Origin of the sequence: Motilibacter deserti (assembly GCF_011250635.1) — a bacterium.
Taxonomy (GTDB): Bacteria; Actinomycetota; Actinomycetes; order Motilibacterales; family Motilibacteraceae; genus Motilibacter_A; species Motilibacter_A deserti.
Genome location: NZ_JAANNP010000001.1, coordinates 271,480 through 328,573 on the forward strand (window position 1 = coordinate 271,480; position 57,094 = coordinate 328,573).

Annotated in this window: 52 protein-coding genes (1 of these 52 cut by a window edge); 26 read left to right on the top strand and 26 right to left on the bottom strand. The window is 73.5% G+C overall.

The window, feature by feature from the left end; genetic code table 11:
• Positions 1–155: 155 nt before the first annotated feature.
• On the top strand, positions 156–1,550 hold the full coding sequence (gene dacB / locus G9H71_RS01230) for a D-alanyl-D-alanine carboxypeptidase/D-alanyl-D-alanine endopeptidase (protein ID WP_166276636.1): 1,395 nt from the start codon (positions 156–158) through the stop codon (positions 1,548–1,550).
• 2 nt (positions 1,551–1,552) lie between these two features.
• Here the strand turns inward: dacB and trpD are convergent, their stop codons facing one another.
• The 3 genes from trpD to G9H71_RS24880 form a co-directional block, all read right to left on the bottom strand.
• Entirely contained in the window at positions 1,553–2,623 is a 1,071-nt protein-coding gene (trpD, locus tag G9H71_RS01235) for an anthranilate phosphoribosyltransferase (protein ID WP_166276639.1), read from the bottom strand.
• A complete protein-coding gene (locus G9H71_RS01240; protein WP_166278849.1) occupies positions 2,620–3,030 on the bottom strand; it encodes a response regulator transcription factor in 411 nt (136 codons plus the stop codon). The genes trpD and G9H71_RS01240 overlap by 4 nt, the downstream gene beginning before the upstream one ends.
• Positions 3,031–3,210: 180 nt before the next feature.
• Complete coding sequence (locus G9H71_RS24880) at positions 3,211–3,693, bottom strand: GyrI-like domain-containing protein (protein ID WP_166276642.1); 483 nt, start codon at positions 3,691–3,693, stop codon at positions 3,211–3,213.
• Positions 3,694–3,811: 118 nt separating this feature from the next.
• On the opposite strand from G9H71_RS24880, the gene G9H71_RS01250 reads away from it, so the two are divergent.
• From G9H71_RS01250 to G9H71_RS01260, 3 genes are all read left to right on the top strand, one after another.
• Positions 3,812–4,489 (top strand): winged helix-turn-helix transcriptional regulator, encoded by a 678-nt coding sequence (locus G9H71_RS01250; RefSeq protein ID WP_166276644.1) that lies wholly within the window; start codon positions 3,812–3,814, stop codon positions 4,487–4,489.
• Between the two features lie 145 nt (positions 4,490–4,634).
• Positions 4,635–5,063, top strand: coding sequence for a YciI family protein (locus tag G9H71_RS01255; protein WP_166278852.1), 429 nt, complete (start codon positions 4,635–4,637; stop codon positions 5,061–5,063).
• Between the two features lie 12 nt (positions 5,064–5,075).
• Positions 5,076–6,350, top strand: a complete 1,275-nt coding sequence (locus tag G9H71_RS01260) for an RNA polymerase sigma factor (protein WP_166276647.1) — start codon at positions 5,076–5,078, stop codon at positions 6,348–6,350.
• Positions 6,351–6,368: 18 nt separating this feature from the next.
• On the opposite strand, the gene G9H71_RS01265 is transcribed toward G9H71_RS01260, so the two are convergent.
• Complete coding sequence (locus G9H71_RS01265; protein WP_331272663.1) at positions 6,369–7,316, bottom strand: EamA family transporter; 948 nt, start codon at positions 7,314–7,316, stop codon at positions 6,369–6,371.
• 86 nt (positions 7,317–7,402) lie between these two features.
• On the opposite strand from G9H71_RS01265, the gene G9H71_RS01270 reads away from it, so the two are divergent.
• Positions 7,403–8,344, top strand: coding sequence for a LysR family transcriptional regulator (locus tag G9H71_RS01270; RefSeq protein ID WP_166276650.1), 942 nt, complete (start codon positions 7,403–7,405; stop codon positions 8,342–8,344).
• Between the two features lie 45 nt (positions 8,345–8,389).
• On the opposite strand, the gene G9H71_RS23280 is transcribed toward G9H71_RS01270, so the two are convergent.
• Both G9H71_RS23280 and G9H71_RS01280 read right to left on the bottom strand, forming a co-directional pair.
• The gene (locus G9H71_RS23280; protein WP_166276653.1) at positions 8,390–8,806 is read right to left on the bottom strand and encodes a ribonuclease E inhibitor RraB; all 417 of its coding nucleotides are present in this window, start codon (positions 8,804–8,806) and stop codon (positions 8,390–8,392) included.
• A complete protein-coding gene (locus G9H71_RS01280) occupies positions 8,803–11,844 on the bottom strand; it encodes an FAD-binding and (Fe-S)-binding domain-containing protein (RefSeq protein ID WP_166278858.1) in 3,042 nt (1,013 codons plus the stop codon). The genes G9H71_RS23280 and G9H71_RS01280 overlap by 4 nt, the downstream gene beginning before the upstream one ends.
• Positions 11,845–11,959: 115 nt before the next feature.
• Between G9H71_RS01280 and ctaE the strand changes: the two genes are divergently transcribed.
• From ctaE to qcrB, 4 genes are all read left to right on the top strand, one after another.
• On the top strand, positions 11,960–12,568 hold the full coding sequence (gene ctaE, locus G9H71_RS01285) for an aa3-type cytochrome oxidase subunit III (RefSeq protein WP_331272665.1): 609 nt from the start codon (positions 11,960–11,962) through the stop codon (positions 12,566–12,568).
• An 8-nt stretch (positions 12,569–12,576) separates the two neighbouring features.
• A complete protein-coding gene (gene qcrC, locus G9H71_RS01290; protein ID WP_331272666.1) occupies positions 12,577–13,467 on the top strand; it encodes a cytochrome bc1 complex diheme cytochrome c subunit in 891 nt (296 codons plus the stop codon).
• Positions 13,468–13,542: 75 nt separating this feature from the next.
• Positions 13,543–14,730, top strand: a complete 1,188-nt coding sequence (gene qcrA / locus G9H71_RS01295; protein ID WP_231133973.1) for a cytochrome bc1 complex Rieske iron-sulfur subunit — start codon at positions 13,543–13,545, stop codon at positions 14,728–14,730.
• Positions 14,731–14,733: 3 nt separating this feature from the next.
• Positions 14,734–16,338: a cytochrome bc1 complex cytochrome b subunit gene (gene qcrB / locus G9H71_RS01300; protein ID WP_166276656.1), complete on the top strand. Its 1,605-nt coding sequence runs from the start codon at positions 14,734–14,736 to the stop codon at positions 16,336–16,338.
• 1,009 nt (positions 16,339–17,347) lie between these two features.
• Here the strand turns inward: qcrB and G9H71_RS01305 are convergent.
• The 4 genes from G9H71_RS01305 to ctaC all read right to left on the bottom strand — a co-directional run bounded on the left by G9H71_RS01305 (position 17,348) and on the right by ctaC (position 21,657).
• On the bottom strand, positions 17,348–18,577 hold the full coding sequence (locus G9H71_RS01305) for a L,D-transpeptidase (protein WP_166276659.1): 1,230 nt from the start codon (positions 18,575–18,577) through the stop codon (positions 17,348–17,350).
• A gap of 163 nt (positions 18,578–18,740) precedes the next feature.
• Complete coding sequence (locus G9H71_RS01310; RefSeq protein ID WP_166276662.1) at positions 18,741–19,136, bottom strand: cytochrome c oxidase subunit 4; 396 nt, start codon at positions 19,134–19,136, stop codon at positions 18,741–18,743.
• On the bottom strand, positions 19,133–20,851 hold the full coding sequence (gene ctaD / locus G9H71_RS01315) for an aa3-type cytochrome oxidase subunit I (protein ID WP_166276665.1): 1,719 nt from the start codon (positions 20,849–20,851) through the stop codon (positions 19,133–19,135). The genes G9H71_RS01310 and ctaD overlap by 4 nt, the downstream gene beginning before the upstream one ends.
• A complete protein-coding gene (gene ctaC, locus G9H71_RS01320; protein WP_331272667.1) occupies positions 20,848–21,657 on the bottom strand; it encodes an aa3-type cytochrome oxidase subunit II in 810 nt (269 codons plus the stop codon). Before ctaC ends, ctaD begins: the two co-directional genes overlap by 4 nt.
• A 339-nt stretch (positions 21,658–21,996) precedes the next feature.
• On the opposite strand from ctaC, the gene G9H71_RS01325 reads away from it, so the two are divergent.
• A complete protein-coding gene (locus G9H71_RS01325; RefSeq protein ID WP_166276667.1) occupies positions 21,997–23,157 on the top strand; it encodes a cysteine desulfurase family protein in 1,161 nt (386 codons plus the stop codon).
• Positions 23,154–23,396, top strand: a complete 243-nt coding sequence (locus G9H71_RS23285) for a sulfurtransferase TusA family protein (protein WP_166276670.1) — start codon at positions 23,154–23,156, stop codon at positions 23,394–23,396. The genes G9H71_RS01325 and G9H71_RS23285 overlap by 4 nt, the downstream gene beginning before the upstream one ends.
• 95 nt (positions 23,397–23,491) lie before the next feature.
• On the opposite strand, the gene aat is transcribed toward G9H71_RS23285, so the two are convergent.
• The 4 genes from aat to erpA all read right to left on the bottom strand — a co-directional run bounded on the left by aat (position 23,492) and on the right by erpA (position 26,507).
• Complete coding sequence (aat, locus tag G9H71_RS01335; RefSeq protein WP_166276673.1) at positions 23,492–24,172, bottom strand: leucyl/phenylalanyl-tRNA--protein transferase; 681 nt, start codon at positions 24,170–24,172, stop codon at positions 23,492–23,494.
• Between the two features lie 39 nt (positions 24,173–24,211).
• Complete coding sequence (locus G9H71_RS01340; protein WP_166276676.1) at positions 24,212–25,198, bottom strand: carbohydrate kinase family protein; 987 nt, start codon at positions 25,196–25,198, stop codon at positions 24,212–24,214.
• Between the two features lie 188 nt (positions 25,199–25,386).
• Entirely contained in the window at positions 25,387–26,013 is a 627-nt protein-coding gene (locus tag G9H71_RS01345) for a DUF4115 domain-containing protein (protein ID WP_166276679.1), read from the bottom strand.
• Between the two features lie 122 nt (positions 26,014–26,135).
• Positions 26,136–26,507 carry an iron-sulfur cluster insertion protein ErpA gene (erpA, locus tag G9H71_RS01350; RefSeq protein ID WP_166276682.1) on the bottom strand — a complete coding sequence of 124 codons (372 nt, stop codon included), beginning with the start codon at positions 26,505–26,507 and terminating at the stop codon, positions 26,136–26,138.
• 410 nt (positions 26,508–26,917) lie between these two features.
• On the opposite strand from erpA, the gene nadA reads away from it, so the two are divergent.
• The 4 genes from nadA (at position 26,918) to G9H71_RS01370 (ending at position 31,799) form a co-directional block, all read left to right on the top strand.
• The gene (nadA, locus tag G9H71_RS01355) at positions 26,918–28,156 is read left to right on the top strand and encodes a quinolinate synthase NadA (protein ID WP_166278873.1); all 1,239 of its coding nucleotides are present in this window, start codon (positions 26,918–26,920) and stop codon (positions 28,154–28,156) included.
• Between the two features lie 46 nt (positions 28,157–28,202).
• Positions 28,203–29,591 carry an FAD-binding oxidoreductase gene (locus G9H71_RS01360; RefSeq protein ID WP_331272669.1) on the top strand — a complete coding sequence of 463 codons (1,389 nt, stop codon included), beginning with the start codon at positions 28,203–28,205 and terminating at the stop codon, positions 29,589–29,591.
• A 22-nt stretch (positions 29,592–29,613) separates the two neighbouring features.
• The gene (locus tag G9H71_RS01365) at positions 29,614–30,852 is read left to right on the top strand and encodes a class I SAM-dependent methyltransferase (protein WP_166276685.1); all 1,239 of its coding nucleotides are present in this window, start codon (positions 29,614–29,616) and stop codon (positions 30,850–30,852) included.
• A 92-nt stretch (positions 30,853–30,944) separates the two neighbouring features.
• Positions 30,945–31,799, top strand: a complete 855-nt coding sequence (locus G9H71_RS01370; RefSeq protein WP_166276688.1) for a sensor domain-containing diguanylate cyclase — start codon at positions 30,945–30,947, stop codon at positions 31,797–31,799.
• A 3-nt stretch (positions 31,800–31,802) separates the two neighbouring features.
• On the opposite strand, the gene pspAB is transcribed toward G9H71_RS01370, so the two are convergent.
• From pspAB to G9H71_RS01390, 4 genes are read right to left on the bottom strand one after another with little or no spacing between them, the layout of a single operon-like run.
• Positions 31,803–32,369: a PspA-associated protein PspAB gene (gene pspAB / locus G9H71_RS01375; protein WP_166276692.1), complete on the bottom strand. Its 567-nt coding sequence runs from the start codon at positions 32,367–32,369 to the stop codon at positions 31,803–31,805.
• A complete protein-coding gene (htpX, locus tag G9H71_RS01380) occupies positions 32,369–33,271 on the bottom strand; it encodes a zinc metalloprotease HtpX (RefSeq protein WP_166276695.1) in 903 nt (300 codons plus the stop codon). Before htpX ends, pspAB begins: the two co-directional genes overlap by 1 nt.
• A 28-nt stretch (positions 33,272–33,299) precedes the next feature.
• Positions 33,300–33,578, bottom strand: a complete 279-nt coding sequence (gene pspAA / locus G9H71_RS01385; RefSeq protein WP_166276698.1) for a PspA-associated protein PspAA — start codon at positions 33,576–33,578, stop codon at positions 33,300–33,302.
• On the bottom strand, positions 33,575–34,354 hold the full coding sequence (locus G9H71_RS01390) for a PspA/IM30 family protein (protein ID WP_166278879.1): 780 nt from the start codon (positions 34,352–34,354) through the stop codon (positions 33,575–33,577). The genes pspAA and G9H71_RS01390 overlap by 4 nt, the downstream gene beginning before the upstream one ends.
• A gap of 130 nt (positions 34,355–34,484) precedes the next feature.
• On the opposite strand from G9H71_RS01390, the gene G9H71_RS01395 reads away from it, so the two are divergent.
• Together G9H71_RS01395 and G9H71_RS01400 are read left to right on the top strand one after the other, a co-directional pair.
• On the top strand, positions 34,485–35,099 hold the full coding sequence (locus tag G9H71_RS01395) for a DUF3043 domain-containing protein (RefSeq protein WP_331272670.1): 615 nt from the start codon (positions 34,485–34,487) through the stop codon (positions 35,097–35,099).
• Positions 35,100–35,145: 46 nt separating this feature from the next.
• The gene (locus G9H71_RS01400; RefSeq protein WP_166276704.1) at positions 35,146–36,147 is read left to right on the top strand and encodes an aldo/keto reductase family protein; all 1,002 of its coding nucleotides are present in this window, start codon (positions 35,146–35,148) and stop codon (positions 36,145–36,147) included.
• Positions 36,148–36,168: 21 nt separating this feature from the next.
• Here the strand turns inward: G9H71_RS01400 and G9H71_RS01405 are convergent, their stop codons facing one another.
• Entirely contained in the window at positions 36,169–36,384 is a 216-nt protein-coding gene (locus G9H71_RS01405; protein ID WP_166276707.1) for a hypothetical protein, read from the bottom strand.
• A 50-nt stretch (positions 36,385–36,434) separates the two neighbouring features.
• Here G9H71_RS01405 and G9H71_RS01410 point away from each other — a divergent pair, with 50 nt between their 5' ends.
• Positions 36,435–36,944, top strand: a complete 510-nt coding sequence (locus tag G9H71_RS01410; protein WP_166276710.1) for a DUF3291 domain-containing protein — start codon at positions 36,435–36,437, stop codon at positions 36,942–36,944.
• On the opposite strand, the gene G9H71_RS01415 is transcribed toward G9H71_RS01410, so the two are convergent.
• On the bottom strand, positions 36,925–38,010 hold the full coding sequence (locus G9H71_RS01415; RefSeq protein ID WP_166276713.1) for a hypothetical protein: 1,086 nt from the start codon (positions 38,008–38,010) through the stop codon (positions 36,925–36,927). The genes G9H71_RS01410 and G9H71_RS01415 overlap by 20 nt on opposite strands.
• Before the next feature lie 74 nt (positions 38,011–38,084).
• Positions 38,085–42,968 (bottom strand): family 43 glycosylhydrolase, encoded by a 4,884-nt coding sequence (locus G9H71_RS01420; RefSeq protein WP_166276716.1) that lies wholly within the window; start codon positions 42,966–42,968, stop codon positions 38,085–38,087.
• A 151-nt stretch (positions 42,969–43,119) separates the two neighbouring features.
• On the opposite strand from G9H71_RS01420, the gene G9H71_RS01425 reads away from it, so the two are divergent.
• The 5 genes from G9H71_RS01425 (at position 43,120) to G9H71_RS01445 (ending at position 49,153) form a co-directional block, all read left to right on the top strand.
• On the top strand, positions 43,120–44,163 hold the full coding sequence (locus G9H71_RS01425; RefSeq protein WP_166276719.1) for a bifunctional adenosylcobinamide kinase/adenosylcobinamide-phosphate guanylyltransferase: 1,044 nt from the start codon (positions 43,120–43,122) through the stop codon (positions 44,161–44,163).
• Positions 44,164–44,186: 23 nt separating this feature from the next.
• Complete coding sequence (gene cobT / locus G9H71_RS01430; RefSeq protein WP_166276722.1) at positions 44,187–45,374, top strand: nicotinate-nucleotide--dimethylbenzimidazole phosphoribosyltransferase; 1,188 nt, start codon at positions 44,187–44,189, stop codon at positions 45,372–45,374.
• Between the two features lie 49 nt (positions 45,375–45,423).
• Positions 45,424–46,170, top strand: coding sequence for an adenosylcobinamide-GDP ribazoletransferase (locus G9H71_RS01435; RefSeq protein ID WP_166276725.1), 747 nt, complete (start codon positions 45,424–45,426; stop codon positions 46,168–46,170).
• Positions 46,171–46,272: 102 nt separating this feature from the next.
• Positions 46,273–47,217 carry an ATP-binding protein gene (locus tag G9H71_RS01440; protein ID WP_166276728.1) on the top strand — a complete coding sequence of 315 codons (945 nt, stop codon included), beginning with the start codon at positions 46,273–46,275 and terminating at the stop codon, positions 47,215–47,217.
• 331 nt (positions 47,218–47,548) lie between these two features.
• Positions 47,549–49,153, top strand: coding sequence for a GGDEF domain-containing protein (locus G9H71_RS01445; protein ID WP_166276731.1), 1,605 nt, complete (start codon positions 47,549–47,551; stop codon positions 49,151–49,153).
• On the opposite strand, the gene G9H71_RS01450 is transcribed toward G9H71_RS01445, so the two are convergent.
• The 3 genes from G9H71_RS01450 to G9H71_RS01460 all read right to left on the bottom strand — a co-directional run bounded on the left by G9H71_RS01450 (position 49,137) and on the right by G9H71_RS01460 (position 52,081).
• Positions 49,137–49,814, bottom strand: coding sequence for a DUF305 domain-containing protein (locus G9H71_RS01450; protein ID WP_166276734.1), 678 nt, complete (start codon positions 49,812–49,814; stop codon positions 49,137–49,139). The genes G9H71_RS01445 and G9H71_RS01450 overlap by 17 nt on opposite strands.
• Positions 49,815–49,913: 99 nt before the next feature.
• Complete coding sequence (locus G9H71_RS01455) at positions 49,914–51,155, bottom strand: copper amine oxidase (protein WP_331272671.1); 1,242 nt, start codon at positions 51,153–51,155, stop codon at positions 49,914–49,916.
• Between the two features lie 59 nt (positions 51,156–51,214).
• A complete protein-coding gene (locus G9H71_RS01460; protein ID WP_166276740.1) occupies positions 51,215–52,081 on the bottom strand; it encodes a Tat pathway signal sequence domain protein in 867 nt (288 codons plus the stop codon).
• 362 nt (positions 52,082–52,443) lie between these two features.
• On the opposite strand from G9H71_RS01460, the gene G9H71_RS01465 reads away from it, so the two are divergent.
• The gene (locus G9H71_RS01465; protein ID WP_166276743.1) at positions 52,444–53,238 is read left to right on the top strand and encodes an IclR family transcriptional regulator; all 795 of its coding nucleotides are present in this window, start codon (positions 52,444–52,446) and stop codon (positions 53,236–53,238) included.
• An 18-nt stretch (positions 53,239–53,256) separates the two neighbouring features.
• Here G9H71_RS01465 and gcvT read toward each other — a convergent pair whose 3' ends face one another.
• Positions 53,257–54,348: a glycine cleavage system aminomethyltransferase GcvT gene (gcvT, locus tag G9H71_RS01470; protein WP_166276746.1), complete on the bottom strand. Its 1,092-nt coding sequence runs from the start codon at positions 54,346–54,348 to the stop codon at positions 53,257–53,259.
• A 134-nt stretch (positions 54,349–54,482) separates the two neighbouring features.
• Between gcvT and G9H71_RS01475 the strand changes: the two genes are divergently transcribed.
• Positions 54,483–56,015 (top strand): leucyl aminopeptidase, encoded by a 1,533-nt coding sequence (locus G9H71_RS01475; protein WP_166276750.1) that lies wholly within the window; start codon positions 54,483–54,485, stop codon positions 56,013–56,015.
• A 105-nt stretch (positions 56,016–56,120) separates the two neighbouring features.
• Here the strand turns inward: G9H71_RS01475 and G9H71_RS01480 are convergent, their stop codons facing one another.
• Positions 56,121–56,489, bottom strand: coding sequence for a hypothetical protein (locus G9H71_RS01480; protein WP_166276753.1), 369 nt, complete (start codon positions 56,487–56,489; stop codon positions 56,121–56,123).
• 217 nt (positions 56,490–56,706) lie between these two features.
• Between G9H71_RS01480 and lpdA the strand changes: the two genes are divergently transcribed.
• A protein-coding gene (gene lpdA, locus G9H71_RS01485) for a dihydrolipoyl dehydrogenase (protein ID WP_166276756.1) crosses the window boundary here: on the top strand, positions 56,707–57,094 show its 5' end (the start). It continues 986 nt past the right edge of the window; the window shows 388 of its 1,374 coding nt (coding positions 1–388); its start codon is at positions 56,707–56,709; its stop codon lies off the right edge, out of view.

Genomic DNA, 57,094 nt, shown 5'->3' on the forward strand with positions numbered 1-57,094 from the left:
TCAGGCCAGCAGGCGGATCGTGAGCCAGAAGCGTTCGAAGACCGTCCCCATGTCGCGCGGCGCGCCTGCGCGGATCCACCACCTCCGCGTACCGTCTGACTCGCGGCGGGCGCTCAAGCCGCGCCCCGGAGACGCCGAGGACCCGAAGGATGCCAGTGCACAACCGATCCCGTCTGGGCCTCGCCGTCCTGAGCGCGCCCGTCGCCGTCGCCCTCGCCGCGGGCGTCATCACCAGCGGCAGCAGCAACGACCTCGCGCAAGCGGCGTCGGCGGCGTACTGCCCCAGCCCGAGCGCCAGCGCCGAGCCAACGTCCCCCGACCCCGCGCCGACCGACGGCTGGTGCCCGGCCGACGGCGCCACCGCGCTGCCCACGCTCCCGGCGCCGGCACCCACCAAGCCGGCGGCCCTGACGGCCGACGCGAAGATCGCCTCCCTCGTCCCGTCGCGCATCGCCTCGCTCAGGCTCGGTGGGCGGGTCGGGGCGTACGTCAAGGACCTGGCCACCGGCGAGGAGCTGGTGGCGTCCGGCGCCGACAGCGCGCTGATGCCGGCCTCCACGACCAAGCTCGCCACCGCCGCGACGGCCCTGACCGCGCTCGGCCCCGACGCCCGCTTCACCACGAAGGCGCTGCTGCGCGGGAGCACGCTGACGATCTACGGCGGGGGCGACTCCTCGCTCACGACGCGCGGCGTCCGGGCGCTGGCCGACCGCGCCGCCGCCGCAGCCCGCGGTGCCGGTGTCAGGAAGCTGCGCGTGATCGTGGACGACTCGTACTTCCCGGCGCCGACGCTGGCCCGCGGCTGGGCCCGGGGCTACGTCCCCGGGTCGGTCTCGCCGGTGCGCGCGCTCGACCTGGACCAGCGCGTCAGCATGGACACCAGCATGCTCGCCGGCAAGGCGTTCGCCGCGCAGCTCAAGCGGCGCGGGCTGCAAATCGCCTCGGTCCGCCGCGGCCGCACCCCGGCCGGCGCGGCCGAGGTGGCGGCGGTGCAGGGCTCGCGGCTGTCGGCCATCGTCAAGCAGATGCTGCAGGTCAGTGACAACGACATCGCCGAGAACCTCGCGCGGCACGTCGCCGTTTCGCAGGGGTACGCCCCCGACTGGGCCGGCGCTGCGGCGGCCCGCACCGCCGTGCTGATCCAGCTCGGCGTGCCGCTCACGGGCGTCCGCATCGACGACGGCAGCGGGCTGTCGCGGACGAACCGGCTGACCGCGCGGGCACTCGTCGCGATCCTCGAGCTGGCCGCGGACCCGGCACGGCCCGAGCTGGCCCCGATCTTCACCGAGGGCGGCCTGCCGACCGCTGGGAGGACGGGCTCGCTGCGCCCGGCGCGCGGCCGCTTCGTGACCGCGCCCTCGAAGTGCGCGACGGACAAGCTGTGGGCCAAGACCGGCCTGCTGCGCGACGTCGTCTCGCTGGCCGGGCTGACCTACGGCAAGGACGGCGAGCTCAAGGCCTTCGCGTTCGTGGTCAACGGGCCGAAGTCGACGCTGACGCAGCGGCGCAAGGTCGACGCGGTCGCCGCGACGGTCACGGGCTGCTGGTAGCCCTAGCTCCCGGCACCCAGCCGCTGGCTGACGGCGGCCCACCGGTCGAGCGTCGTCACCGCGGCGCCCGAGTCGACCGCCTCGGCCGCGCGCACGACGCCGGCCCGCAGCCGCTCCTCCAGCGGCGTCGTCGGCTCGGTGTCGACCGCGTCGAGCGCGACGAGGGCCGCGGCGGCGTTGAGCAGCACCGCGTCGCGCACCGCGCCGGCCTCGCCGCCGAGCACCCGCTGGGCGACCTTCGCGTTGTACGCCGCGTCCTCGCCGCGCAACGCCTCGGCCGGGGCGCGGGAGACGCCGAGCGCCTCCGGCGTGACCGTGCACTCGGACACGGAGCCGGAGCGGACCTCCCAGACCCGCGAGGGGCCGGTGACGGTGAGCTCGTCGAGCCCGTCCTCGCCGCGGAAGACCAGCGCGGACGTGCCGCGAGCGGCGAGCACCGACGCCATGACGCCGGCCATGCGCGGGTCGGCGACGCCGACGGCCTGGGCGGCGGGCTGCGCCGGGTTGGCCAGCGGGCCGAGGAAGTTGAAGACGGTGGCGACGCCGAGCTCGCGGCGCGGCACGGCGGCGTGCCGGAGCGCGGGGTGAAAGAGCGGGGCGAAGCAGAACGCGATGCCGGCCTCGTCGATGCAGGCCGGGATCGCGTCCGGCCGCAGGTCGACGACGACGCCGAGCGCCTCGAGCAGGTCCGCGGACCCGGACCGCGACGACGCGGCGCGGTTGCCGTGCTTGACGACCCGCCCGCCGGCCGCGGCGACGACCACAGCGGACATCGTGGAGATGTTGACCGTGTGGGCGCGGTCACCACCGGTGCCGCAGGTGTCGACCGCGGCCCCCGGCACCTGCGTGCGCTGGGCGTGGGACAGCATCGCCGCAACGAGGCCGCCGACTTCCTCGGGCGTCTCGCCCTTGGCCCGGAGCGCGACCGCGAAGCCCGCGATCTCCACCGGTGTGGCCGCACCCTGCATGACCTGGTCCATCGCCCAGGAGGTGTCCTCGGCGGACAGCGCCTCGCCGCGCAGCAGGGCCTGCAGCAGGTTCGGCCACGTCCGGGTGGCGACCGCCGTGCTCATCGGGCCGCCGCGCCGGCCAGGCGCGTACGCAGCAGCTTCGCGGCGGCGTCCGCGAGCAGCACCGGGTCCAGCGGGTGCGGGACGGCAGCGTCGGCCCGGGACCAGGCGGCGAGCCAGTCGTCCTGCGGCCGTCCGGTCAGCACGAGCACCGGCGGGCACTGGTAGACCTCGTCCTTGAGCTGGCGGCAGAGCCCCAGCCCTCCGGACGGGACGGCCTCGCCGTCCAGCACGACCAGGTCGACGCCGCCGCGCCGCAGCGACTCCAGGACCGCGGGCTGCGTGGCGCACTCGACGTACGCGACGCGCGGCACGTCGCGGGCGGGCCGACGGCCGAGCGCCGCGGTCACCCGTTCGCGGATCGTGCGGTCGTCGCTGTAGACGAGGACCGTCACGGTCTCCTCGGGCATGCTCTTCTCGGGCAGCGTCGTCTCAGGCATGGTCGTCTCGGGCTCAGTGCTCTCGGGCGAGCTGCCCAGCTCCTGCGTCGCCATCGGTGCGGCCGGCTCCCTGCTGTCGACGACGGGGGCGTCGACGAAGCCGGACTCTACCGGGCACGCCGGCTCCGCTCGCGGCTATAGCGCGCCGGCTCAGGCGAGCCGCATCAGGAGCCCGGTCCGCCACCGCCCGGGGTCGGGCTCCTGCCGGGGGTCGGTCTCGTACGACTCGAGCCGGCACGCCCACTCCTCGGCGTCGGCGGCGGCGACGCGGTCCCACGCGAGCCCCTGCTCCTCGCCCCAAGCCAGCAGCCGCTCCGTCGCGTCGGCGAGGCCGTCGAAGTGCCCGACGTGCTCCGACGCGGCGTAGCGCCCGCCGGGCAGGGCCCCGGCGTAGAACCCGTCCCCGACGTCCACCGGGCCCGGGACAGGGACCCCCGCCTCCACCCGCAGGGTCCCGTCCGCGCGGAAGACGAGGTAGCGCAGGAAGGGAGCGCCCGCAAGGGGCACGTCCCGCGCGGCGAGCCGGCCGAGGAGCTCGGGGAGGCGGTCCGCGATCTCCCCGATCGTGTCCATCCGCACGTCGCGGGCCGTGCCGACGTACGCCTGCTCGCCCCGCTCGACGATGTACGGCACTTCTGCCTCCCTTGGCCCGTTGCCGGGACACGTCCTGCGCCACGGTGCGGCCACAAGTCCTACAAGACAACTGATTGAGCGTCTACCCGTACCGGGAAGTACGAGTACATTAGTTCTCGTGGCAACCAGGCGGGAGTACTTCGACGGGTGCGCCGCGGCGCACGCCCTGGACCTGGTCGGCGAGCGATGGGCGCTGCTCGTCGTCCGCGAGCTGGTCCTCGGGCCGAAGCGCTTCACCGACCTGCGCACCGGGCTCCCCCTCGCGAGCCCCAACGTGCTGTCGCAGCGGCTGCGCGACCTCGAGCAGGCCGCGATCGTGCGTCGACGGCGCCTTCCTCCGCCGGCTGCGTCCGCGGTCTACGAGCTCACCGAGTGGGGCCGCGGCCTCGAGCCGGTCCTGCAGGCGCTCGGCCGCTGGGGCGCCCGCTCCCCCAGCCTGCCCGCCGCCGAGGGCATCGGCCTGGACTCCTTCGTCCTCGCACTGCGCACGATGTACGACGCGGGCCGGGCGGACGGGCTGCGGGCTACGTACGAGCTGCGGCTGGGCGACCACAGCTTCGTCGCCGTCGTCGACGCCGCCTCGTTCGACGTCCGCCCCGGGTCCCTCCGCGCGGCGGACGCCGTGCTCACCGCCGCCCCGAGCGCACTGGCGGCCGTGGTGTTCGACGAGCGCACGCTCGCGGAGGCGGTCGCGTCCGGAGACGTCAAGGTCGAGGGCGACCCGGAGGCCGCGGAGCGCTTCGTCGGGCTGTTCCCGATGCCTGAGCCCGCACCGGCGTTCGCCCCCGCCGACTGAGGCGCACCCCGCCCGGAGGCCCGGAAAGAAATTTCGGGCCCTGTGTCGAAGTACGGTCTGCTCGTTCGTCGCAGTGACAGAGCGACGGGTCGATCCGCGGCGAAGGAGCAGCGGGCCTCCGCTCGTGACCGAGAGGGACACTCCGATGCGCTTCATGATGATCGTCAAGGCCACCGCGGACTCCGAGGCCGGCGCCATGCCGACGACCGAGGAGCTCACCGCGATGGGGGCGTACAACGAGGAGCTCGCCAAGGCTGGCGTGCTGCTCGCCGGTGAGGGGCTGCACCCGAGCTCGAAGGGCGCCCGCGTCGTCTTCTCGGGCGACTCGCGCACGGTGCTCGACGGCCCCTTCGCCGAGACGAAGGAGCTGATCGCGGGCTTCTGGCTCATCCAGGCCAAGTCGCTCCAGGAGGCCGTCGAGTGGGCGAAGCGCTGCCCCAACCCGATGCGCACCGAGTCCCAGATCGAGGTGCGGCAGGTCTTCGACGCCGATGACTTCGGTGACGATCTGACCCCCGAGCTGCGTGAGCAGGAGGACCGGCTGCGCGCCGAGACCGCGCAGCGCCAGGGCTGACGGGTCGGCAGCGTGGGCGCTGGGGCGACCGCACGGGCCATCGAGGCGGTGTGGCGCATCGAGTCGGCCCGCCTGATCGCCGGGCTCGCCCGCGTCGTCCGCGACGTCGGGCTCGCCGAGGACCTGGCGCAGGACGCGCTCGTCGTCGCGCTGGAGAAGTGGCCGGAGTCAGGCGTCCCGGACAACCCGGGCGCCTGGCTGATGGCCACGGCCAAGCGCAAAGGCATCGACCTGCTCCGGCGCGACGTCATGCTCGACCGCAAGCACGCGGAGATGGCGCACGCGCTGGAGCAGCGCCAGGAGTCCGCACCGGACGACGACGACGTCGACGGCGTCCAGGACGACCTGCTCCGGCTCGTCTTCACGACCTGCCACCCGGTGCTGTCGACCGAGGCCCGCGTGGCGCTCACGCTGCGCCTGGTCGGCGGGCTGACCACGGCCGAGATCGCGCGGGCGTTCCTGGTGCCGGAGCCGACCGTCGGCCAGCGCGTCTCGCGGGCCAAGCGCACCCTGGCGACGGCGAACGTGCCGTTCGAGGTGCCTACCGGCGCGGAGCTGGCGCCCCGGCTTGCCTCGGTGCTCGACGTTGTCTACCTGGTCTTCAACGAGGGCTACTCCGCGACCGCGGGCGAGGACTGGATGCGGCCCGCGCTCTGCGAGGACGCGCTGCGCCTCGGGCGCGTCCTCGCGCAGCTGATGCCTCGTGAGCCCGAGGTGCACGGGCTGGTCGCGCTGATGGAGGTGTCGGCGTCCCGCACCCACGCGCGGACGGCGCCGGACGGCTCGCCGGTGCTGCTGGCCGACCAGGACCGGTCCCGCTGGGACCCGATGCTCGTACGCCGCGGCCTGGCCGCGCTCGAACGCGCCGAGCAGCTCGGCGGGGCGCTCGGGCCGTACGCGCTGCAGGCGGGTATCGCGGCGTGCCACGCCCGGGCGCGGACCGCCGAGGAGACCGACTGGGAGCGGATCGTCGCCTTCTACGACGCGCTCGCCCAGCTCGCCCCCTCGCCCGTCGTCGAGCTCAACCGGGCGGTGGCGGTGTCCATGGCGTACGGCCCGGCCGAGGGGCTCGCCCTCGTCGACCAGCTGATCGACGCCCCTGCGCTGCGCGGCTACCACCTGCTCCCGGCGGCACGGGCCGACCTGCTGGCCAAGCTCGGCCGCACCGACGAGGCGCAGGAGGATCTGGCCCGGGCCGCGTCGCTCACCCGCAACGTCCGCGAGCGCACCCTGCTGCTCGAGCGCGCCCGTCGCCTCGCCGGCCCGCACGGCTCGGCCCTGGGGTGAGGCGCGGCCCGTGGCGGTTCAGCCAGGCAGCACCGGGTCCGGGGTACGCGCCGGCTCGGGCGAGCGCTCAGCGGGGGCCGGCCGCGCCGACAGCGTCGACCCGACGCTCGCCGCGACGACGACCGCGACGGCCACCGCCTCCAGCGGCCGCATCCCCTGCGACAGCAGCACCCAGCCGGCGAGGACAGCGACGACCGGCTCGAGGCTGAGCAGCACTCCGAACAGGCTCTTCGGCAGCCGGCGCAGCGCGGCGAGCTCGAGCGAGTACGGGATCACCGAGGCGAGCAGGCCGGTGCCGGCGGCGAGCAGCAGCAGGTCCGGCTGCGTGAAGGCCGCGGACGCACCGTGCGCGCCGGCGGGCAGCAGCACCAGGGCGCCGATCGCGACGGCGACGGCGAGCCCGCCGTGGCCCGGGACGGCGGCCCCCACTCGGGCGCTCGCCAGGATGTAGCCGGCCCAGAAGACGGCGGCGACGAGCACGAGGACGACGCCGACGGGGTCGAGCCCCTCCCCGTCCAGGCCCTCGCTGCCCGCCCAGAGCAGCACGACGCCGATGCCGGCGAGCAGCACCCACGCCAGGTCGCGGGCGCGGTGCGTGAGCACCGCCGCGAGCGCGAGCGGGCCGAGGAACTCGATCGTCACCGCGGTGCCGAGCGGGATGCGGTCGATCGCCGCGTAGAAGAAGCCGTTCATCCCGGCCATGGAGACGCCGAGCACCGCGATGGCCCGCCACTGCCGGGCCTCCCACTTGCGCACCCGGGGGCGGACCGCGACGAGCAGGATCAGGGCGGCGAGCCCGAGCCGGAGCAGCGTCGCCCCGGTGCTGCCGGTGGAGTCGAAAAGGTGGGCGGCCAGCGCGGCGCCGAGCTGCAGCGACGAGCACGACGCGAGCACCATGGCCACGGCGGTGCCGCTCGTCCAGTTCCGGGACGGGGCAGGCACGGGCAGGCGCAGCGAGTCGTTCACCCTTCAACTATCGGGAGCATCGAAGCTCCAGTCCAGCGAATTGTTGTGAGGGATACTCGTCAGCAGAACTGACGAGTGGAGGCTGCGTGCTCGACGTCCAACGGCTCCGGCTGCTGCGCGAGCTCGAGCGGCGGGGCACGCTGGCGGAGGTCGCGCGCGCCCTGGCGTACAGCCCCTCCGCGGTCTCCCAGCAGCTCGCGCAGCTCGAGGCCGAGGCGGGCGTGCGCCTCCTCGACCGCGTGGGGCGCGGAGTGCGCCTCACCGAGCAGGCCCGCGTCCTCACCCGGCACGCGGACGTCATCCTGGAACGGCTCGAGCTCGCCGAGGCCGAGCTCGCCGCGTCGCTCACGCAGGTGAGCGGAACGCTCCGGGTCGCGTCCTTCCAGACCGTCCTGCTCGCCCTCGTGCCCGCGACGCTGTCCCGGCTCGCACAGCTGCACCCCGGGCTGCGCGTGCAGATCGCGCAGCGCGAGGCCGAGCCGGCGTTTGCCGGCCTGCTCGCGCACGACTTCGACGTCGTGCTGGGCGAGGAGTACCCCGGCCTGCCGGAGCCGCTGCGCGCCGGGGTCGACGAGGAGGACCTCGCGCACGACGAGCTGCGGCTGGCCGTCCCGCCGACCGGTCCGCTCAGCACCGTCGACGGGCTTGCCGACCTCGCCGGGGCGCCCTGGGTGCTCGACCCCGAGCGCGCCGCGCCCGGCCAGTGGGTGCGCAGGCTCTGCCGCAGCGCGGGCTTCGAGCCCGACGTCCGCTTCGACAGCCTCGACCTGCTGCTCCACGTCCACCTCGTCGAGACCGGGCACGCCGTCGCGGTGCTGCCGGACCTGCTGTGGGCCGAGCGCGAGCCCCGGCTGCGCCTGCTGGAGCTGCCCCGGCGCCCGCACCGCCGGCTGTTCACCGGCGCCCGGCGCGGGAGCGCGGGCCACCCGGCCGTACGCGCCTTCCGCACCGCGCTGCGCGAAGCGCTCGAGGCGACCCGGCCCTCGTCGCGCCCCGACGCTGCGGCAGGGCACATCGGGCCGTCGTGAGCCGCGCGCGGTGACGCCGGCGGGCGACGTGACCGGCGCCGGAGCTCAGGAGCGTGGCCCGGCGCCGCCCGGGCCGCAGACGTCCCAGCCGGCGACGTCGCCGCCGAGGCGTTGGGCCAGACCCGCCATCCGGCTGCGCTCGCGCGACAGGACCAGCCCGGACGGCACCTCGACGCGGCTCGCCCGCACCCGCCACGTGCCGTCCACCGGCCGGCCCGCCAGGGCGTACCCCTCCTCGGCGACCACGGCGCCGGCCTCCTCCGCGGCCTCGCGGGTCGGCAGCACGAGGTGGTGCCGGACCAGCAGAGGCACGGTGACGTCGACCCCGCGCTCCGCCAGCTCCGCGAGCACGCTGGAGTCCGACCGCGCGGGGTCGTCGCTGCCGCCGAGCACGGGCAGCGAGCCGTCGTCCGCGTACGCCGGCGCCGGCTCGTCGCGCCGGCGCCGCCAGGGGAGCCTCACCGGGCCAGCCTCCTCGCCACGGCCGCACCCGCAAGGACCAGGGCCCCGACCGCGACGGCGTCGGCGGCCAGCCCGTCCCGGCCGGCAGACGCACCCGAAGGCGGCGGGCCCTCGGCACCCCGCACCGCGGCGGCGAGCAGCTCGGCGGCGTGCCGGGGGCGGGCCGTGACGTCGGACTGCTCGACCTGCGTCCGGCAGCTGAAGCCGTCGGCCAGCACCTGCTCCTCAGCGCCCAGCCTGCGCAGCCGGGGCAGCAGGGCGTGCTCGGCCACCGCCTGCGAGACCTCGTAGTGGCCGTTGGTGAACCCGAAGTCCCCGGCGAGCCCGCAGCAGCCGGCGTCGAGCACCTCGACCTCGGCCCCCGCCCGCCGCAGCAGCTCGGCGTCGGCGTCGTAGCCCATCACCGCGTACTGGTGGCAGTGCCGTTGCACGACGGCCCGACCGCCCACCGCGGCAGGCGGGCGCCACTCCGGCGCGCGCGCCGCGAACAGCTCCCCCAGCGTCACCGTGGCCTGCCGCAGCCGCTCCACGTCCGGGTCGTCGGGGAACAGCTCGGCGGAGTCGGCGCGGAACACCGCGGTGCAGCTCGGCTCCAGCCCCACGACGGGGCGACCGGCGTCCAGGTGCGGCCGCAGCGCGTCGACGGCCCGCCGCAGCACGCGGCGAGCCACGTCGAGCTGGCCGGTCGTCACCCAGGTCAGCCCGCAGCACAGCGGCCCCTCGGGCAGCACGACGCGGAACCCCGCGTCCTCCAGCACCTCGACCGCCGCCCGCCCCACCTGCGGCGCGAGCGCGTCGGTGAAGGTGTCCGGCCAGAGCAGCACCTCACCGCGCCGGCCGTCGCCGCGCGGGCCGTCGCCGCGCGGGCCGCGCCGGGCGTACCAGCTGGAGAAGCGCTCGTCCGCCACCTGCGGCAGCGTGCGCTGCTGCGCGATGCCGCCGGCCCACTTGACCCCTCGCGAGAGCAGCGGCGCGGAGGCGACGGCGTTCACCACGCGCGGGGCGCGGGTCGCGGCGCGCAGCCAGACCGGGAGCCAGCCCATCGCGTAGTGCGCCCGAGGGCGCAGCCGCCCCGCGTAGTGGTGGGAGAGGAACTCCGCCTTGTAGGCCGCCATGTCCACGTTCACCGGGCAGTCGGTCTTGCACCCCTTGCAGGCCAGGCAGAGGTCGAGCGCGCGCAGCACGTCGGGCGAGCGCCAGCCGTCCTCCCGCACCGTCCCGTCGTCGCGCATGAGCTCGAAGAGCAGCCGTGCCCGGCCCCGCGTCGAGTGCTCCTCCTCCCCCGTCGCGCGGTAGCTCGGGCACATCACGCCACCGACGTGGGAACGGCACTTGCCCACTCCTACGCAGCGCGCGGCTGCGCCGACGACGGAGCCGCCGTCGTGCGGGTAGCCGAACTGTTGCTTCCCTGGAGGAGGGGTCAGAGGTGCCAGGAGGCGGAGGTCGGCGTCGAGCGCGTACGGGGCGACGACCTTGCCCGGGTTCATCCGGTCCAGCGGGTCGAACGCCGCCTTGAGCTCGCCGAACGCGCGCACCAGCCGCGGGCCGAACATGCGGTCCAGCAGCTCCCCGCGGGCCTGGCCGTCCCCGTGCTCGCCCGACAGCGAGCCGCCGTACGCCGCAACGAGGTCGGCGGCCCGCTCGAGGAAGCGGCGGAAGGCGCGTACGCCCTCGTCGGAGCGCAGGTCGAAGGGGATGCGGGCGTGCACGCACCCATGGCCGAAGTGGCCGTAGACCGAGTGCTGCTCGTAGCCGGACTCGACGAGCAGCGCCTTGAGGTCGCGCAGGTAGTCGGCGAGCCGCTCCGGCGCGACGGCCGAGTCCTCCCAGCCCGGGTGCGTGTCCGGCCGGCCGGGGACGTGCGCGGTGGCCCCGAGCCCGGCCTCGCGGATCTGCCACAGCTGGCGCTGGTGCGCGCGGTCGCGCAGGACCACGGACGGAGTGGCGCGCCCGGCGGTCCGGACGAGGGCCTCGGCCTGCGCCGCGGCCTCCGCGGGCGTGTCGCCGGCGAACTGCGCCATGAGATAGGCCCCGCCGGGCGGCAGCAGCCCGAGCACCTCCGGCTCGAGGTGCTTGTCGCGCTGGAACTCCACGAGCTCCGCGTCGAAGCCCTCCAGAGCGATCGGACGGTGCTCGTTGATCGGCGGCACCGCTCGCGCCGCGGCGACCAGGTCGGGATAGGCGAGCACGGCCAGCGCGGTAGCGGCCGGCAGGGGGACGAGCGCCAGCTCGGCCCGGAGCACCGTGACGAGCGTCCCTTCCGTGCCCACGAGCAGGCGCGCCAGGTCGACCTCGCCCTCCGGCAGCAGCGCGTCCAGGCTGTAGCCGGACACCCGGCGCGGGATGTCGGGGAAGCGGTCGCGGACCTCGTCGGCGTGCCGGTCGCGCAGCTGCGCGAGCGCGCTGTGCAGCCGGCCCAGCTCGCCGGGCAGATCCGCGCGCAGGCCGCCGGGCCCGAGCGGCCCGGCCCAGAACCGCAGCCCGCCGTAGGTCAGCACCTCCAGCCGCCGCACGTTGTCCACCGTGCGCCCGTATCCCTGCGCGCTGGCGCCGCAGGAGTCGTTGCCGATCATCCCGCCGAGGGTGCAGTTGGCGTGGGTGGCCGGCTTGGGACCGAACTGCAGCCCGTACGCCGCGAGCTGCCGGTTGAGCTCGTCCAGCACGATGCCCGGCTCGACCGCGCACGTCCGCGCAACGGGGTCGACCGAGAGCAGCCGGTTGCAGTGCTTGCTCCAGTCGATCACGACCGCGACGTTGCATGCCTGCCCCGCCAGGCTCGTCCCGCCGCCGCGCGAGAGCACGGGCGCGCCGAGCTCCCGGCACACGGCGACCGCTTCGACCGCGGCCTCGACGGACCGCGGCACGACGACCCCGATCGGCACCTGCCGGTAGTTCGAGGCGTCCGTGGAGTAGGCGCCGCGGCTCCCCGGATCGAACCGGACCTCTGCGTCGACGCGCCGTTCCAGCTCCTCCCGGAGCCCACGGACGTCCACGTACGGCGCACCTGGCACGCGCGCATCCTGCCGAACGTTCGGCAATCGGCGGGCGCCGGGACGGTGCGCCACGCGGGCAGCACCCTCCGCGACGGCCGGTGTGCGGCGCGCCACGCTCCCCCGCCGCGCCGCTCCGCCGACGGAGTGGCACGATGTCCGCGTGGCTACGGCAGCAGCGGTGGAGACAACGGTCGCCCATGCTCCGGCGAACCGGCCGAACATGGTCTCGGTAGGGACCATCGTCTGGCTCTCGTCGGAGCTCATGTTCTTCTCGGCGCTCTTCGCCATCTACTTCACACTCCGCTCAGTCACTGGGCAGGAGTTCTGGGACAGCCGCAACGAGCTGCTGAACGTCCCGTTCTCGACGACGAACACCACCGTCCTGGTCCTGTCCTCGGTGACGTGCCAGATGGGCGTGTTCGCGGCCGAGCGCGGCGACGTCAAGCGGCTGCGGCAGTGGTTCGTGCTCACGTTCCTCATGGGCGCGTTCTTCATCGGCGGGCAGGCGTACGAGTACGCCGAGCTGTTCCGCGAGGGGCTCACCCTCGCCTCGGACTCGTACGGCTCGATCTTCTACCTGTCCACCGGGTTCCACGGCCTGCACGTCACCGGCGGCCTGTTCGCCTTCCTGCTCGTCCTCGGGCGCACCTACGTCGCGAGGCGCTTCACCCACGAGCAGGCGACCAGCGCGATCGTCGTGTCGTACTACTGGCACTTCGTGGACGTCGTCTGGATCGGCCTGTTCGCGACGATCTACCTGCTCAAGTGAGAGGCGACGTGAGCGACTCCAACATGCGCCCAGAGGACTCCTCCGACCTCGCCCCGGCCACGGCTGCCGCAGGCGCCGTCGAGCCGGACGCCGTCGAGCGCGCTCCGGCGGCCGCGGTCCCGGCGCGTACCCGCAAGCCGCTGCGCCGCCGCCCGCTGGGCGCCTCGCTCCTGCTGCTCGTCGCGCTCGGCCTGGTCGGCGCCGTCTACTCGCTGTTCGCCCCGGCGAACGCGGACGTCGACGCCCCGGGCAGCGCCCAGGCCGGCCGGGAGCTCTTCCTCGCGAACTGCTCCTCGTGCCACGGGACGCAGGGCCAGGGCTCCTCGGCCGGGCCGACGCTCGTCGGCGTCGGCGCGGCCTCCGTCGAGTTCCAGGTCGGCACCGGCCGCATGCCACTGGCCCAGCCCGGGGCACAGGCGCCCCGCGACTACGTCCGCTTCAGCGACGAGGAGATCGCCGACATGGCGGCCTACGTCGCCACGCTCGGCCCGGGCCCGTCCATCCCCTCGGACGAGGACCTCGACCTGTCCGAGGCGGACGTCACCCGCGGCGGCGACATCTTCCGCACCAACTGCACGATGTGCCACAACTACGCGGGCTCCGGCGGCGCGCTGACCGAGGGCAAGTACGCCCCGTCGGTCAACCAGACCTCCCCGCGGCACATCTACGAGGCCATGCTGACCGGCCCGCAGAACATGCCTGTCTTCGCCGACAGCCAGCTGACGCCCGAGATGAAGCGCGACGTGATCGCCTACATCAAGACCAGCTCCGAGCACCCCAGCCCCGGCATCACCGGCCTGGGTGCCCTCGGGCCGTCGGCCGAAGGCCTCTTCGGCTGGGTCGTCGCGCTGGGCCTGCTGCTCGCCTGCGCGGTCTGGCTCACGCAGAAGGCGAAGTAGCCCCCTGATGCCCCACACCGCACCCACCGCTCGGGATCTGGCGCGCAAGCCCCGGACGCAGGAGACGCAACACGCATGAGCACCAACGACGAGGCCCCAGGCCCTTCCGAGCATGTGATGGGCGGGTCGATCCCGGGACGGCACGCCGCCCCGCAGACCAACACCGCGCCGGGCGAAGGCACCAGCCCCCACGCGCCCGGCGAGGGCGGGTCCCTCCCCGTCGCTCCCGGTCCGCACGGCTCGGCCGAGCGGTTCTCCGACCCGGGCCTGCCGGCTCACGTCCACCGCTCGACGGACACGGACCCGAAGGCCGCCAAGCGCGCCGAGCGTCAGATCACGCTGATGTTCCTGCTGTCGCTGGTCGGCGTGCTGCTCTTCATCTTCGGCTACTTCGCGTTCGGCCTGCCCAGCGGCGACAACTACCGCTGGTCCACGATCGTGCTCGGCCTGGGGATGTTCCTCGCGCTGTTCCCGATCGGCGCGGGCATGATCCAGTGGGCCAAGGCCCTCATGCCCGACGAGGAGATGGTCGAGAAGCGCAAGCCGATCCGGTCCACGGACGAGGACCGCGAGGAGACCGCGCGGATCTTCCAGACCGCTGGCGAGGAGACCGGCTTCGGCCGTCGCAAGATGCTCTGGGGCAGCATGGTCGCCGCGATGGGCGGCTCGAGCCTGCTCGCGATCCTTCCGCTCAAGGACCTCTGGCTGCGCAACCGCAGCACGGACCCGTGGGTGCAGCTGAGCCACACCGCGTGGCACGAGGGCGCGCGCCTGGTGCGCGACCCAACGGGTGAGCCGCTGCGCCCGGAGGAGATCCCGATCGGTGGCGTCGTGCACGTGCTGCCCGAGGCGCCGCAGCGCTCGGAGTCCAGCGAGGACGTCGAGGAGGTCGCGGACACCGAGCACGAGGGCCTCTCGCTGAACGACAAGGCGAAGGCCGCCGTCATCGTCATGCGCCTGGCCCCCGAGGACGTCGAGTACGACGAGTCCCGGGTCGGCAAGGACTACCAGGGCATCTACGCCTACTCCAAGATCTGCACGCACGTCGGCTGCCCCGTGGGGCTCTACGAGCAGCAGACGCACCACCTGCTCTGCCCGTGCCACCAGTCCACGTTCGACGCCTCGCGCCACTGCGCCGTGATCTTCGGCCCGGCGGCGCGGCCGCTGCCTCAACTCGCGATCACCGTGGATGCAGACGGATACTTGGTGGCACAGGGCGACTTCGAGGAGCCCGTGGGTCCGAGCTTCTGGGAACGGGGCTGACACATGTCGATGTTGGGAGACGCTGCCGGCGGCGCCGGCCGCTATCTGGACGACCGGCTCGGCCTGGCCAAGGTCGTCCGCAAGAACATCCGCAAGGTGTTCCCGGACCACTGGTCGTTCATGCTGGGCGAGATCACGCTCTACAGCTTCATCATCCTGCTGCTGAGCGGCACCTTCCTCACCCTCTTCTTCGACCCGTCGATGACCGAGACGGTCTACAACGGCGCCTACGGCCCGCTGCGCGGCGAGGAGATGTCCCGCGCCTACGCCTCGGCCCTGGAGATCTCGTTCGAGGTCCGCGGCGGCCTGATCATGCGGCACATCCACCACTGGGCCGCCCTGATCTTCATCGCCGGCATGGTCGTGCACGCCTTCCGCACGTTCTTCACGGGCGCGTTCCGCAAGCCGCGTGAGATCAACTGGCTGCTCGGTGTCGCCCTGCTCGTCCTCGGCCTGCTCGAGGGCTTCATGGGCTACTCGCTGCCAGACGACCTGCTCTCCGGCACGGGCCTGCGCATCGCCGAGGGCGTCATCCTGTCGATCCCGCTCGTGGGGTCGTACATCCTGATGTTCTTCTTCGGCGGCGAGTTCCCGGGCGTGGACCTCATCCCGCGCATGTACATGGTCCACATCCTGCTGGTGCCCGGCCTGATCCTGGCGCTCATCGCGGCCCACGTCGGCCTGGTGACCTACCACAAGCACACGCAGTACCCGGGCGCCGGCCGCACGGAGAAGAACGTCGTCGGCTACCCGCTGCTGCCGGTCTACGCGGCCAAGGCAGGCGGCTTCTTCTTCGTCGTCTTCGGCGTGATCTGCGGCATCGCGGCGCTCGTGCCGATCAACCCGATCTGGCAGTACGGCCCCTACGACCCCAGCGAGGTCACCGCGGGCTCGCAGCCCGACTGGTACATCGGCTTCCTCGAGGGCTCGCTGCGCCTGATGCCCAACTGGGAGATCGAGTTCTGGGGCAACACGCTCTCGCTGAACGTGCTGATCCCCTCGCTCGTCGTCCCCGGGATCATGTTCACGATCTTCGCGCTCTACCCGTTCATCGAAGCCTGGGTGACCGGCGACAAGCGCGAGCACCACATCCTCGACCGGCCGCGCAACCAGCCGGTCCGCACCGGCCTCGGCGTCATGTTCATCACCAGCTACACGATCCTCTGGATCGCGGGCGGCAACGACATCATCGCCATCACGTTCGGCCTGTCGATCAACGCGATCACGTGGTTCATGCGCATCGCGTTCTTCGTCCTGCCTCCGCTGGCCTTCTGGGTGACCAAGCGCGCTTGCCTCGGGCTGCAGCACCGCGACAAGGACAAGGTGCTCCACGGCCGCGAGACCGGCATCCTCATGCAGCTCCCCCACGGCGAGTTCATCGAGGTGCACGAGCCGATCACGCCGGAGGAGCGCTGGCGGCTCACCTCGCAGGAGATCCAGCGGCCGGCCGCCCTCCCGGCCAGCGCAGACGGGAACGGTGTCGCCCCCCGCGGCGCCCTCGCCGGCAAGCTGCGCAGCAAGGTCTCCCGCTGGTACTTCGAGGACCGCGTCGAGCCGGCCACACCGGCCGACGTCCACGAGCTGGAATCCAGCGGCGGGCATCACTGAGGCACCCCCGCACCACACCGAAGGGCGGGTACGCGGCGCGAGCCGTGTGCCCGCCCTTCGGCTTTCGGGGCGCTGGCGCAGCTGGGACCGAGGGATTGGCGTCGAGCGTCCGCACGCGCCCGCGGTCACGTCCCCGACCGCACCCGCGCACCCTCCGGCCCGCGCTCACTCGGGTGCCCGCTGCTGACCGGGACTCCAGGAGACCTTGCGTGCGCCAGAGCACGCCACGACGAGCTTCACGCTCCACAACCTCGACGTCAGGCGCGGCCACTCGGTGTCACCCGCCCGGCCGTCGGCCCCGGTCGCGCCACCGTGCGCACCACCAGGCGGGTCATGACCGGCGCAACGGTGCACGACCTCGAACTCGTCAGCTACACCGGCCCGTGCACCCCACGGACGTCCGCGCGTACCGACCGCTCTCCCCACCGCGCATCGACGGCACTCGAGCCGAAGACCGTGGCCATAGCCCCGGGACCCGCGCGCCGCCTGGTGTGCCGCTGAGCACGCCATTGCGAGCGTCACGCTCCACGGCGTCGACGCCCGCCCGGTCGACAGCCGATCAGAGCCCGGGGCCGCCGTCAGCCGCGATGCCACGCCCGAGCTGCAGGCCACGTTCGCGCCGTGCAGCTCGACCTCCGGCTTGTGATCGGCGTCGAACGGCAGCAGCATCGGCCGTTTCGATGGCTACGGGCCTCACGGCCGACAGCTGCCGCAGGCGCCGGCCTGTCGGTGCGGCGCCCGGAATCGCATGGCGGCGGGCGCTCAGCCCCTCGCCCAGGCCGACGCACGGGATCACCCGCCGCACCTGCCGCCTACCCCGGCCCTGACCCAGCACGATCAACGGACCTCCGGACGCGCCGCGTCCAGCGCGCCCCCTGGCTCCCCAACGGTTCCAGCACCGGCCCGGGCTCCAAGCACCGGCACCATCGCGGGCACGCCCCCGCGCAGAGGTCACCGACGCACGAAGGGCCTGGCCGCATCGGCCAGGCCCTTCAGCAGGAGGAGCGGGTCAGGACAGCGCGCTGCCCTCGAGCCACTCCTTCCACGAGACGTTCCAGTCGGTCCAGCCGTTGCCGGGCTCGAGCTTGCGCGAGGAGCCGGTGACCTTGATGACGTCACCGATGAGGGAGTTGTCGAACAGGCGCTTGGCGTTGGCCATGCTCATGCCGACGCACCCGTGGCTGACGTTCGCCGAGCCCTGCGACCCGGTCGACCACGGCGCGGCGTGGACGAACTCGCCGGAGTTCGTGACGCGCATCGCGTAGGGCACGTCGAGCCGGTAGTACTCGGGGTCGCCCTGGGAGATGCCTGTCGTGGCAGCGTCCATGACCTTCATCTCGTACTTCTCGCTGATCACCTTCGTGCCGCCGCGGGTCAGGAAGCCGCCCTTGCCGGTGGTGACCGGGATCGTCGCCCAGACCTTGCCGTTGCGGCGGACGATCATGCGGTGCTTGGCCACGTCGACCGTGCTGATCATCGAGGCGCCGACGGAGAACTTCACGACGCGGTCGGACTCTTCGGTCCCCCAGGCGCCGTCCTCGGCCGCGACGCCGTTGAGCGCGACCTTCAGGGTGACCTTCGTGTAGGCCGGCCAGAAGGTCTTGGGCCGATAGTGCACCTCGCGGTCGCTGGTCCAGCTCCAGGCGCCGGGCGCCGACTTGGTCGACGTGACCGTGAGGCCGCGCTCGACGTCGTCCTTCTGGTCGTCCGGCACGTCGGCGTTGAGCCGGACGACGATCGGCATGCCGACGCCGACGGTCGTGCCGCTCAGCGGCGAGATGCTGGTGTCCAGGACCTCCTTCGGCCGCACCGTGGTGAAGCGGGTGGTCCTGGCGGCGACCCGGTCCTCGGCGTCGCGAGCTGTGACGCGAACGCTGTAGCGGGTAGCCGGCTCGAGCGGGGCTGCGGGCTCCCACGTCTTGCCGTCCGCGGCGAGGGCGCCCTTGACGGGGTTGCCGTCGCCGTCGGTGACGGCAACGCCGCGCAGGGAGCCGTCCGTGACGGAGAGGACGACGTCGGAGTCGAGGCCGATGCCGCGCGAGCCGCCCGCCGGGTCGATGACGATCTTCGCCGTCGACGCGGTGGCTGTCGGGCTGGGCGTGGAGCCGGAGACGGCCGCGATCGCCTCGGTCCCCGACTCACACGCCGCAAGGGCCGGCAGCAGGGCGACCGCGCTCAGGGACGCGACGAGCTGGAGGACACGCCGCCTGCGCGGGACCCCCGTAGACGTGCAGGACACCGATCCTCCGATCGAGACATCTCCGGCCGCCGGCGCGGCGCAAGACCAGACAAGTGTCCCTGATCAGCCCGTCCACGGCCAGCAACGACCCGCCCCGGAGGGGGTGCGGCACGTCACGCCCCGCCGGCTGAACCTCCGGCGGGGCGAGGACGTGCGGCTGACGTCAGTGCGAGTGCTCGCCTCGGTAGTACTCGAAGACCAGCCCGATGACGGCCAGGATGAGGAACACGGCGCCGAGGCCGACCAGCCACCAACCGAAGACGAGCCCGAGCGTCACGACCGCGGCGCCCGCCGCGACGGCCAGCGGCCACCAGCTGGTGGGGCTGAAGAAGCCGATCTCCCCGGCGCTCTCCGCGATCTCGGCGTCCTTGCGGTCCTCGGGACGCAAGCCGATCCGGCGCGCCGTGAACAGCGTGTAGAAGCCGACGAGGAGCGCCAGTCCGGCCGTGAACGCGAGTGCCGTCGTGCCGGCCGGCTCCCCCGTGACCACCCCGTAGATGATCGCGATCAGGCCGAAGAAGATGACACCGGACGCGAACAGCCAGCCCTCGACCTTCATCGACGGTCCTCCAGGTCCGGCTCACCAGCGATCTGATCGAGCAGCGTCTTGCCGGGCGTCGGGGTGTCGACGCGCGGAACCTCCGGGTGGTGCAGGTCGAACGCCGGCCGCTCCGAGCGGATCCGCGGCAGCTCGAGGAAGTTGTGCCGCGGAGGCGGACAGGACGTCGCCCATTCGAGGCTGTTGCCGTAGCCCCACGGGTCGTCGACGGTGACTCGACGGCCGCTCTTGGAGGTCTTCCACACGTTGTAGATGAACGGCAGCATCGACGCGCCGAGCACGAACGCCCCGATCGAGGAGACCGAGTTGAGCGTCGTGAACCCGTCGGCGGCGAGGTAGTCGGCGTAGCGACGCGGCATGCCCTCGGCACCGAGCCAGTGCTGCACGAGGAACGTGAGGTGGAAGCCGATGAACAGCAGCCAGAAGTGCAGCTTGCCGAGGCGCTCGTCGAGCATCCGCCCGGTGAACTTCGGCCACCAGAAGTAGAACCCGCCGAACGTCGCGAACACGACGGTGCCGAACACCACGTAGTGGAAGTGGGCGACGACGAAGTAGGAGTCGTTGGCCTGGAAGTCCAGCGGCGGCGAGGCGAGGATCATGCCGGTGAGGCCACCGAACAGGAACGTCACCAGGAAGCCGATCGACCACAGCATCGGCGTCTCGAAGGTGATCGAGCCGCGCCACATGGTGCCGATCCAGTTGAAGAACTTCACGCCCGTCGGCACCGCGATGAGGAACGTCATCAGCGAGAAGAACGGTAGTGACACCGCTCCCGTCGGATACATGTGGTGCGCCCACACGGTCACCGAGAGGCCCGCGATGGCGATCGTCGCGAAGACCAGGCCCTTGTAGCCGAAGATCGGTTTGCGGCTGAAGACCGGGATGATCTCGCTGATGATGCCGAAGAACGGCAGGGCGATGATGTAGACCTCGGGATGGCCGAAGAACCAGAACAGGTGCTGGTAGAGGATTGCACCGCCGTTGGCCGGGTCGAAGATGTGCGTCCCGAGGTTGCGGTCGGTGAAGAGGCCGAACAGCGCCGCGGTGAACACCGGGAACGCCATCAGCACCAGCACGCTGGTGAGCAGGATGTTCCAGGTGAAGATCGGCATGCGGAACATCGTCATGCCGGGCGCGCGCATGCAGAAGATCGTCGTGACGAAGTTGACGCCGGCGAGGATCGTGGAGAAACCGGAGAGGATGACGCCCGCGACCGCGAGGTCGGCACCGACGCTCGGTGAGTAGATCGTGGACAGCGGCGTGTACATGTACCAGCCGAAGTCCGCCGCGCCTTCCGGCGTGAAGAAGCCCGCCGCGGCGATGAGCCCACCGAACAGGAACAGGTAGAAGCCCATCATGTTCAGCCGCGGGAACGCGACGTCCGCCGTGCCGATCTGCAGCGGCATGATGATGTTGCCGAACCCGACGAAGGTTGGGGTCGCGAAGAACAGCAGCATGATGACGCCGTGCATCGTGAAGAGCTGGTTGTACTGCTCTTCACTGACGAAGTCGAGACCCGGCCGGGCGAGCTCGGCACGGATGACGAGCGCGAGCACACCACCGATCAGGAAGAAGGCGAACGAGGTGATGAGGTACATGTAGCCGATGACCTTGTGATCCGTGGACGTCAGCCACGAGATCAGGATCCGGCCCTTCGACTTGCCCCGGACGATCGCGCTCTCGTTGAGCGTCTCGGGGTTCTCGATCGCTGTCATTCCGATTCCGTCTCATCGGTCTCAGGGTCGATGGTCAGGCTCTCGCCGGACCTCGGCTGCTGCGGGCCCTCGACGTCGGTGAGGTCACCGACGTTGCCCTGGGCGCGCAGCGCCTCGAGCTGGCGGTCGTACTCGGCGCGCTCGACGACGGCGACGTTGAACAGCATCCGTGCGTGGTAGGTGCCGCAGAGCTCGGCGCACTTGCCGGCGTAGAACCCGACCTTCGTCGGCGTCAGCTCGAAGCTGTTGACGCGGCCCGGGATCATGTCCTTCTTGAAGATGAACTGCGGGACCCAGAACGAGTGGATGACGTCGCGCGCCACCACGTCGAAGTGGACCTTCTCCCCGACCGGGAGATAGAGCGTCGGCGGCTCGCCGGGGGTGCCGGCCTGGAAGACGCCCGCGTCCAGGTAGTTGAAGTCCCAGCTCCACCGCTTGCCGACGACGCTGACGTTGACCGCAGCGTCGTTCTTGACGTCGCCGACCTCGTTCTGGTCGCGCGCGGTGAAGTAGAAGTAGACGAGGACCATGACGATCGGGAGCGTCGTGTAGAGCACCTCGACCGGCAGGTTGTAGCGCACCTGGGGCGGCAGGCCGGTGTCCGTCGCCTTGCGGCGGTAGACGACGCAGGCCGCGAGGATCAGCGCCCAGACGATGGCGCCGGTGATGAAGGCCGCGGCCCAGGCGCCCTGCCACAGGGTCGTGATGCGGTCACCGTGGTCGGTGACGCTCTCGGGCAGGCCGCCGCGGGCCCATTGGTCGTTCAGCTCCGAGGAGCATCCGCTCAGCACCAACGGCGCGAGCACGAGGAGAGTCAGGGGACGTCGCCACCTGCGCCGCGGCTGCAGCGCCGCGCTGGGCGGGCTGGCCGGCGAGGTGGCCCGAGGACCGTACGGACGCACTCGCAACCCTTCTCCCGCGGCGCTGGCCGAACCCTGCCGTGAGGGAAGCCCGACGCCGGTCGAACTCGTTTTTCCTGGCTCGGGAACAGTACTACCGGGCTCCGGGCGGTGCTTGGCGGGGCACGCTGAGCGATGGTTTGTGCGTTAGAACACGGTCTCGAGACCCCGCAGCGGAAGAAGCCCCCACGCTCGCCGGGGCTGCCCGCGCCTCATCTGCGCTAGGGCGCCGGGCATGCTTGGGGCGTGGCGGAACAGCGTGCCTACCTCGACGCGGCGGCCGGTGAGCCGCTGGCCCCGGTGGCGCGTCAGGCCCTGCTCGCCGCGCTCGACGACGGCTGGGCGGACCCGCGGCGGCTCTACGCCGAGGGGCGTCGCGCCGCCCTGCTGCTCGACGCGGCCAGGGCCTCCGTGGCGGCCGTGCTCGGCGCCCACCCGGACGAGGTCTCCTTCACCGGCTCCGGCACCCAGGCGGCCCACCTGGCCGTGCTCGGCGGGCTGGCCCGGCGCCCGGGGTCCGGCGGCGGGGCGTACGGCCGGCTGGTGGCCAGCGCGGTGGAGCACTCCGCGGTGCTCGCGGCCGGCACGCTGGCGGAGGGTTCCGGCGGCGGCGTCGAGACGGTCGGGGTGGACCGGCTCGGCAGAGTGGACGCCGCTGAGTTCGTCCGGGCCGTCCACGCGCGCCCGACGGCCCTCGCGGCGCTGCAGTCGGCGAACCAGGAGGTCGGCACGGTCCAGCCCGTCGACGCCGTGCACGAGGCGTGCCGGGCGGAGGGGGTGCCGCTGCTGGTCGACGCGGCCCAGACCGTGGGGCGGATGGCGGTTCCCCCGTGGGACCTGCTCACGGCCAGCGCGCGCAAGTGGGGCGGGCCTCCCGGCGTCGGCGTGCTGGCGGTGCGCCGGAGCGTTCGGTGGCGGGCGCCGTTCCCCGCCGACGAGGCCGAGGGCGGGCGCGTGCCGGGCGGGGTGGGCCTGCCGGCGGTGCTCGCGGCGGCCACGGCGCTCGAGGCGGCCGTAGCCGACGCGGCCACGGAGTCCGCACGGCTGCACGCGATCGTCGCGCGGCTCCGCGCCGAGCTGCCGCAGCTCGTCCCGGACGTGGAGGTGGTGGGCGATCCGGACGACCGCCTCCCGCACGTCGTGACCTTCTCCTGCCTCTTCGTCGACGGCGAGGCCCTCGTCACCGAGCTGGACCGGCTGGGGTTCGCCGTCGGCTCGGGCTCGGCGTGCACGGCGAGCACCCTGCGGCCCAGCCACGTGCTGGCGGCGATGGGGGTCCTCACCCACGGCAACGTCCGGGTCTCGCTGCCGCGCGGGGCGGCCGAGTCGGACGTGGAGCGGCTCCTGACCGTGCTGCCGGGGGTCGTCGCCGGGCTTCGGGAGCGGGCCGGGGTGGCCGGGCTGTGACCGAGCAGGACGATCTCGCCGCCGAGGTCGACGCGCTGGGCCGACGCTGTCCCGTCCCGGTGATCGAGCTCGCCCGCCACGTCCTGGACGTCCCGCCCGGTGCGCTGATCGCGGTCCTCGCCGACGACGAGGCGGCGCGGGTGGACGTCCCTGCGTGGTGCCGCATGCGGGGCCACGAGTACGTCGGGGAGCGGCCGCGCGAGCGGGGCGCCGCGTACGTCGTCCGCCGCCTGCACTGACCGCCTGCGGCTCCCACCGGGGCGCGCGACGACGCAGCCCGGCTGCAGCGGGACCGGTGCGGGGCCGTGCCCGTCGCCGGCGGCGCAGCCCCGGCTCAGCGCCGCCCGTCGTCGAGGGCGGCCGGCAGCGGCAGCTCGAGCGCGGCCCGCAGCAGGCGCAGGTAGCGGCGGCGCGAGACCTCGACCACGCCCAGCGAGGCCAGGTGCGGGGTGCTCCACTGGACGTCGAGCAGCCGCGGCTGCCCGTCCTCGCTCAGCAGCCGCACCAGGTGCACGAGGGCCACCTTGGAGGCGTCGACCGCCCGGTGGAACATCGACTCCCCCGCGAAGAGCCCGCCCACGGCCACGCCGTACAGGCCGCCGACCAGCTCGGGGCCGTCCCACACCTCGACCGAGTGCGCCCAGCCCAGCTGGGACAGCCGGACGTACGCGGCGCGGATCTCGTCGTCGATCCAGGCCCCCTCGCGCGCCGGGTCGGCGCACGCATCCACGACCTCGGCGAAGGCCTGGTCCACCGTGACGGTGTAGCGCCGCAGCGACCGGCGCAGCGACCTGCTGACGCGCAGGCCGTCGAGCGGCAGCACGCCGCGCGGGCCGGGCGACCACCAGGCGAGCGGCCCGTGGACCCCGTCGAGCCGCATCGGGAACAGCCCGCTGCGGTACGCCTCGAGCAGGGTGCCCGGCTCGAGGTCGGCCCCCACGCCGGCGATCTCGCCGAGCAGCGGCGCTCCCGCGCGCGGGAGCGACCAGCGCGTAGGCGGCGGCTCGACGGGCACGGGCGGCGCGGCGGGCTCGGGTGCTCTGCCGGCTCTGGGCTAGCTCGCCCGGGCCGGCAGGTGCGGGCGCACGTCCTCGGCGGTGGCCTCGCCGTACGCGCCGGCGAGCCGCTCGAGGAAGTCCGCGGGCTCGAGGGCGTACTCCTGCGGCCCGACGGTCTCCAGCACGAGCGAGGCGACGAGGGCGCCGACCTGGCAGGCCCGCTCGACGGAGACGCCCCAGCTGGTGGCGGCGAGGAACCCGGCGCGGAAGGCGTCGCCGACGCCCGTGGGGTCGACCTCCTCGGTCACCGGCGCGGCAGCGACCCGCACCGACGGCTCGCCCTTGCGCTCGACGAGCACGCCGAGCGCGCCGAGGGTGGTGACGCGGGTCTGCACGCGGCCGAGCAGGTCGTCCGCGGACCAGCCGGTCTTCTGCTCGATGAGGGCCGCTTCGTACTCGTTGGTGAACAGGTAGGCCGCGCCGTCGACCAGGTCGCGGACCTCGTCGCGGTGCATGCGCGCCAGCTGCTGGGAGGGGTCGGCCCCGAACGGGATGCCGAGCTCGCGGCACTCGTGTGTGTGCCGGACCATGGCCTCGGGGTCGTTCGGGCTGACGAGGACGAGGTCGAGCCCGCCCACCCGCTCCTGGACCGGTGCGAGCGCGATCTCGCGCGCCTCGGACATCGCGCCGGGGTAGAACGACGCGATCTGGTTGTGGTCGGCGTCGGTGGTGCAGACGAAGCGCGCGGTGTGCCGGGTCGTGGAGTACGCGACGGAGCCGCAGTCCACGCCGTGCTGCTCCAGCCACTGCTGGTAGTCGCCGAAGTCGGCGCCGACGGCCCCCACGAGCACGGGGCGGACACCGAGCTGGCCGAGGCTGAAGGCGATGTTCGCCGCGACGCCGCCCCGGCGCAGCTCCAGGTCGTCCACCAGGAACGACAACGACACCTTGTCCAGCTTCTCGGCCACCAGGGAGTCCGTGAACCGGCCGGGGAACCGCATCAGATGGTCTGTCGCGATGGAGCCGGTGACGGCGATGCGCACGGGCGCTGCTCCTGACGGTGAGAGGTGACGAGAGCCGGATGGGAGGGGTACGGCGCACGGGAGCGGCACCGGGCCCTGCGGGCGCAGGACCCTAGCACCGCGGTGTTGCGGGAGGGCGCTCGCACGCGGGCCGCAGGCGTGACTCAGGCGAGCCGGCCGGCAACCGGCTGGAGCCCGCCAGGGCGGCCTCAGCCGGCGGCGGGCTGGCGCCGGTCGACGACGGTGAAGCGGAGCGGGGTCCCGAAGTCACCGCGGTAGCGCGGCGCGGACCCGGCGACGGAGTAGCGGACGCCACCGGCGTTGCCCAGGATGATGTCGTACTCGCGGGCGCCGTCGTAGCGACGGACCTGCCCCTTGCGCAGCGTGCCCTCGCCGAGGATCTTCCCGTCCCCGCGGATGCGGTACCAGCAGGTCCCCGTGGCGGTGAGGACGAGGCCGGGCGCCGGCGTCGGGGCGGCCGAGGCAGGCTTCTTCGTAGGCGTAGGCGTGGGCGTGGGACGGCTCGGCGTGGCAGAGGCCGTGGGGGTGGCCGGCGTGGTGGGGGTGGCCGCGGCCCCGGCCGCTGCCGGAGGGCTCGCCGAGGAGCTGGAGCCGGCCGACGGGGTTGGGGACGTCCAAGAGCCCGCTGCCGCACTGCCGGACGGGGTCGCGGTCGCCGTAGCGCCCGCACTGCCGCTCGGGGACGCCGAGGACGGCGCGGACGGCGTCCCGGCGGGAAGCGCGGCCCCCGTCGGCTCGTCGTCGCCGGCGAAACCGCCCGAGAACCCCACAATGCCGACGATCAGCGCCAGCACGACGAAGACCGCCGCGCCCAACGACGCGGCGGTCCGTGCCCCCGATCTGCTTCTCGCGTGGGCCGCGGGGGCGGCGTGTCTGCCGCCCGACCGCGGCCCCGGAGCCCCTGGCTCCCCCGGAGACCGCAGATGTTGTGGCCCGCTCAGTGGAACGAGTCCCCGCAGGCGCAGGAGTTCTGCGCGTTCGGGTTGTCGATCGTGAAGCCCTGCTTCTCGATGGTGTCGGTGAAGTCGATGACCGCGCCGGTCAGGTAGGGCGCGCTCATCCGGTCGACCACGACGCCCACGCCGCCGAACTTCTTGACGATGTCGCCATCGAGGGCGCGCTCGTCGAAGAAGAGCTGGTAGCGCAGGCCCGAGCAACCACCCGGCTGCACGGCCACGCGCAGCTGCAGGTCCGTGCGGCCCTCCTGCTCGAGCAGGCTACGGACCTTGCTCGCCGCGACGTCCGTGAGGACGATGCCGTCCGCGACCTCGGTGCCGGCGGTCGAAAGGGTTTGGTCCGAAACAGTCATGCTGCAGGCGCTCCTGTCCTGATGCCTCCCGGGGACCGGGTGCCGGCCCCCGCTATGACGGAGTCCAACACCGACGGCGTCCCGTTGCTTCCACGTCCATGGAAGCACACTGAGCGGACGATCACCGCGTCTCGGAAGAACGACATCCCGCACGTCTGCTGCGCGGTCACCGTGCGTCATCTCGTGGCCGCCTGCCGTTCCGGAGAAGCACCAACGCCGTTCCCGGGAAGCACCCGCAGGCCCCGGCTGTTGCCCCGAGGGGCGGCGAGGTCAGGTCGCGGTGACGCGAGGCCGACGTCCCCTGTGCGTCCGTCGGCGCCCCGCCGCAGGACCGTGGGAAAATAGTGCGTCCCCTGAACGAGCCCGGGAGCCCCGTGAGCCCTTCGACCGCCGCCCACCCCGCCGTCACGCTGCCCGGCCAGCCGCCGGCACCGGGAGGCGCTCCGGCAGCCCCCGCCGGCGCCGAGCTCCCGCTCGGGGTCGCGCCGTCCCCGCTGGCCCTGCTCCTGCTCGGGCGGGACCGAGACCTGGCCAGCGAGCGCGGGGTCGACTGCCCCGGGGACCTGCCGGCCGCGAGCGACCCCGCCCTGGCGGACCGGGCGCGCCGGGCTCGCGCGGCGCTCGGCGACCGTGCTTTCGTCCTCGGGCACCACTACCAGCGCGACGAGGTGATCGAGTTCGCCGACGTCACCGGCGACTCGTTCAAGCTCGCCCAGCAGGCCGCCGCCCGCCCGGAGGCGGAGTACGTCGTGTTCTGCGGCGTGCACTTCATGGCCGAGTCCGCGGACATCCTCACCTCGCCGTCCCAGCAGGTCGTGCTGCCCGACCTCGCCGCCGGCTGCTCGATGGCGGACATGGCCGCGCTCGGGCAGGTCGAGGACGCGTGGGAGGTGCTCGCCGAGGCCGGCCTCGCCGACTCGACGGTCCCCGTGGCCTACATGAACTCCAGCGCCGCGATCAAGGCGTTCACCGGGCGCAACGGCGGCACCATCTGCACCTCCTCCAACGCCGACCGCTCCCTGCGGTGGGCCTTCGAGCGCGGCGAGCGCGTGCTCTTCCTGCCCGACCAGCACCTCGGGCGCAACACCGCCGTCCTGCAGCTAGGGCTCTCGCTGGAGGACTGTGTGGTCTACAACCCGCACAAGCCGGGCGGCGGAGTGACGGTCGAGCAGCTGCGCGCGGCCAAGATGATCCTCTGGCGCGGCCACTGCTCGGTGCACGGCCGCTTCTCCAAGGACAACGTGGACGACGTACGCGCCCGCATCCCCGGCGTCAACGTGCTCGTCCACCCGGAGTGCCGCTTCGACGTGGTCACGGCGGCCGACTCCGTCGGCTCGACGGAGCACATCATCCGCACCCTCGAGGCGGCGCCCGCCGGGTCGTCCTGGGCCGTCGGCACGGAGCTCAACCTGGTGTCGCGGCTGGCGAAGGCCCACCCGGACAAGCAGATCGTCTTCCTGGACAAGACCGTCTGCTACTGCTCCACGATGAACCGCATCGACCTGCCGCACCTGGTCTGGGCGCTCGAGTCCCTGGTGGAGGGCCGCATGGTCAACCGGATCGTGGTCGACGGCGACACCGCGCACTGGGCGAAGGTCGCCCTGGAGCGGATGCTGGCGCTGCCCGGGAGCGGCACGACGCGCGGGTGATCGACGCGGGCTTAGTTGCCCGTACCAACGGGCGTAGGGTCGCCTCGTGGAACACATCGGCGTCGACAGCGCTGACCAGGCGGGCTACCGCCGGCGTCGGGATCGGCTGCTGCAGGACTACGCGGCGATTCCGCCGGGCGCCCCGGTCCGGCTGAAGAAGCGCACGTCCAACCTGTTCCGCACCCGCCGGCCGGTGACGACGCCGGGGCTCGACGTCACCGGCTTCGACGGGGTGCTCTCGGTCGACCCGGTCGCCCGGACGGCCGAGGTGCAGGGGATGACGACGTACGAGCACCTGCTCGACGTCACGCTCGCGCACGGCCTGGCCCCGCTGGTGGTCCCGCAGCTCAAGACCATCACGCTCGGCGGGGCCGTGACAGGGCTCGGGATCGAGTCGACGTCGTTCCGCAACGGGCTCCCCCACGAGTCCGTCCTCGAGATGGACGTGCTCACCGGCGACGGCCGCGTCGTCACTGCGACCCCGGAGGGCGAGCACGCCGCGCTCTACTTCGGCTTCCCCAACTCGTACGGCACCCTCGGCTACGCGCTGCGGCTGACCATCGAGCTCGAGCCGGTGCACCCGTACGTCCGGCTGGCCCACGTGCCTTTCCGCAGCGCGGACGAGCTGTTCGCCGCGATGGACGAGGTGGTGCGCGAGCAGCGCTGGCAGGGCGAGCCGGTGCGCTTCGTGGACGCCACGGCCTTCAGCGAGGACGAGCTCTACCTGACGCTCGGCTTCTGGGCCGACGGGGCGCCCTACGTCTCGGACTACACCGGGATGGAGATCTTCTACCGCTCCCTGCAGACGCGGCGCGAGGACTACCTGACCGCGCGCGACTACTACTGGCGCTGGGACACCGACTGGTTCTGGTGCTCGCGGGCGTTCGGTGCGCAGAACCCGCGGATCCGCCGGCTGTGGCCGAAGCGCTACCTGCGCAGCGACGCCTACTGGAAGCTCATCGGGCTGGAGGCGCGCTACCACGTCGGGGAGCGCCTTGACCGGGCCAAGGGCAAGCCCCCCGCCGAGCGCGTCGTGCAGGACGTCGAGGTGCCGATCGCGCGGGCGGCCGACTTCCACACCTGGCTCGCGCGCGAGACCGGGATCCAGCCGATCTGGGCGTGCCCGCTGCGCCAGCGCGACCCAGCCACGACATGGGACCTCTACGTCATGGATTCCGAGATCACGTATGTGAACTTCGGCTTCTGGTCGACGGTCCCACTCGCGCCCGGGCAGGCGGACGGGCACCACAACCGGCGCATCGAGCAGAAGGTGCAGGAGCTCGGAGGACGCAAGTCGCTCTACTCGACGTCCTACTACGGCGAGGACGAGTTCTGGTCTCTCTACGGGGGCGAGGCCTACGCGCAGCTGAAGAAGGAATACGACCCGCAGGGCCGCCTGCTCGACCTCTACTCCAAGACGGTCCGGCGGCACTGATGCACACAGGAGGGGCGCCAGCATGAAGATCGCCGAAGCCTTCGAGGCAGTGGTCGGGCCGAGCGCGCCCGTCGCGTGGAAGGCCTATGACGGCAGCAGCGCCGGCCCGGCGGAGGCCGCGGTGACGGTGCACCTGCGCTCGCCGCAGGCCGTCTCGTACGTCGTGACCTCGCCCGGCGAGCTCGGCCTGGGCCGGGCGTACGTCTCCGGCGAGCTCGAGGTCGAGGGGGACGTCTACACGGCCCTGGCCTCGCTGTCGCAGGCCTCCATCGACCGCATCTCGTGGCAGCAGCGGATCGAGGTGCTGCGCTCGATCGGGCTGCAGGCGCTCAAGCCGCCGCCGCGTCCGGCCGAGGAGGTCGTCCTGCGCGGCGGCCGCCACTCCAAGCGGCGCGACGGCGAGGCCATCTCGCACCACTACGACATCTCCAACACGTTCTACGAGTACGTCCTCGGCCCGTCGATGGCCTACACCTGCGCCGCCTACCCGACCCTCGACGCGACGCTCGAGGAGGCGCAGGCCAACAAGTTCGACCTCGTCTGCCGCAAGCTCGGCCTCGAGCCCGGGCAGCGGCTGCTCGACGTCGGGTGCGGCTGGGGCGGCATGGTCATGCACGCGGCCAAGAACTACGGGGTCCAGGCGCTCGGCGTGACGCTGTCGCGCCGACAGGCCGAGTGGGCGCAGAAGGCGATCGCCGACGCCGGCCTCGCCGACCGGGCCGAGGTGCGCTTCCTGGACTACCGCGACGCACCGGGCGAGGCGTTCGACGCGGTCAGCTCCATCGGCCTGACCGAGCACATCGGACGGCGCGAGCTGCCGAGCTACTTCACCCACCTGCGCTCCAAGCTCAAGCCGGGCGGCCGTCTCCTCAACCACTGCATCACCCGGCCCACCAACCTCGAGGGGCCGCTCAAGCGGAAGGGCTTCATCAACCGCTACGTCTTCCCCGACGGCGAGCTGGTGGGCGTCGGCACGATCATCTCCGCGATGCAGGACAACGGCATCGAGGTGCGGCACGAGGAGAGCCTGCGCGAGCACTACGCCATGACGCTGCGGGACTGGGGGCGCAACCTCGACGCCAACTGGGACGCAGCCGTGCGCGAGGTCGGCCTCGGTCGCGCCCGCGTCTGGCGCATCTACATGGCCGGGTGCCGGCTGGCGTTCGAGCGGCGCGGCATCGAGCTGCACCAGGTGCTCGGGGTCAGGACGCGCGACGACGGCGACGCTGCGATGCCGCTACGCCCGGACTGGGGCGTCTAGCGCACGATCCGGCACTCGGGCTGCGCCACCCCGCCCGCGCCCTCTACGGTTCGATCTTCGTGGCACAGTCGCCGAGCCGGGGGATCGTGAGGATGGGGCAGGACACACGCTTCGCGCGCGGGGCGTTCGCGAACGCTCCCAGCGCGATGGCCATCTGCACGCTCGACGGGGTCGTGATCGACGCCAACCGAGCGCTCGGCGAGCTGGTCGAGCGCCCGGTGTCGGCGCTGCTCGGCGCGCCGTTGTTCGACATCACGCACCCCGACGACGTGCCCGCCGCCCACGCGGCGTGCGCCCAGCTCAACGCCCAGGGCGGCACGATGCGGCTGCAGTGCCGGCTGCTGACGTCGCAGGGGGCCGGCGTGCCCGTGCTGGTGAACTCCCGGCTGGTGGCCGAGGACGGCGAGCGGCACATCGTCATGGTGGTCGAGGACGTCACCGAGCTGCAGGAGGCCGAGGCCCACCTCGCCCACCTCGCCCTGCACGACCCGCTCACGGGCCTGGCCAACCGCCGGCTGCTCGACGACCGGCTCACGCAGGCGCTCGGCGCCCTGGACCGCACGGGAACGCAGCTGGCGGTGCTGTTCATCGACCTGGACGGCTTCAAGGCGGTCAACGACGCGCACGGCCATGCGGTCGGGGACGTGATGCTGCGAGAGGTCGCCGACCGGCTGCGGACGGTGCTGCGGGCGGCCGACACCGCGAGCCGGGTCGGCGGGGACGAGTTCGCGGTGCTCGCCGTGGACGTGACGCACGGCCAGGCCGAGACGTTGCGCGAACGACTGCTGGCGGCGCTGCGCGAGCCGATCGGCGTCGCCGGCGCAGAGCTGCGCCCCTCGGCGTCCGTCGGGCTGACGATGGGAAGCGCCGGCGACTCCCCCGCCGACGTGCTCGGCCGCGCGGACAGGGCGATGTACGACGGCCGGGGCCGCCGGCGCGGGGCTTGACCCTCAGAGCCCGGGCGCGCCCCAGACCGCGAACCACCGCGACAGGTCCTGCTCGACCCGCAGGTCGCCCAGCGCACCGCGCGCCTGCAGCTCCAGCGGGTTGTCGCGCTGCTCCCCGCCGAGCGGCGCGAAGGGATAGAAGGTGCCGCGCTTGTAGAGGTAGACGACGGCCAGCCGTCGCCCGTCCGGCCCCGCGAACGCCACGACGGAGCAGAGCAGCGCGGGCCCGAACCCCTGGGACTCCAAAGTGGAGTTGACCGCGTGCAGGTCCGTGACGAGGCCGGGCACGTCCCCCGGGTCGTGCCGGCAGGTCAGCCAGGTGAAGCCGTAGCCGTCGACCGACCGCTCGACGTCGGGCCCCTCGTCCGCGTCCAGCAGGGCCTGGACGTCCGACTCGGTCTGCGCGAACGCCGCGCCCTCGGCGGCCCGGAAGCAGACCGAGCCCACGCCGGTCGGACGCAAGCCCAGCGCGGCCTCGAGCGTCAGTGCGGCGTCCGGCAGCGCGAACAGCTCGTCCAGGCTCGGCGGCGGCGGCTGCGCCCGGCCGAGCAGCCGGTCCAGCAGGCCCATCAGCCGGCCCGCCCGAGCTCGCCGGAGATGCGCGCCAGCCGGTCGAGCCGGACGTCGAGCGAGGGGTGGGTCGAGAACAGCGAGGAGATGCTGAACCCGCCGGCCAGCGCCGGCGCGAAGAAGAAGGCGTTGTACGCCTCGGCCTGGCGCAGGTCCCGGGTCGGGATGCGGGCCATCTCGCCCGAGACCTTGACCAGCGCGCTCGCCAGCGCGGACGGCTGGCCGGTCAGGAGCGCGCCGGCGCGGTCGGCCGCGAGCTCGCGGTATCTCGACAGCGCGCGGATGAGCAGGAAGCTGACGGCGTAGACCGCGACGCTCGCGACGACGACGAGCAGCACCACCGCGGCGGCGTTGTCCCGGTTGTCGCGGCGCGGCGCGATGCCGCCGTAGAGGAACGAGCGCATCAGCAGGCCGGCGACGACCGAGACGAAGGAGGCCACCGTCATCACCGTCACGTCCCGGTGCGCGACGTGGCTCAGCTCGTGCGAGAGCACGCCTTCGAGCTCGCGCTCGTCGAGCCGGCGCAGGATGCCCGTGGTCGCACACACCACCGCCCGCTTCGGCGACCGCCCGGTGGCGAACGCGTTGGGGATGTCGGTGTCCGCGATCGCAACCCGCGGCTTCGGCATGTCGGCGAGCGCGCAGAGCCGGTCGATGACGGCGTGCAGCTCCGGCGCCTCGGCCGGCGAGACCTCGACGGCACGCATCGAGGCCAGCGCCAGCCGGTCGCTGAACCACCACTGCACGAAGAGCCCGACGCCGCCGAGGACCAGCACGAGCGGCCAGGGCAGGCCGAGCCCGATGAGCACGGCCATGACGACGACGTAGAGCAGCCCCAGCAGCACGATGGTGAAGACCATGCGGCCGACGAGGCCCCGGTCCGGCGCGTAGCGGGACCTCACCGCACCGTCCCGGGGACGGCCACGCCGCTCATCCCGGGATCATGCCCTCGTCGGTGAGCAGGCCCCGGACCTCCTCCACCGAGGCGTCCTCGGCGGGGAGCACGGCCTCGGAGGGGACGAGCTCGGAGTCCGGCAGCTGTGTCCCGTGCGACCGGACGTGGGCGAGCAGGCCGGCGAGCGCGTTGCGGAACGTCGCCTCGTCGGCGAGCGCCACGGCCTTCTCCACGGCGTCGTCGAGCGTGTTGAGGGCGTCGACCTCGCTGTCGGGGACGTCGTACTGGCCCTCGCCGAGGATGCGGACGATCACGCCTGGCCCTCCTTCTGCACGTTGACCTGCCCGACCGCGTTGCCACCAGGGGCGGTCGACCCCTCGATGGCCTGCGGGGCAGGAGCTGCCCCGAGCTCGCCCTTCAGCCGCTGCAGCTCCAGCTCGACGTCGCTGGTGCTGGAGATGCGGTCCAGCTGCGCGGTGATGTCGTCCTTGGAGGTGCCCGTCGCGTCGTCGAGCGCGCCGGAGGCCAGCAGCTCGTCGATCGCTCCCGCCCGCGCCTGCATCGACTGGGTCTTGTCCTCGGCGCGCTGGACGGCCAGCCCGACGTCGCCCATCTCCTCGCTGATCCCGGAGAACGCCTCGCCGATGCGCGTCTGGGCCTCGGCCGCGGTGTAGGTCGCCTTGATGGTCTCCTTCTTCGTGCGGAACGCCTCGACCTTGGCCTGCAGGCGCTGCGACGCGAGGGTGAGCTTCTCCTCCTCGGCCTGCAGCTGCGCGTGCTGGGCCTGCAGGTCGGCGATCTGCTGCTGGAGGCCGGAGCGCCGGGTGAGCGCCTCGCGGGCCAGGTCCTCACGCCCGGCCGCGAGCGCCTGGCGCCCCTGGCCCTCGAGCTTGTCGGCCTGTTGCTGCAGCTGGGCCAGCTGGAGCTCCAGGCGCTTGCGCGACGTGGCGACGTCGGCGACGCCGCGCCGGACCTTCTGCAGCAGCTCCAGCTGCCGCTGGTAGGAGTAGTCGAGCGTCTCGCGCGGGTCCTCGGCCGCATCCAGGGCCTTGTTCGCCTTCGCGCGGAAGATCATCGACATCCGCTTCATCACCGACATGCCTGCTCCACTCCGGCCGCTCCGTGCCGCTGGTCCCGGTCTGTCTCGGTCGTCCTGCATCAGGGCGACCGCGGTTCTGGCGTGCCCCTCCCCCGTCAGGCGAACGTCTACCCTAAGCAGGGTGATCCGGCGCCGCAGCTCTCCGTCTCCCGTCGACGACCCGCTCGTGAAGGTCCCCGCCGCGGGGGCCGTCGACGAAGGCGCCGACAGCGTCGGCAAGGCGGGCGGCAAGGGCCGGCCGACGCCCAAGCGGGCGGAGGCCGAGAAGCAGCGGCGCCAGGCCGTACGCCCTCCGAAGGACCGCAAGGAAGCGATGCGCCTCCAGCGCGAGCGCGCCCGCCAGGAGCGCCAGCAGCGCGTCGAGGCGCTGCGCCGCGGTGACGAGCGCGCCCTCCCGGCCCGCGACCGGGGCCCGGTGCGCAAGTTCGTCCGCGACTGGGTCGACTCGCGGTGGAACCTCGCCGAGCTCTTCCTGCCGATGGCCGTGGTCGTCGTCGTGCTGTCGTTCGTGCCGGTGGCGGCGGTGCAGGTCGGCTCGATCTACGTGATGTTCCTGATGTTCGTCGGCATCATCATCGACGCCTTCATCACGGGTGCCCGCCTCCGCCGCATCCTCCCCGCGCGCTTCCCGAACGAGCAGCGCAAGGGCGCTGTCGCGTACGCCGTGCTGCGCGCCCTGCAGCTGCGCCGGCTGCGGCTCCCGGCCCCGCAGGTGCCGCGGGGCACGAAGGTCTGACCGACCTGGGGCTCCCGGGACCGGAAAGCCCCCCTATGGTCGAGTCATGGAGTTCCGTCACCTCGGCCGCAGCGGCCTGAAGATCAGCGAGATCGCCTACGGCAACTGGATCACGCACGGCGGGCAGGTCGAGGACGACGCCGCCACGGCCTGCATCCGCGCGGCGCTCGACGCCGGGATCACGACGTTCGACACCGCCGACGTCTACGCAGCGGGCCGCGCCGAGCAGGTCCTCGGCCGCGCCCTCGCGGGCGAGCGCCGCTCCGGGCTGGAGATCTTCACGAAGGTCTACTGGCCGATGGGCGACGGAGTGAACGACCGCGGCCTGTCGCGCAAGCACATCATGGAGTCGATCGACGGCTCGCTGCAGCGGCTCGGCACCGACTACGTCGACCTCTACCAGGCCCACCGCTTTGACCACGAGACCCCGCTCGAGGAGACGATCCAGGCTTTCGCCGACGTCGTCCGCGCGGGCAAGGCGCTCTACATCGGCGTCTCTGAGTGGGACGCCGAGCAGATCCGCGCCGGCAAGAAGCTCGCCGACGAGCTCGGCGTGCACCTGGTCTCGAACCAGCCGCAGTATTCCGCGCTCTACCGGGTCATCGAGGCCGAGGTGGAGCCGGCCTGCCGCGAGCTCGGCATCAGCCAGATCGTCTTCTCCCCCATCGCGCAGGGCATCCTGACCGGGAAGTACAAGCCGGGCCAGGAGCCGCCGACGGGGTCGCGCGCCACGGACCAGAAGGGCGGCGGCGCCGGGTTCATCTCGCGGTGGATGCGCGACGACGTGCTCGAGAAGGTTCAGCAGCTCGCGCCGCTGGCCGACGAGGCCGGGCTGCCGATGGCTGCGCTCGCGGTCGCGTGGGTGCTGCAGAACGACAACGTCGCCGCCGCGATCATCGGGGCGTCGCGCCCCGAGCAGGTCGAGGTCAACGTCAAGGCCGCCGGCGTGAAGCTCGACGCCGACCTCAAGGCGAAGATCGACGAGATCCTCGGGGACGTCGCCGCGACCGACCCGGAGCTCACCCAGAGCCCGAACCCGCGGCCCTAGCCCGCGGCGCGCCTCGGGCGGCTACAGTCCGCCCGAGGGGCGCAGGCTCATCGGCCCGTAGACCGTCGCGTCGTCCTCGAGCAGCGTGACCTGCTCCACTCCCTCGGCGAGGAGCGTCCGCCACTCCTCCCCGATCCAGGACTCGGCGTCCGACTGCGTCGGGAACCCCGTTCCGGGCAGTGACGCCCCGGTCACCTCGGTCCCGTCCGCGCGCTCGTAGCGCCAGCTCCACGGCATGGCGGGACCTTACGCTCCACCCGTCCGACCCGCCGCCCCGGAGCCCGCCCGTGCACCTCGCCCAGGTCAACGTGTCCCGGCTGCTCGCCCCGACGAGCTCCGAGCTGCTGGCCGGCTTCGTCGCGGCCTCCGGGCCGATCGAGCGGGCGGGCGAGGCCGCCGCGGGCTACGTGTGGCGTACGCAGGCCACCGTCCCGCCCGGCATGCGGACACACCCCTTCGCCGCCTATCTCGGCGACAGCGCCGGCCTCGTGGTCAACCTCTCGGTCTGGGAGTCGCTCGAAGCCCTCGCCGGCTTCGTCCACACCGGCCCGCACCTGCAGGCGCTGCGCCGCCGCCGCTCGTGGTTCGCGCCCCACCCGGGGCCGGCGGCCGTGCTCTGGTGGGTGCGGGAGGGCCACCGGCCGCGCATGCCCGAGGCCGCCGAACGCCTCGGCCACCTGCGCGCGCACGGCCCGACCGCGTACGCCTTCACCCCGCGGCATCCGTTCCCGGAGCCGGCGGAAGCTCCCGGGACGCCCGGCCCGCTCGTCGCGCCCCCTACCGGGACTGACCGGTAGGAGGCGTCACCGACCGGTCGGTCAGCGACTCCTCGAGAAGCGCTCCCGCCGCGACAGCGCTCTCCACGGACGCGAAGACCACGACGCCGTCCCAGATGTGCTCGTAGCTGCCGGCCGCGTCGGGCTGCCCCAGCGTGAGGACCGCCGACGCACTGCCGGCCCGCAGGACGACCGCCTCGACGCACAGCGCCGACTGCTCGCCGTACGGGCGCCACCACACCGCGACGGCCTGCTCGATGCGGTCCAGGCCGAACGTGCGCCAGTGCTCGGTCACGTTCCACCAGACGACGTCGCGAGGGGTGACGTGCCGGGGCGCCAGCGTTCCCGCGTACACCAGCAGGCCCTCGTCCAGGCCCGCCTGCTGCCACGTCGCCGACCACGTCGTGCCGTCGTCCAGGTCGAGCTCGAGCCCCCAGGTCACCGCGTCGTAGCCGTCGTAGGACCAGCTCTGCTCGGGCTCCACGCCCTCGTACCTCGGCTCGGCATAGCGGACCGCGCAGATCTCCCGCCCGGACAGGCGGGCCAGCTCCGCCTCGTGGGCGTGCCGTCTCGCATCGTCGGACGCCCACCCCCGCCACTGGCTCCGGGCCGTCTCCGGAGGCAGGCGTGGCAGGAGCCAGCGGCCGCCCACCGCCGTCGCCGCAGACAGGGCGAGCACGCCGACCAGGACGAGCAGGGGACGCGCATCTCGCGACGTCGCAGGAGCTCGACTCCCGGCGGTCTCCGGGCCCGATGACGGAAAGAACGGCACGACGAACAGCAGGAGCGCGGCGGCAAGGACCACTCCGGCGGCGATGCGCAACGTGATGCGAGCGCTCCGCGGCACCCGGCAGTAGCGCGCGGCCAGCGGCCAGCCCACCACGCCCACGACGGCGCCGGCCGACAGCAGGACGCCGCTGCTGACCAGCGTCTCGCGGGGCGACGCCTGGGCCCAACCTGCAAGGGCCGTCAGGACGGCCCAGAGGAACCACCACGCGCCGAGCCACACGACTCCCGTGACGAGCCAGACGACGGCAGGCGTCCACCGCGTACGTGGCGCCGCGTCGAGCCCGTCGGGAGCGGTCATGCCCGCATCCTGGCGGGGAACGAACGGGCCCGGAGGAGTTTCTTCCCCCGGGCCCACCCATCGCAATACCGCTGTTATCCGCCGTGCTCGGCCAGCAGCGCCCGCGCGTCCGCGATCAGCAGTGCCCGGACCGTGGCGTCGTCGACCCGCCGCTCGGCGTGCTCGACGTACTGCCGCAGGTAGCGCGCCGCCTTGGCCGGATCGCCCTCGGCCAGCGCCTCGACAACGCCTTCCAACCGGTTGCGCAGGTTGGTGTGCGCGCCCTGGGAGAGCACGCCCGCCGCGAGGTAGCGGTCGGCCAGGGCCGCGAGGTCGCTTGTGGAGGTCGTCACGGTGAACGTCACCGTCGACACCTGCACGTGGCCCGCCCGGTCGGTGGCCCGGACGACGAGCGTGTGACTGCCGAGGGCGAGCGTGGCGAGGTCGAGCACGTCTCCGTTGCCCACGGCCTTCGCGTCGAGCGTCGCGCTCGTCGAGGCGACCCCGGAGGTCGCGTCGCTGGCGGACCAGGCGACCGTCGGCCGGGCCGAGTGCCCGTACGTCCCCCCGCCCGTGACCCCGCCGGTGAGCGTGACCACCGGGCTGAGCGTGTCCTGCCGCACTGTGAGGTCGGCGGCGGACCCGACGTTGCCGCGGCGGTCGGTCGCGCGCGCCCTGACGGTGGTCGTGCCGTCGGCGACGGCGAACGGCACCGTGTAGGGCTTCCAGGTGGTGCCGCCGTCGACGGAGTACTCGATTGACGCGACGCCGCGCGGGTCGGCCGCGGTGACGACGACCGAAGCCGGAGTCCGGAACCAGCCGTCGGCCCCGTCCGCGCCGGCCGAGGTGGTGACCGACACCTCCGGACCGGTCAGGTCCACGACCACCGGGTCGACCCCGCTCAGCGTCGGCACGACCTTCTGGATCAGGCCGTCGGCTCCGAAGCGGACGCGGTCGAGAGTGGTCTCCCGGTGCGTGCCGTCACCACCGGGGATGGCGAAGCGGTGGTAGGCGATGTACCACTCGTCCGTGCCCGGCAGCTGGACGATCGAGCTGTGGCCGGTCCCGAGCAGGCCCTGCGACGGGTCCTTCTCGAGGATGGCCCCGCGGTAGGTCCACGGCCCGTCGATGCTCGCGGAGGTCGCGTAGCCGACACGGTAGTTCGGCGACCCGGTGTCGTCGATCGCGTACGTCAGGTGGTACGTCCCGTTGCGGTAGTTGACGAACGCCCCCTCGCGGAAGTCCGTCAGCCCGGTGATGCGCTTGAAGGTTCCCGGCTTGATCGACAGCATGTCGTCGCTGAGCTCGCCGTAGACCGGGCTGCCGTTGCCCCAGAACAGGTAGTACTTGCCGGTCGCGGGGTCACGGAAGGCCGCCGGGTCGATCGCCTGGCCCGACGTGACGGCCTCGTTGTTGAGGATCATCGCCGTCGGCTGCGCGGTGAACGGCCCCTCAGGGCTGTCGGCGACCGCGACGCCGATCGTCTTGCGGTTGACGGCCGGGTTGTGGCCGGAGAAGTAGAAGTAGTACTTCCCGCCGCGCTCGATGATCGTCGGCGCCCAGGCGTTGCCCGTGGCCCACGGGACGTTGCCGTTCGCGCCGTCCAGGGTCAGGAAGGGCTTCTCCGACCGCTCCCAGTCCACGAGGTTCTTGGACTTCCAGACGTAGAAGTCCTTGCCGCCCCAGCCGGGCGTGCCGTCCGTCGTGGCGTAGATGTAGAAGGTGTCGCCGAAGACCGCGATGTTCGGGTCCGCGTAGAGCCCCGGGAGCACGGGCGTGCGCATCTGCACCGCCTGCACCGTCCAGGTGCGCACCTTGCCGTCCGTGCCGGTGACCGTGTACGTGACGGGGCTGGTGAAGTCGCGCGCCGAGCCGTTGGCCGGCGCCACCGTCGCGCCCGCCGAGGTGGCCAGCGTCGGCGCGAGCTTCGTGACGTCCGTGCCCGGCTTGACGGGCAGGGTGACCCGGCCGGCGTCGGCGTCGATGATGGCCGGGACCTTGAGCTCGGGCAGGGTCACGCCGACCACTGCAGCGGTGTTCCCCGAAGCGCTCATCACCTCTTCAGCGGACAGTGCGCGGTTGTAGACGGCGAACTCGCGGACCTCGCCCTTGAGGGTGCGGTCGCCGGTGTAGACCGACTTGCCGAGGTAGTTCGCGAGCGTGTAGCCGTTGCCGATGTCCCCGGGGTCGAGCGTCACGTCGGTGCTGCGACCGACCTGCACCCCGTCGAGGTAGAGCGTCGCGGTCGTCCCCGACAGGACGTAGGTCAGGTGCTTCCACACCCCGCGGGCGACCGCTCCGCTGCCGGTGACGCCCTGCTCCGTGGTCCAGTTGCCGGAGGCGACGGCGGCCCGGTAGCTGTCGCCGGTGCTGAACAGGTAGCCGCTGCCGGCGCCCGCCGAGTCGGTGTTGCCGAACCCGTAGATGAAGTAGGGCGTCGCCTGGGTCGGGTCGATCTTGACGTCGGCCTCGATCGTGATGTCCTCGACGCCGGCGAGCAGGTTGTCGGGCAGGTCGACGTAGTCGTCGACGCCGTCCAGCCGGAGCGAGCCCGCTCCGGTCCAGGTGCCGCCGCCGACGATCGTGCCGTTCTTGCCGTTGCCGGAGCTGTCGCTGACGGTCGCACCGCTCGTCTGGTCGAACGAGTAGCGCAGGATCTCGCCCTTCGCGTTGCCCGGCACGGGCTCGACCGTGGGGAGGCCGGCACGCAGCGCGTCCAGCTCGGCCTTCGTCACCGGCACCACGGTGCCGTGGCGCGGGCTGGCCGGCAGGCGGTAGCTCGCGGGGACGGTCCAGTTCGGGCTCTCGAGCGACGTGCTCGACAGCGGGATGTAGCCGCGCCGGCCGTACTCGTCGACGAAGAGGTAGTAACGCTGGCCGTTCACGTCACCCGGGTTCGCCTTGAACACCGTCGGGCCCTCGACAGCGGCGGTGCCGGCGTCACGCCCGATGCACGAATCCTGCATCGCCCATGCCGGCTGGCCCGGCAGGTCCACGGCGGTCAGCGAGCTCGACTTCTCCTGGATGATGTCGGAGCAGCCGGTGCCGCCCCCGCCCTCGTCCTTGGTGAACCGGTAGTAGGTCCCTCCCTCGCGGATGACGGTCGAGTCGATGCGCGACTCGCCCCGGTCCTGCCAGATCTTCGGCTCGCTGAAGGTGACGAAGTCGCGCGTCGTGGCGTAGAGCATGCGGTTGTAGGTGTTGCCGGTGTGGCCGGGGTCGTTCGCGGCGTAGAGCTTGGAGGCCCAGAAGACGACGTAGGAGCCGAGGCTCTCGTCGTAGTAGGCCTCGGGCGCCCACGTGTTGCCCGCCGTCTCCGGCGACACGAGCACGTGGCGCTGGTCCGACCAGTTCTTGAGGTCGGTCGACTCCCACACCTCGATGTAGCGGCTGCCCTGGCGCTGCGACGCGTCCCAGCTCGTCCCGCCGCCGATCGAGAGGTCGGTCGCGATGAGGTAGAACTTGTCGCCCTCCGGCGAGCGGATGACGAAGGGGTCGCGCAGGCCCTTGGTGCCCTGCGTCGACGTCAGCACCGGCTGCCCGCCGTTGAGCTCGTCCCAGGCGAGCGCGTTGTTGCCGCGGCTGGCCGCCAGGTAGATCTTCTCGCCCGCGACGCTGTCGCCGGTGAAGTACGCGAACGCGTAGCCGGCGTACGGCGCGAGCGTTGCCTTGGCCCGGACATGCAGGGGCAGCGTGCGGGTCGTGGTCTCCGCGCCGTACGTCACCGTCGCCGTCAGCGTGACCGAGGTGTCTGCGGCCTGCCGCGTCACCTCGCCGGTGGTGGTGACGACCGCCGGGTCGCTCGAGGCCCAGGACACCGTGGCCCCGCGGCTCGTCGTCGGCAGCGTGATGTTGCCGCGGACGTCGTCGGCGCTCGGCACCGAGAGCGCGGCAGCGGCCTGCGCCGCGAGCTGGGCGTCGCTCAGCTGGGCGAGCACGGTGACGGCGAAGGTCTTCGTGTCCGTCTGCCCGCGATAAGACAGGGTCGCCGTGAGCGTGGCGGTGCCGGCCGGGGAGCCGTAGGCGGGTCGCGTGACCTTGCCGGTCGGCGAGACGACGGCCGGGTCCGAGCTCGACCAGGAGATCGCCGAGCCACCCGCTCCCGACGTCGGGAGGGTCAGGTCGGCCGTCACGGCGGTGGTGTCGCCGAGCGTGAGGGCGGCCTTGTCGACCGCGACCACGCCGGAGATCACCGTCGAGGCGAGCTCGCTGACCTCGCCGGCGGCGAGGGCGCGGTCGTAGATCCGGAAGTCGCGGATGCGCCCGTTGAAGAGGCGGTCGCCGGTGTAGACCGACCGCCCGACGTAGTTCGCCGTGGTCGTGCCGTTGCCGATCTGGCCCGGACGGATCGTCACCCCGGCGTTGCGCCCGACCTCGACGCCGTTCTCGTAGACCACGCCCACGCCGCCGCCGATCGTCACCGCGATCGACTTCCACACCCCGCGGCTGAGGTTGTAGGACGCGGCCGGGCGGATGTTCTGCTCCGTCGTCCAGTTGCCCGTCGCGATCGCAGCGCGGTAGTCGTTGCCCGTCGTGAAGAGGTAGCCGTTGCCGGTCGACCCGCTGGTGTTGCCGATGCCGTAGATGAAGTACGGCGTCGCCTGCGCGGGGCTCACGAGGACGTCGGCGGTCACCGTGACGGCGTCGAGGCCGGCCAGGACGTCGTCCGGCATCTTGACGTAGGTGTTGGACCCGTTGAAGGCCAGGCCCTCGCCGGGGGCCTCGACCGCGGTCCCGTTGAGGACGCCGTCCCGGCCGTTGCCGGAGGCGTCCTTCGCCACGGTTCCCGTGTCCCCTTGGAGCGGGTAATGCAGCACGAGCCCGGCGGTCACGTCGGCCGCCACCGCGGACGCCACCGGGGCGGCCACGGCACCGGCCCCGGCGACGGCGAGCGACAGCGACAGCACGGACACGAGCGGCCCGGCGAGGCGCCGGGAAAGGGGCGGCCGGTCGGGCCGGCGCAGGATGCGGCGTTGCATCGGTCTCCTCAGCAGAAAGCGGCGATAGTGTTGTTAGCGTTAACACGAATGCTGCACCTGCGACTTTCGCCAAGCCCAGGGGCCAGGTCAACCCCCCGTGGGCAACGATTGGGTCGCGATGGCGAGCGGGAGGACGGCTACGGTGCCCGTCATGACGGCCCCGCGACCGCTCCTCCGCCTGGCCGGCACCGGGGCACCTGACGGCTGGCCCGCGCCCGGCTGCCCATGCGCGTCCTGCGCGCTGGCGGCCGCAGCCCCCCGCCTCCCGCTCGACGTGCACGTGGGCGCGGCACGCCTGCCCGACCACGCGCTCGCGGTGGGGTCCGAGCGGGTGGTGGACGGCGTACGCGTCGCCCGCCCGGCGCCCGGCGCCTGGGAGGCGACGCTGCCGGACGGCGCGCGTCTGCTGCTCGCCACCGCGGACGAGGTGCCGCCGGCTTCGCGCCCGGCCTACGAGGTGGTGCTGCTCGGCGACGCGGACGCCGGGCTCCTCGCCGCCCTCCGCCGCTCCGGCGCGGTCAGCCCGTCGACGCAGGTCGTCGCCGTAGGGCTCTCCCACCGCCACCGTCCGGGGGACGAGCTCGAGCGCGAGCTGGCCGCGATGGGCGTACGCGCCCTGCCCGACGGCGCGCTCCTCGACCTCGACGCCCCCGCTGCCGTCCCCGCGCCCCCGCGCCGCACCCTCGTGCTCGGCGGCGCACGCTCGGGCAAGTCGGCCGTCGCGGAGCGGCTGCTCGCCGCCGAGCCCGCGGTCACGTACGTGGCGACCGCCGCACCGCGCGCCGACGACCCCGAGTGGGACGCCCGGGTCGCGACCCACCGCGCACGCCGGCCTGCGGAGTGGCGCACGGAGGAGACGTACGACCTCGAGCCGTTGCTCGCCGCGGACGGCCCGCCGCTGCTCGTCGACTGCCTCTCGCTGTGGCTGACCGGCGTCCTCGACGAGTGCGGCGCGTGGGACGACGGCCCGGACGCGCTCCCCCGCGTACGCCGCCGCGTCGACGCGCTCGCCGCGGCATGGCGGGGGACCTCTCGGCGCGTGGTCGCGGTGAGCAGCGAGGTCGGCAGCGGTGTCGTCCCGGGCACCCCGAGCGGCCGGCTCTTCCGGGACGAGCTCGGACGGTTGAACGCCGCGATCGCCGCCGAGAGCGAGCAGGCCCTGCACGTGGTGGCCGGTAGGGTCGCCTGCCTGTGAGCCACACTCCACCTGAGAGCCCCATGGACGAGCCCGACGCGACGCCCGCGGCGCTCGACGAGACCGACGCCGCCGCGGCGGAGGCCGCCGCGCCGCTCCCGGAGACGCCGGACAGCGCGGCGGCCGAGCCCGCGCTCACGGTGGAGGAGCTCAACCTGCTGGGCGGGCGGGTGGAGCACCCGGACGAGGGCGCCCGGCAGGAGACGCGGGCACGCCAGGCCGAGCTGGCCAAACCGGTCGGCGCGCTGGGCAGCCTCGAGGACCTGTCGGTCTGGGCGGCCGGCGTGCAGCGCACCTGCCCTCCTCGGCCGTTCGAGCGGATCCGCGTCGTCGTGTTCGCGGGCGACCACGGCATCGCGGCGGGCGGCGTCTCGGCCTACCCGGCCGAGGTGACGGCGCACATGGTCCGCGCGTTCCTCACGGGCACGGCCGCCGTGAACGCGCTCGCCCGGCAGGCCGGGGCCGAGGTCCGCGTGCTGGACATGTCCGTCGACGCGGACCTGTCCGACGTGCCGGAGGACGTGACGCGGCACAAGGTCCGCCGGGGCACCGGGCGCATCGACGTCGAGGACGCGATGACCCGGGACGAAGCGGCGACCGCCCTGCTGGCCGGCATGGCCGTCGCGGACGAGGAGGTCGACGCCGGAGCGGACCTGCTGATCGCCGGCGACATGGGCATCGCCAACACGACCGCCGCGGCCGCCCTCGTCGGTGTGCTGACCGGCAGCGACGCGGCGACGGTGTGCGGCCGGGGCACCGGGATCGATGACCGGGGCTGGATGCGCAAGTGCGCCGCGATCCGGGACGCGATGCGGCGCGGCCGGCCGCACATGGCCGACCCGATCGCCCTGCTCGCCGCGATCGGCGGCCCCGACCTGGCGGCGACGACGGGCTTCCTGTTGCAGGCCGCGGTGCGGCGGACCCCGGTCGTCCTCGACGGCGTCGTCCCCTCGACGTGCGCCGTGCTGGCCCACCGGGTCGCCCCCCGCGCGTCGCTCTGGTGGCTCGCCGGCCACCGCTCGACCGAGCCGGCCCAGACGCTCGCCCTGCAGCAGCTCGCGCTCGAGCCGGTCCTGGACCTGAAGCTGCGCCTCGGGGAGGGCACGGGCGCGCTGCTCGCGGTCCCGATCCTGCAGGCCGCCACCGCGACCTGCTCGGAGATGGCGACCCTCGAGGAGCTCGGCGGTTCGCACGGGGCGGAGCAGCCCTGACGCGGGGCCTGCTCGCCCCCGCCGCCCCCGGTCCCGGACCGCTCGACCGGTGACCGTCCTGAGCACGGCCGGCGACGCGCTCCGGCTCGCGGTCGGCACGTTCACCGTCCTGCGGGTGCCCGCGCCGCGCACGGTCGACGCCCGGGTCGCGGCCGGCGCCATGCTGCTCGGGCCGGTCGTCGGCGCCGGGCTGGGGGCCGTAGCGTCGCTGGCGCTGGCCGTCGTCGACGAGCTCGACGGGCCGCCGATGCTCGGCGCCGCGGCCGCGCTGGCCGTGCTCGCGGGCCTCACCCGGGCGCTCCATCTCGACGGGCTCGCCGACACCGCCGACGGGCTGGGATCGGGCCGCCCCTCGGCCGGGGCGCTCGACGTCATGAAGCGGTCCGACATCGGCCCGTTCGGCGTCGTGACCCTCGTTCTCGTGCTGCTGGCGGACGCAGCGGCGCTGGCGTCGGCACCGGTGGCGGCGCCGGTCGTCGCCGCGGTGGCCGGCCGGGCCGCCGTGACCATCGCCTGCCGGCGCGGGGTGCCGGCCGCGCGGCCCGGCGGGCTCGGCTCGGCGGTCGCCGGGTCGGTCCCGCCGCTGGCCGCGGTCGCCGTCGCCGTCGCCGCAGTGGGGGTCGGCGGTGCTTTGCTGGGCGTCCAGGGCGCCGCGGCTGCAGCCGCCGGGCTGATCGCCGCCCTGGCCCTGCTGGCCCGGTGCCGGCGCCGCCTCGGCGGCGTGACCGGCGACGTGCTGGGCGCACTGGTGGAGACGGCGACGGTCGTGACCCTGGCCGGGCTCGCCCTCGGCTGAGCAAAAGCCCGCGCGCGGCCCGCCGACCGGGGTACGTTGGGCAACGTTCCGGACATAGCCGATTTCGGACAGTTACTACCCGCACGACTCGGCCGGGAGAGGGTGCCTCCGATTCCCAGCATCGCCGACGAGGCGCTCCGGCTGCCGCCGGAGGCCGCGTCCGTCCCGGCCGCCCGGGCCCTCGTCCGCCGCTGCCTCGCCGACTGGGCCGCGGACGCGGTCGACGCGGCTGAGCTGTGCATGTCCGAGCTGGCCACCAACGCCGTCCTGCACGCCCGGACGGAGTTCGAGGCCGCCGTGAGCCTCCTCGCGGACCGGGCACGGTTGCAGATCCGGGACCGCTCCACGGTGCTCCCCCACCAGGTCGTGCACAGCGACCGGGCGTCCACCGGCAGAGGGCTCGACCTGGTCACCATGCTCGCGGTCGACTGGGGCGCCGAGCAGACCGACGACGGCGGCAAGGTCGTCTGGTGCGAGCTCAGCGCGCATCCCGCGCTCGCCGAGCCGGACGAGGAGGCCCTGCTGGCCGCGTGGGGCGACGACGCCGACCTGGAGCGCTCCGAGAAGCCCATCGGCACCGCAGGGCGCGCCGATGACCAGCGGGTCGCCCTGCTCCTGAACTACCCGCTGCGGCTGTGGGTGCAGGAGCGTGAGCACATCGGCGCGCTGCTGCGCGAGTGCGTGCTGGTCCACGAGGCAGCGGCACGAGGTGGCAGCACCGCACCTCGGCAGCTGGTCGAGCTGGCCGATCGCATCGCGACCCGGTACCCGACCGTCCACAACCGTGCGGACGCCCAGCGGACCGCCGCCTTCCGGCGCGGCGAGACGACGCTGGACCTGGAGTACCCGCTGCCCGAGGGCGTCGCGGAGGTGGTGCGCGCGATGCGCGCGGTCCTCGACGCGCTCGACGCATACGCCGCCGACAGCGCGCTGCTGACCATGCAGACGCCGCCCGTGCTGCGCCGGCTGCGCGACTGGACCGTCGACGAGCTGACCGCGCAGGCCGAGGGCCGGGCGCCGAGGCCGTGGGACGGCCCGCTGGAGTGACGGCGCCGGGGCGACGAGCCTCGCAGCCGTGCGGATCGCCGGGGCGCTCCGCCCGGCCACCCTGAGGCAGCCGGGCCGGAGCGCGCACCTGGTCCCCCGACCATCCCGACGGACGGGTCGACCGCAGCGGGAGCCGTCCCCTCCACCGCTCCCGAGCGGCACCGCCCGTCCGGGGTCTTCATCGGCGGGCGAGCGGTGCGGCTGAGCCGATCGGGGCGGCCCGGGCGCCGGATCGCCCGGACGGCGTACGCGCGGCGGTCCCGCTCAGCTGCGCCCCCGCGCCGCCGATGGGGGCACTGGCCGGGGACGTGCAGACGAAGGGGGCACTGCGATGCAGGAGCCGCTCGTCTCGCTGTTCCTCCTCTCGTCCGTGGTGTCGGCGGGCACCGCGCTGCTCGCGTGGCGCCACCGCCGTTCGAGCCCGGCGGCCACTGCCCTCGCCGTGGCGATGCTCGGCCTCGCGTGGTGGTCGGGGTCCCAGGCCGTGCTGCACAGTGCACTGCCCTACGCCGTGCTGCGCACCGCGCTGGCCCTGGTCTTCGTCGGCGTCGGCGGGGCGGTCGCCGGGTTCTACTGCCTGGGCCGGGTGGTCGCGGCGCCCGACTGGCGCCCCACCCGGCGCCTGGCCGCACTCCTCTGCCTCGAGCCGGCGTGCACGGTGGCACTTGGCTTCCTGAACCCTGGTTCGCTGTTCTACCGTTCCGTCGCTGCAGTGGGCGACCCGCCTGTGATCGAGCGCGAGATCGGCCCGCTCTACCTGGCGCACGCGGCCTTCTGCTACGCACTGCTGGTCTGGCCCGTCGTCGCGCTCGTACGCCACCGCCGCCAGCTGCCGGCCGCGTACCGGCCGCAGGTGACGTCGCTCCTCCTGGCGAGCACTATCCCCATGGCCGTCGAGCTTCCCGCCGTGCTCCTCGGCTTCCCCGACGACTACACCCCGGTCGTGTTCGTGCTCAGCGGCCTGGCCGCCAGTTGGGCCGTGTTCCGGCAGGGGCTGCTGCGCCTGGTCCCGGTAGCGCGCGACCTCGTCGTCGACACGGTCACCGACGCGATCCTCGTGATCGACCCGCTGGGGCGGGTGCTGGACATCAACGCCTCGGGGCTCGCCCTGCTGCGCCGGCTGCGGCCCTCGACGCCGGACCGGTTGATCGGCCTGCCTGCCGTCGAGCTCATCGGGCCCACGGTCGTCGGCGAGCTGGACAGGGGCCAGCTGCGCGACGTCGTCGAAGCCGCTCCGGGCTGCTACCTCGACTTCCGGATCTCACTGCTGCACGACGCCCGTGGCCGCCAGCTCGGCCGGGTCGTGGTCGCCCGCGACGTGTCCGAGCAGCACGCCCAGCAGCTCGCGCTGGAGGCCGCGAACGCCTCGCTCGAAGCGCAGCTGGCCGAGATCGACCGGCTGCGCGCCCGGCTCGCCGAGGAGGCCACGCGGGACTCGCTGACGGGCCTGCACAACCGCCGGTACCTCGTGCGCGCACTGGACCGTGCCCTGTCGGCCGGCCGGGCGGCCGGGCGGCCGGTAGCCGTGGTGCTCATCGACGTCGACCACTTCAAGCGCGTCAACGACACCTACGGCCACGGCGCCGGCGACCGTGCGCTGAAGGCGGTCGCGCGGATCCTGCAGAGCTCGCTGCGCCGCGGGGAGACGCTCGCACGCTACGGCGGGGAGGAGTTCGTGCTCGTGATCCCGGGGGCGACGCTCGACACGGCGGTCGCGCGGGCAGAAGCCCTGCGGGGTGCGTGCGCTGCCCAGCCGTTGCGTACGCGCGGGGACGGGGCCGTCCGGGTGACGCTCAGCGCCGGGGTCGCCGTGACGGACGGCTCGGACGGGCGGACGGCCTCGACGCTTCTCGACAGCGCCGACACGGCGCTCTACGCCGCCAAGGCCGAAGGACGCGACCGCGTGATCGCCGAGCGGCTCACAGCTCCTCGATGAGTGTGCGCATCGCGTCGTTCTCGCTGGTCTGCTCGGCGAGGATGTGCTTGGCGATCTTGCGGGTGTAGACGTTCTGCCCCTCGACGACGACCTCCTGCGCCATCTGCAGGGCGCCCAGATGGTGCTCGATCATCTGCCGCAGGAACAGCTGCGTGGCGGCCGGCGCCTTCGCGGCCTCCAGCCGACGGAGCTGGGCGGGCGTCAGCATCCCGGGCATCGACGCGGCGGCCGACGCTCCGCCCGTCGACGTCGCGGCGCGCTCCCCGTGGCCCTCGTGCCGAGCCGTCGCCGGCTCGGACCACGCCTCGAGCCACGCCCCCATGTCCGCGGCCTCGCGCGACTGGTCGCGAGCGATGTACTCGGCGATCGCGACGACGCGGTCGTGCACGCCCTGCTTCGCAAGCAGCAGCCCGCTCATCCGAACGGCCTGCTGGTGGTGCGGGATCATCATCTGCGCGAACGCCACGTCCGCGGAGTTCGGCGGCTTGGGCTGCACCACCGGCTGCGCCGCCGACGCCCCCGAGGAGGACGCCGCTCGCACCGCGGACGCCGTGGAGGACACCGCCTGCCCCGACGGCCCGCTTCCTGCGGCGGCGCCGACCGTGCCGACGACGGCCGCGGCCCCGGCGGCGGCCAGCGCAACGAGCCCGGAAGCTCTCATCGTTCGTGCTCCTTCTGCGGGGCAGGGTGCGGAGGTGCGCCGGGGCCGGGCCCGCCCGTGGAGGGCAGGCCCGGCACCGTCGGCAGAGTCGGGAAGCGGTCAGGACGTGGGCCGGCCCACGCGGCCGTTCACGTAGCGCCGGGTGTCCGGCGTGAGCATGTTCTGCGCGGTGAAGTCGCGCGGCACCAGGGTGAAGCCCTGCCAGTGGAACGGCATCGGGCTCTGGTCCTCGTCCCGCGGGATGTGGTGGAAGCCCACCCGCACCCACATCACCGGGTCGGTCATCGACTCGCCGTTGACGTACTCCGGCAGCGACGTCGCCGTGCACTCCGGGTCCTGGTTGAAGCTGGCGAACTTCTCACACGCACGGTATTGCGTGAAAGACACGTCAGGTGCGGTCTCCGGGTGCACCTCGTAGGCGTCGCTCGCACCGAGCTCGAGCTCGTACGACCGCTTGTGCCCGTCCTTGTTCAGCGTCGGGCTGACGACCCGCCACCAACGCCGGTTGGCGGTGTTGAACGAGCCCTCGACCGGGATGTCGGTCTTGGTGGTCCGAAGGATTGCCGCCCGCCGGCCGACCTCGCCGGTGGGGGCGGTGTCGTACTGCTCCACCGCCTCGTTGCCGGCACCGCCGATGTTCCAGTTGATCTTCCAGAACGCCGAGTGGTAGTGGTTCGTCGAGAAGTCGGCGAGGTTCGTGCCGATCGGCCACCCGTAGTCCGCGGTCGTGTAGTCGGAGGGCGCGAGGTCACCGGTGGCGCCGAGCGCGGTGCTGATCGTGCCGTCGTCGGCGAACCGCCACTCGGTGACGTACTCGTACCAGTCGATCTTCGAGATGGTGCGCAGCACGAGGTCGTGGCCCTGCTTGGTGTAGAGCGGGCCGGTGCCGGTCGTGTTCCCCGTCTTCGCCCGATAGGCGAAGCCCGTTTCCTCCTCCGAGACGCAGAGGACGCTCTTGGTGTCCTGCCCCGTGCCGAGCCACTGGCCGTACACCTTGCCGCCGGGGCACTCCTCCTTCGTCATCGGCTGCATGTAGCGGTCGCCGAAGCCGTACGACGTGATGTCGTTCCACTCGTTGGCGCCGGAGTCGTAGGGGACGTTCAGCTGGGCGAGGGCGGCGGAGTCGATGACGGTCGTCGGCACGGTCTCGCCCGGGGCCTGGACCGCGATCTTCTCCAGCACCAGGCCGGTCTTCGCGTCCACCCGCCAGCACATGGTCCAGCGCGTGCCGTTGTGCAGCTTCTCGTTGACGAGCCCGTTGCTTCCGCAGTATTCGGCCCGGTCCTTCTCCTTGCTCGCCTGCGCCGTCGAGGCGGTGAGGGTCGAGGCGACGAGTATCACGACCGCCGCCCCGACGCTCGCAGAGCTTCTTCTGCCGAGCATTCGCGAGGTCCTCCGGTTCACTTGAGCTGAGCGACGGTCTTGGTGGACAGGTCGACGACGTAGCCGGTGATGTCGATGAACGGCCCGTCGTCCGGCAGCTGCGTGATGAACTGCAGGCAGCGGTGCTCGCCGCACTCCTCGGCGCCGACGTCGGCGGGGCCGGCGACGTACGTCATGCCGTTGGTGACGACCTGGTCCGGGGACGTGAGCTCGGCCCCGGCGAGCTTGCGGAACCCCTCCTTGAACTCCGCGCTCTCGGGCGCGGCCAGGAAGAGCGCGAAGGCGGTGGCGGTCTCGGTCGGCGACGCCGGCGGCTGCATGCCCGGCGCCGCCGCCGTCCGCTCCACCTGTCCGGTGGTGAGGTTGACGACGCGCTTGACGAGGGTGTCGTCGGCGTAGTTGTAGAAGTAGACGGCCGCGCGCCGCGGTGCGTCCTTGCCGGCCTCCCCGGGCAGCGGGTCCTCCAGCTCGAAGGACAGGTACTCCGGCCCGGGCTCGCCCGACACGTCCCGCCCGGCCGCGACGAACGCCGGGTCGAGCGCGAGCTGCCGGGCCGTCGCGGCCTCGTCGATCGTCACGGGGTCGCGGCCCGTGCCGGCCCCGCGCGGCGCGGGTGTCCCGGGCACGGCCTCGACGCTGGCACCTGCCGCCCCGCTCGCTGCGCTCGGAGCGGCCGCGTCCACGTCGGCCGAGCCGGCAGGGGTGGGCACGAGCGTCGAGCTGTTCGCGCCGAGCGGGATCGCGATCGCGAAGATCACTCCGACCGCGCCGACCACCGCGCTCCCGCGGGCGAGCAACGTACGGGCGGGAAGGCCCGCGCCCGGCGTCCTCCGTCCGCGTGGCGGGCCTCCGCCCGCCGGCCCCGCCTCCTTCTCGGTCTCCACACAGCCTCCTCCTCGACGACGGCCCGCCGGCCATGAGGCTCGGCGGCGGGGCGCGGTGAGCCGGGCTCCACGGCCCGCTCGGCGCGTCGAGAACTCTGGGTGCTGTGAAGAGGCAACGGGTTTCGCGACCGTGAAGGTCTGCGCAACGCGACGACGTCGGCAATGGAGAACCCCGGCCCGCGACCGCCCCCCTCGGCGTCCCGGTCACGCGGTGGCCGGCGCAGGGGCCGGCACCCTGCGGCGCGCGCGCTCCACCGCCGACCCAAAGGCGTCTTTGCGGCGAAACGAGGGGTTAACCGCTCGCTCCTAGATTCTCCGCCCGAGGGGGTGCAGTCCCTGCCGAATACCCCGACGGAGGAGCGATGACGCCTCACACCAACGGGACGACGCACGAGCCCGCCCGCACCGGTGCCCAGGGCGGCCTCCCCGGGCGCCAGTCCCACGCCGTGCGCAACGCGTTCGCGCTGCTGGAGGAGGTCGCCCGGCTCGGGCCCGGAGTGACGGCCAAGCAGGTCGGCGCCGGTCTCAGCCTCTCCCCCGCCACGACGTACCGACTGCTGAACCTGCTCGTCGCGCTGCAGTACCTCGAGCGGCAGCCGGGCGCGCGCGGGTTCACGCTCGGCCACAAGGTCGCCCAGCTGGCCGGGTTCGTCGCCCTCGTGCACGTGCCCGTCGCCGCGCGGCGGCTGCTGGAGGACCTGCGCTCCCGGGTGCGCATGGGCGTGCACCTGGCGTCGTACGCCGGCGGCGCGCCCGCGCTGGTCGACCCCGACCCGACCCAGCCGCTGCCACCGTCGGAGGCGATCTCCCGACACCTGCACGCCTCGGCCTTCGGCAAGCTGCTGCTCGCCGAGTCGGGGGACTGGCGTCGCGCCGTCGGCGAGGGCCCGCTGGACCGGCTGACGCCGCGGACGCTCGTCTCGCCGCCGGACCTCGACGCGGAGCTGGCCGCGGTGGCGCGCGCCGACATGGCCCACCAGCTGGGCGAGCTGCGCTCGATGCGGGCGTGCGTCGCCCTGCCGGTGCGCAGCGCGGCCGGGCAGCTCGTGGCCGCCGTGGCGCTGACGGGCGTGCCCGAGCAGATCCGCTCGCTCGACCAGCGGCACCTGGCGTCCACCGCGCGGACGGCCCGCGAGCTGGCGCCCCTGCTGACCTGAGCCTGCTGGAAGCCCGCGCTAGCGGACCGAGGACTCCACGAACGGCGGGCGCACGACCCGCACCCGCGACACGCGCCCGCGGACGTCGAGCGTCAGCTCGGCGCCCACCTCGACGGCCGGGTCCAGCAGGGCGAGCCCGATGCCCACCTGGCGCGTCGGGGAGAAGGTGCCGCTGGTCACCTCGCCCACCTGCCCCCCGTCGGGGGAGCTGACCGCCATGCCGCGCCGCGGGATGCCGCGGTCGAGCGACTCGATGCCCTGCAGCACCCGGCGCGGCCCTGCGGCGCGCTCGGCCAGCAGCGCCTCCCGCCCCCAGAACACCGGCTTGGCCCAGCCGACCGCCCACGAGGAGCGCGCCTGCACGGGGCTGATCTCCAGCGACAGGTCCTGGCCGTGCAGCGGGTAGCCCATCTCCAGGCGCAGCGTGTCGCGGGCGCCCAGGCCGCACGGCTCCGCGCCGGCGGCGAGCAGCGCGTCCCACACGGCCCCGGCGTCGGCGGCGGGCAGCACCAGCTCGTAGCCGCGCTCGCCGGTGTAGCCGGTGCGGCAGACCGTGACCGGGACGCCGTCGCGCGCGGTGTCGACGAAGGACATGTACGGGTGGCCAGCGGGCAGCGACACGGCCTCGAGCGTCGCGTCGCTGCGCGGCCCCTGCACGGCGAGGACCGCGTACGAGCCGGAGACGTCCTCGACCCTCACGCCGCTCGGAGCGCCCTCGGCCAGCCGGCGGGCGACCTCGGCGACGTTCGAGGCGTTCGGCACGAGCAGCAGGTCGTCCTCGGCGCGCAGGTAGACGATGAGGTCGTCGACGACGCCGCCGTCCTCGGTGCAGCAGAGGGTGTACTGCGCCATGCCCGGAGCGATGCGCCCGAGGTCGTTGGTGAGGGTCGAGTTGACGTACGACGCGGCCGAGGCCCCGCGCACGAGGACCGTCCCCAGGTGGCTGACGTCGAAGGCGCCGACCCGCTCGCGGACCGCCGTGTGCTCACGGACGACCCCGGCGTACTGCAGCGGCATCTCCCAGCCGCCGAAGGGCGCGAGCTTGGCCCCGAGCGCCACGTGCCGGTCGTGCAGGGCGGGGCGGCGGGGGGCGGCAGCAGCATCGGCCATGGGGCCGGACGCTAGCATCGAGCGCTTCGATGCCCTCCGGGGCTGATCCGCCAGGAACCGGTCCAGCCGGCGCCGCCCGAAGCGGCCCGGCCTCCGGTCCCGCGCGGAGTCGCGACACCTGCAAAGGACGGACCGTGCCCGAGCTCACGCTGACCAGCTCCTCCCCCGCGGGCCTGCGCGTCGACGCCCTCGTCGTCGCGACCCTGCAGGGCCCACGCGGCCCCGTGCTCGCCGAGGGCGCCGAGGAGGTCGACTCGGCGCTGGGCGGCAAGCTCGGGCGCACGCTCGCGGCGCTGGGCGCCACCGGCGCGGCCGGCGAGGCCGTCAAGGTCCCCGGCGGCAGCGGCGTGACCGCTCCTCTCGTGCTGGCTGTCGGCCTCGGCCCGGCCCCTGCCCGGCGGCGGGGGGAGGCCGGGTCGTACGCCGCGGAGACGCTGCGCCGGGCCGCCGGCACCGCCGCCCGCACTCTCGCCGGCACGCGCCGGGTCGCGCTGGCGCTGCCCGCCGCGGACGTCGCTTCCGCCGCCGCGGTGGCCGAGGGCGCCCTGCTCGGCGCCTACTCCTTCACCCGCTACCGCAACACCTCCGCCGGCCAGCACAAGGCTCCGGTCGAGTCCTTCACCCTCGTCACCCCGGCGGCCCGCGAGCGGGCCGCCCGCGACGCGGCCGACCGCGCCCGCGCCCTGGCCGCGTCGGTCGAGCTCTGCCGCGACCTGGTCAACACCCCGCCCTCGGACCTGCCGCCCAAGGCGCTCGCCGACGCGGCGGTCACGGCCGCCGAGGGGCTGCCCGTGACCGTGGAGGTGCTCGACGAGCGCGTGCTCAAGCGCCGTGGGTTCGGCGGCATCCTCGGCGTCGGGCAGGGCTCTGCTCGGCCGCCGCGACTGGTGAAGCTGAGCTACACCCCGTCCGAGTCCGCGCCCCACCTGGCGATCGTCGGCAAGGGCATCACGTTCGACTCCGGCGGCCTCTCGCTCAAGCCCCCGGCGTCGATGGAGACGATGAAGTGCGACATGGGCGGCGCGGCGGCCGTCCTCGGCGCCGTGGTGGCCATCGCCCGCCTCGGGCTGCCGGTCCGCGTCACCGGGTGGATGCCGCTGGCGGAGAACATGCCGTCGGGCTCGGCGATCCGCCCATCCGACGTCCTCACGATCTACGGCGGCCGCACGGTGGAGGTGCTCAACACCGACGCGGAGGGCCGCCTCGTGCTCGCGGACGCCATCGTCGCGGCGTGCGAGGAGCAGCCCGACGTCCTGGTCGACACGGCGACGCTGACCGGCGCCCAGCTGGTGGCGCTCGGCTCGCGCACCGCGGCGGTCATGGCGAACGACGAGCAGTTGCGCGAGTCCGTCCAGGCCGCCGGGGCGCGGGTCGGCGAGAGCGTCTGGCCGATGCCGCTGCCGGAGGAGCTGCGCAAGAGCATGGACTCCCAGGTCGGCGACATCGCCAACATGGGCGAGCGCTACGGCGGCATGCTCGTCGCCGGCCTCTTCCTCAAGGAGTTCGTGGCCGAGGGTGTGCCGTGGGCGCACCTGGACATCGCCGGGCCGGCCTTCAACGAGGGCGAGCCGTTCGGCTACACGCCCAAGGGCGGGACGGGCGCCAGCGTGCGCACGCTGGTGGCCGTCGCCGAGGACCTCGCCGCCGGGACGCTGCGCACGGGCTGACCCGGGGCCGGCCCTGAGGCGGGTCTGGGGCGGCTCGAGGCCAGCTCCGGGGCGGCTCGAGGCCGGCTCTGCCCGGTTGCACGCCCTGCCCGCGCCGGCGGCGCGTCAGACGCTGCCGGTGCGGCGCGCCTTCTCCTCGGCGGCCCGCCGCGCGTTCCACTCCCGCATCCGGCGCGGGTAGCCGACCACGGCCGCGTCGTAGCTCGGCACGCCGAGGGCGTTCGCCAGCGAGTGCGCGGCGTGCGCGTCGCGGACCCGGCGCCGGGTCCACTCCCCGGTGTTGGCGACGAACACGACGGTGGTGGTCGTGACAGCCGTGGGCGGCTCGACGTACGCCTCGACCCCCGTGCGGCTGCCGGCGAACTCGCGCAGGTGGCGCTCGTCGTCCGACGTCGCGGAGCGCTGCGCGACCGGCCCTCTGGACCTGCCCGACCTGCCCGGCCCTCGGGAGAAGAGCCTGCCGAGCCCGCGCATCCGTCGCCCCTCCTCACGTGGCCCGGCGCCCCTCGCGGCTCCGGGCGGGCCCCGGCCGCACGCCGGAATGGCCCTACCGATAGGAACGCTAGGACAGCTGGGGCAGTGCCGTCGCCGGATTGGACCAACCCGGCGCGCTCCTCCCCCGTTCGAGCACGCACCCGTCGAGTGACAAGATTGGCGGGCACGTGCATCCACCACACCCAAGGAGAGCCACGTGGCGGACAACGCCTTCGACGTCGTGATCCTCGGCGGCGGCAGCGGCGGCTACGCCTGCGCCTTCCGCGCGGCGGAGCTCGGCCTCTCGGTCGCGCTCATCGAGAAGGACAAGGTCGGGGGCACCTGCCTGCACCGCGGCTGCATCCCGACCAAGGCGTTGCTGCACGCGGCGGAGATCGCCGACGGCGCGCGCGAGAGCGAGCAGTTCGGCGTCCGCGCCACGCTCGAGGGCATCGACATGCCCGGCGTCAACAAGTACAAGGACGCCACCATCTCCCGCCTATACAAGGGGCTGCAGGGCCTGGTCAAGGCCCGCAAGGTCACCTACGTCGAGGGCTACGGCAAGCTCGTCGCGCCCGACCTGGTCGAGGTCGAGGGCGCCGCCT

Coding starts and splice junctions, on each gene's coding strand:
- trpD (WP_166276639.1), bottom strand. CDS start 2,623: ATGAGCACGGCGGTCGCCACCCGGACGTGGCCGAACCTGCTGCAGGCC.
- G9H71_RS01240 (WP_166278849.1), bottom strand. CDS start 3,030: ATGCCCGAGGAGACCGTGACGGTCCTCGTCTACAGCGACGACCGCACG.
- G9H71_RS01255 (WP_166278852.1), top strand. CDS start 4,635: ATGCGCTTCATGATGATCGTCAAGGCCACCGCGGACTCCGAGGCCGGC.
- qcrA (WP_231133973.1), top strand. CDS start 13,543: ATGAGCACCAACGACGAGGCCCCAGGCCCTTCCGAGCATGTGATGGGC.
- qcrB (WP_166276656.1), top strand. CDS start 14,734: ATGTCGATGTTGGGAGACGCTGCCGGCGGCGCCGGCCGCTATCTGGAC.
- G9H71_RS01310 (WP_166276662.1), bottom strand. CDS start 19,136: ATGAAGGTCGAGGGCTGGCTGTTCGCGTCCGGTGTCATCTTCTTCGGC.
- ctaD (WP_166276665.1), bottom strand. CDS start 20,851: ATGACAGCGATCGAGAACCCCGAGACGCTCAACGAGAGCGCGATCGTC.
- erpA (WP_166276682.1), bottom strand. CDS start 26,507: ATGACTGTTTCGGACCAAACCCTTTCGACCGCCGGCACCGAGGTCGCG.
- G9H71_RS01365 (WP_166276685.1), top strand. CDS start 29,614: ATGAAGATCGCCGAAGCCTTCGAGGCAGTGGTCGGGCCGAGCGCGCCC.
- G9H71_RS01370 (WP_166276688.1), top strand. CDS start 30,945: ATGGGGCAGGACACACGCTTCGCGCGCGGGGCGTTCGCGAACGCTCCC.
- pspAB (WP_166276692.1), bottom strand. CDS start 32,369: ATGGGCCTGCTGGACCGGCTGCTCGGCCGGGCGCAGCCGCCGCCGCCG.
- G9H71_RS01390 (WP_166278879.1), bottom strand. CDS start 34,354: ATGAAGCGGATGTCGATGATCTTCCGCGCGAAGGCGAACAAGGCCCTG.
- G9H71_RS01400 (WP_166276704.1), top strand. CDS start 35,146: ATGGAGTTCCGTCACCTCGGCCGCAGCGGCCTGAAGATCAGCGAGATC.
- G9H71_RS01405 (WP_166276707.1), bottom strand. CDS start 36,384: ATGCCGTGGAGCTGGCGCTACGAGCGCGCGGACGGGACCGAGGTGACC.
- G9H71_RS01415 (WP_166276713.1), bottom strand. CDS start 38,010: ATGACCGCTCCCGACGGGCTCGACGCGGCGCCACGTACGCGGTGGACG.
- G9H71_RS01420 (WP_166276716.1), bottom strand. CDS start 42,968: ATGCAACGCCGCATCCTGCGCCGGCCCGACCGGCCGCCCCTTTCCCGG.
- G9H71_RS01425 (WP_166276719.1), top strand. CDS start 43,120: ATGACGGCCCCGCGACCGCTCCTCCGCCTGGCCGGCACCGGGGCACCT.
- cobT (WP_166276722.1), top strand. CDS start 44,187: ATGGACGAGCCCGACGCGACGCCCGCGGCGCTCGACGAGACCGACGCC.
- G9H71_RS01445 (WP_166276731.1), top strand. CDS start 47,549: ATGCAGGAGCCGCTCGTCTCGCTGTTCCTCCTCTCGTCCGTGGTGTCG.
- G9H71_RS01450 (WP_166276734.1), bottom strand. CDS start 49,814: ATGAGAGCTTCCGGGCTCGTTGCGCTGGCCGCCGCCGGGGCCGCGGCC.
- G9H71_RS01465 (WP_166276743.1), top strand. CDS start 52,444: ATGACGCCTCACACCAACGGGACGACGCACGAGCCCGCCCGCACCGGT.
- gcvT (WP_166276746.1), bottom strand. CDS start 54,348: ATGGCCGATGCTGCTGCCGCCCCCCGCCGCCCCGCCCTGCACGACCGG.
- G9H71_RS01480 (WP_166276753.1), bottom strand. CDS start 56,489: ATGCGCGGGCTCGGCAGGCTCTTCTCCCGAGGGCCGGGCAGGTCGGGC.